Consider the following 57,671-nt stretch of genomic DNA (forward strand, 5'->3'; position numbering starts at 1 on the left):
CGGCTCACCCGTCCTGTACTACGGCGACGAGATCGGCATGGGCGACAACATCTGGCTCGGCGACCGCGACGCCGTCCGCACACCCATGCAGTGGACACCCGACCGCAACGCCGGATTCTCGAAGTGCGACCCCGCGCGGCTCTACCTGCCCGCCATCCAGGACGCGATCTACGGGCACCAGGCGGTGAACGTCGAGGCGCAGCGCGACAACCCCGGCTCACTCCTCCACTGGACGCGGCGGATGCTCCAGGTCAGACGGCGGCACGCCGCGTTCGGGCAGGGCACCTTCGAGGAGATCACGTCCGACAACCCGAGCGTCCTCGCCTTCGCGCGCCGCCATGCGGCCAGGCCCGGCGCGGAGGACCTGGTGATCTGCCTGAACAACCTGTCGCGGTTCCCGCAGGCGGTCGAGCTGGACCTGCCCGCGCCGCCCGGATCCGTCCCGGTCGAGCTGACCGGCGGCGTGCCCTTCTCGGCGGTGACCGACCGGCCGTACCACTTCACGCTGCCGGGACACGGCTTCTACTGGTTCACCATCCGCCCGGCGACGGAGTTCGCATGACCCGGAAGCCGCGGGTACCGCTCCCGGCGCGGCTGGACGGCCCCGATCGCGAACGCCTCGACGGCGCGCTCGACGGCTGGCTCCGGCGGCAGCGCTGGTTCGCCGGCAAGGGACGGCCCAGGAGCGGCGCCGAGATCGAGCGGGCGCTGGCCTTCACCGATCCGGACCGGGAGGACGGGCCGCACGGCTGGCTGCTGGTCGTGTCCGCCCGGTTCGGCGACGGCGGCGCGCCTCAGCGGTACTGCGTGCCGCTCGGCGTCCGCGGCGAACCGTCCCGCGCCCTTCCAGGCGACGCGCTGATCACCGCCGCTGACGGGCTGTCCTGGTACGACGCGCTCGGCGACCCGGAACTCGTCGGCGTGCTGACGCGGCGGATCGCGGCGGGCAGGCGCCGGAACGGGATCACCTTCGTCCGGGAGCGGTCGTGCCCGAACGACCTGGCCGCCGCCGCGTCGTCGAGCCGTCCGCTGGGCGCGGAACAGAGCAACACCTCCGTGGTGATCGGCGAGCGGCACGTCCTGAAGGTGTTCCGCCGGCTCAGCCCCGGCGTCAACCCGGACCTGGAACTCCAGCGCGTCCTGGACCGGGCGGGCAGCCGGCACGTTCCGCGGCTGCTGGGGGCGGTCGAGGGCCGGGACGAGGAACCGCCGCTCACCTTCGCGATCATGCAGGAGTACGCGGCGGCGGCCACGGACGGCTGGACGCTCGCGCTCGACGACCTCGACACCCTGCTCACCGGGGGCGAGCCCGCCGCCGCGGCGTTCCCGGCCGAGGCCCGGCTCCTCGGCCGGGCCGTCGCCGCAGTCCACGCCGACCTGGCGGCCGGGCTCGGCACGGACGGGCCCGCGTCCGGCGACGGGGCCGGGCCTGGACCTGAGCTCGTCGCGTCCATGACGGCCACCCTGGACGAGGCTCTGGCCGCCATGCCGTCTCTGGCCTCCGTCGCCGAACCCGCACGCGCGCTGTTCCGGCAACTGGGCTCGGGCCGCGGCTCCGCCGCGCTGCAACGCGTCCATGGCGACCTTCACCTCGGGCAGGTGCTGAAAACGCCGTCCGGCTGGCTTCTCACAGATTTCGAGGGAGAACCGGCGAGACCCGTTTCCGAACGGGTGCGCCCTGCCTCGCCGCTACGCGATGTGGCCGGAATGCTGCGCTCGTTCGACTATGCCGTACGGCATTCTCTCCGCGTCGCCGGAGTCTCTCCCGAATCAGATCGGGAACATCTGGCACTCGGATGGGGATGGAGCGTTCGACAAGCATTCTGCGAGGGCTATCGAGAGCGCGCCGGGCGCGATCCGCGCGACACCCCCGAACTCCTCCGCGCGCACCTGCTCGAAAAGGCACTGTACGAGGTGGCATATGAAATAGGAAACCGTCCCGAATGGGTTGACGTGCCTCTCGCGGCCGTGACCCGACTCCTGTCCGCTTAGCCATCCACCAAACTCATGGAGCTTTATAAGGCTTGCATACTTCGCGTTTCGCGAACATGTCCCTCGTGTCGACACAACGAACCGTCACCCCAGCGACGAGAGGACATCCCATGACGCCCGATGTTTTTGACGACCCCGGCGTCTGCCCGGCGCGCGAGAGCCTCGCGGGCCGGCTGGCGCGGAGCGACGGCGGGAGCCGGTGGGCGCAGGCGGTCCGCGACGTCCCGCGGCACGTCTTCATCCCCCCGAAGGTCTGGTCGGCGGACGGCGACGACCGGCGCGGCGAGTTCCGGCTGCTGGACGCGACCGACCCCGCGGGACGGGCCGAGTGGATCGCCGCGGTGCACTCGTCCGACACCTCCCTGGTCACCCAGCTGGACGGCGCCCGGCGGCCCGCCGGGCGCCACGGCGACCTCGCCCGGGGCACCCCGACCGGCTCGGCCACCGCGCCCGGCCTGGTGGCGGCGATGCTCCACCATCTCGATCCACGCGACGGCATGCGCGTCCTGCACGTCGGCTGCGGTCCGGGCTACACCACCGGCCTGCTGTGCCGGGAGCTCGGCGCGGACCAGGTCGTCGCGGTCGAGGTGGACGAGGACCTCGCCCGGCGCTCCCGCCAGTCACTCACCCGGCTCGGTCACCATCCCACGCTGGTCGTCCGGGACGGGTGGCACGGCCACCGGCAGGGCGGCCCGTACGACCTGGTCCTCGTCACCGCGTCCTGCCGCCGTCCGGCGCGGGCGTGGATCGCGCAGACCAGGCCCGGCGGCCGGATCCTGCTGCCGCTGCACGGGGCGCTGGTGAACAGCGGCCTGGCCCTGCTGGAAGTGGCCGACGGCGACACCGCGTCCGGCCGGTTCCTGCCGCTGCGCGGCTCGTTCATGCCGCTGCGGGACCGCCGGATCCGGCTCACCGCGACCGACACCCACAGGCTCGGCGGTGACCGGCCGCGGCCTGTGCGCCGCCGGACCACGACCTCCCCGCTGCCGATGCCGGAGACCCTGACCGGCTGGTATCTGGTGGAGCTGACCCTGCACACGATGGCCACCGTCGTCGCGGAGGCGGACGACGGCAGCGGCGCGTTCACCGCGTGGTTCGCCGACAGCGACACCGGGTCGTGGGCGCGGGTGGACCACATGCCCGGGGCGTCCACATACGCGGTCGCGCAGAGCGGCCCGCTGCTGCTGTGGGACGAGATCGAGGAGATCCTCCACTGGTGGGAGCGCCTGGGCCGGCCGCCGTGGCACCTCTTCGGCATCACCGTCACACCGGACGCGCAGTACGTCTGGCACGCGCCCACCGGCGAGACCCGTCAGCTGTCCTATCTGGCCGGTCAGGCCACGCCCGGAGGGGACTGTTCACCCGGACTCAAGACGTGACCCGAGCCGTCTTCCGTCCGGCATTGGCCATATATGTCGTCAATAGTGCTTCGAGAATCGAGGAGCACTTCTCGATTCGCCGGGAGCCGCCCTTCTGCGCACTGAATGACAACACAAACCAGAATACTGGACTGCTTCACTGACCCGATCTCCGCCTCTCTGTCCGACCTGTCGATAATGGCCGGGCCAAGAGCGTTCACGTCCTTACATTGGCGAGTCCGAACGTCAAGGGAAATCATCATGGACAACACGTATGACATCACGACCGGAATTGGCCTGACGGCACTGTCCGTCGCAGCTCTGAGGGCCGTCGAGACCGCGGGCGACGATCCGCTTTTCCGGGACCGGTTCGCCGAGCGGTTCGTCCGGGCAGCGACCACTTCGGAACCCCTCCCGGTGAGCGTGGAGCAGATCGAACGGGAGGAGGACAGGGCGGTGTTCAGGGGCGCCGCCAACGGGATCGCCCTGCGGACGCGGTTCCTCGACGACTTCGTGCGCGGCGCCGCCACGTCGCAGCTGGTCATCCTGGCGGCGGGGCTGGACACGCGCGCGTTCCGGCTCGGCCTGCCGGAGGGCTGCATCGTCTTCGAGATCGAGCAGGCGCGAGTCCTCGCCTTCAAGGAGAAGGTGCTCAGCGAGTCGGGGGCGCGGACGCCCCACGAGCGGCGCACCGTGGGCGTCGACCTGCGGGACGACTGGGCCGCCGCGCTTCTGGACGCCGGGTTCGATCCGTCCCGGCCCAGCGCGTGGCTGCTGGAGGGGCTGCTCCCGTACCTGCCCGCCGCGGCGGAGGTGAGCCTGCTCGACCGCGTGCTGGACCTCTCGGCCCCCGGCAGCTCGATGGCCGTGTGGGCGCTGGCCCGGGACATGCGGGACTTCGACCCCGGGCTGAGCGGCCTGTACGCCACGTTCGGAGTGGACCTCGGGACCGTCACGAGCGGCGAGGAACGGCCCGACACCGTGGAGCTCCTGCGGTCGCGCCACTGGGACGTGACCGAGTCCAGCGTCGCGGCACTGGCCGAGCGGTACGGCCGTCCGGCCACGGTCCGACATCGCGTCAGCCTTTTCACCGCCCGTTACCCGGTCGAGGAGTGTGCATCGTGAGCCACGACGACCTGCCGCAGAACGTCGGGCAGCTGCTGCGGCGCGCCGCGCGGACGAGCCCGCACGCGGAACTGCGCTACCACTCGGCCGAAGGCGGTTCCGAGTACCGGGTGAGCGGCTATCCGGAACTGCTGGACGAGGCCCTCCATGTGCTGACCGGGCTGCGCGCCCTCGGCCTCCGGCCGCGCGACAGGGTGCTGCTCCTCGTCGAGGAGGCGGAGGCGTTCTTGCCGGTCTTCTGGGGGAGCGTGCTGGGCGGGTTCGTCCCGTGCCCGCTGCCGCCGGTCGCGGGCGACCGTGAGCAGGCGACGGCGCGCCTCCGGGACGTCCACCGGCTGCTCGGCGAGCCGCCGCTCGTCACCACCGAGGCCCTGGCCGCGCAGGTCGAGGCCATGTCCACCGGCATGTCCGTGACCACCGTCGAGGAGCTGATGCGAAACGAGCCCGCAGCGACCGTGCACGAGCCGGGCCCCGGAGACCTGGCCCTGCTGATGCTGACGTCGGGTTCGACGGGACGGTCCAAGGCCGTGAAGCTGACGCACGGGAACCTCGTCGCGTCGATGGCGGCGAAGAACGGGCACCACCGGCTGACGTCCTCGGACGTGGCGCTGAACTGGGTGGGTTTCGACCACGTCGCCGCGCTGCTGGAATGCCATCTCCTGCCGGTGTCGACCGGGTCGTCCCAGGTGCACGTGCCATCGTCGGTCGTCCTGGACGAGCCGCTGGAGTTCACGCGCCTGATCTCCCTGCACGGCGTGACGATGACGTTCACCCCGAATTTCCTGCTGGGACTGCTCAACGCGGCGCGTCCCCGGATCCGGGCGGACGAGACGATCGACCTCTCGAGGCTGCGGCACATCATCAGCGGAGGCGAGGCCGTCCCGCACGCGACGGGGACGACCTTCCTGCAGGCGTTCGCGCCGTTCGGCCTGCGGCCGGACGCACTGTGGCCCGCGTTCGGAATGACCGAGACCTGCGCGGGCAGCGTCTACTCACGCGAGTTCCCCGGTGTGGACGCCGGCCAGGACTTCGCGAGTCTCGGGCACCCGGTGGACGCGCTGGAAGTCCGGATCACCGACGAGCTGGACAACGTCCTCCCGGCGGGCCGGGAAGGCGAACTGCAACTGCGCGGCCCGATGGTCACCACGGGCTACTTCGAGAACGACACCGCGACCCGGGCGGCGTTCACCGCCGACGGCTGGTTCCGCACGGGTGACGTCGGACGCCTCGATGACGGCCGGCTCACCCTGGTCGGACGCAGCAAGGACACCATCATCGTCAACGGCGTCAACTACTTCAGCCACGACATCGAGATGGCGCTGGAGCGGCTCGACGACGTGGCGTCGTCCTTTGTGGCGGCGTTCGCCATCCGGCCTGAGGGGAGCGACACCGAGCAGCTCGCCGTCGCCTTCCACCCTCGCACCGAACCCGGCGACGACGACGCGCTGCGCCGGGTCAGCACGGAGATCCGCCGGACCGTCGTCCTGCGCTGGGGGTTCCGGCCCGCGCTGGTGCTTCCGCTGCCGCGTGAGGCGTTCGTCAAGAACAGCCTCGGGAAGATCTCGCGGTCCACACTACGAACCGGGCTCGAACAGGGCGAGTTCGACGCGGCCGTCCGACGGGCCGCCGAGCTGGCCCGGCGGCACCGGGGCGACCACGAGCCGCCGCGGACCGACACCGAACGGGCGCTGGCCGCGATCTACGGCGAGGTCTTCGACATCCCGGCGGAGGCGGTCAGTGTGACCGCGAACTTCTTCGACCTCGGCGGGACGTCCCTGGACCTGCTGCGACTGCGCGGCAACGTCACCCGGAGGCTCGACGCCGCCGGACTGGACACGGTCGACCTGCTCACCGCGCCGACCGTGCGCGCGCTGGCCGCCCATCTCGACGGCCTGGCCACGGGCGGCGCGAAGTCCGACGCCCGCTACGACCCGATCGTCCCGCTGCAACCGGGCGGGACGAAGACCCCGCTGTTCTGCGTCCACCCGGGCGCGGGCGACGTCCTGGTGCTGCTCGACCTGGCCAAGCAGTTCGCCGGCGACCGTCCCTTCCACGCGATCCGCACACGCGGCCTCGCCGAGGGCGAGGCGGCGTTCTCCAACCACGACGAAATGATCGACGTCTACACGCGGGGCATCCAGGAGCGGCAGCCGCACGGGCCGTACGCGCTGGCCGGGTACTCGTCCGGCGCACTGATCGCCTTCGCGGTCGCCAGGAGGCTGGAGGCCCGCGGCGAGGAGGTGGCCTTCCTCGGTGTCTTCGACATCCCGCCCCGGCTCGCGCCGATCGTCGTCGGGCTGGACTTCACGGTGTCGGTAACGGTGCTGTCCCACTTCCTCGGGCTACTCGACGCGGAGCGGACACGGACGCTCCCGGACGCCGTGCGCGACCTGCCTTGGCGGGACCAGCTGAAGGCCATCCTGGATCTCGCGCCGCCCCGGCGAATCGCCGAACTGGACCTGGACCTGGACTCCTTCACCAGGTGGATGACGCTGGTCGAACACCTGAAGAAGGTCCGGGCCGAGTACGAGCCCGAGGGCGCCGTCCGGTCCGTGAGCGTCTTCCACGTGGAGCAGCCCCCGCCACTTCCGGCCTTCTCCCACATGAGCCCGGCCGAGCGCGCGGACGCCTGGCACGCGCGTATCCACGAATGGGACGCGTTCGCCGAGCGCCCCGTCCGCTTCCACGAGGTGCCCGGCGGCCACCACACCTTCGCCGCCTCGCCGAACGTCCGGTCGTTCGCAGCCCTGTTCCAGCGGGAGATCGACCGCGCCATGGGCGACGGCGCATGAGCACGGCCAGCGGCGGTTCGGGACCATCCCCGCGTGCGCGGGGAGCAGCTCCATGCGCTGGCGGGTGACTCGACCGGGGCGACGCGGTGGCGGATACATGGTCGCGGGCTCCTTCGGTGGTCGGTCAGCGGTCGCCGCGGTGGACGAGGTCGAATCGGAACGGTGAGTCGGAGACGGCGAACGGCCGGAGAAGGCCGACGGCAGGAAGGCCAATCGGCGGGTGCGGATTCGTTCGTCTTCCTGCCGTCGGCCGGGGGCGCGGACGGTCGCGGGTTTCCGGCCGGACGCCGGATGGCGTCAGAAGCCGGGCTCGCCCGCCTTGGCGCCGGCGCTCTGCCAGGCCGACTGGACCATGCCGGCGAACTTGGCCGCGTCGGCCCGCTTGCCGATCAGCTCCTGGTAGGCGGCGATGATGTCGTCCTGGGGCTGCGGGATCTGCGAGGCGTCGTCCAGCGGCAGCACGGACCCGCCCTTGTCGACGAGCTTCTGCAGGTCGGCGGTGGCACCGGTCGGGTTGGTGGGCTTGACGTCGGTGAACGCCGGCACGCCGGGGTTGGCGTCGAGGAACTTCTGGGCCTGCGGCTGGGCGATCATGAAGTTGAGGAAGTCCTGCGCGGCCGCGGCGTGCCGGGAGAACTTGGCGACCTTCAGCAGGTTGGGCCTCTTCAGCCCCAGGGTGCCGGGCCCGTTGGCGCCGGGCAGCAGGAAGAAGCCGAGGTTCGCGGACGGGGTGGTCTTGGTGATGGCGGCGAGGGCCCAGCTGCCGTTGATGATCGCGCCGGCCTTGCCCGCGCCGAGGGCGGCGGTGCCGGACTCGTAGGTGGCGGTCAGCGCGTCGGAGTTGGTCAGGCCCTTGCCGACCCAGTCGGCCAGGGCCTGGTTCTGGACATTGAAGCCGGGGATGTCGGCCCACTTGACCTTGTTGCCGTCGAGCTTGGCGACCAGCTGCGGGTCGGCGCCGATCAGGCTGTTGTTGACGGCGCTACGGTGCTGCAGCAGCGTCCAGCCGTCCTCGCCGGACAGTTACAGGGGGGGTGACGCCGCTGTCCTTGACCGTCTGCAGGTCCGACTGGAGCTCGGCGAGGCCGGTGGGGGTGGCGGTTATGCCGGCCTTGGCGAAGACGTCCTTGTTGTAGATGACGCCGGCGGCGGCCAGGCCGTCCGCGCTCGGCGTGCCCCAGATGGTGCCGTCGGCGGAGGTGATCGCCTTGCGCACGGCGGGGTTGAGCCGGTCCACCCACGGCCCGGATGCCGGGAGCATGACGGCGGACTTGTTCTTCACGGTGTCCTGGCCGGCGAAGACGTCGACGCCGCTCTTGGCGGCGAGGCGGGCCTGGACCAGCGAGTCGTAGTTGCCGTCCGGGACCGGGGTGAGGGCCACGGTGTTGCCGGTCTGGTGCTCCCAGGCATGGACGGTGTCGACGAAACCGGGGACGTTCGCCCAGGAGCTGGGGAGCATGTACGTGATCGTCGTATGCGACCCGGAGCCGGCGTCGGACCCGGAGCTGGAGCAGGCGGTGAGCGTGACCTCGGCGAGCGTCGCGGCACCGATCAGAGCGGTTCTGCGAATTGAGCGCATGGTGGAGCGTCCTCTCGGTACATGCTGGGGTGGGGGGAAGGCAACGCGCCGGTCGGAGTCAGATCAGCGCGCTCGGTCGGGTCCGGAGCGGTTCCGGCTGGTCCGGGAGCACCGATCGGACATCGATCCGTGCCGGGAAGGCCGGGTCTCCCAGGAGTTCCCCGAAGGAGTGGGACAGGGCCAGTTGCAGCGCGCCCAGGGCCGCGCCGATCGTCGGGAACTGGGTGATGGCCAGACGCACCGGGGCGGGCGCGGGCCAGCAGTCTCTGCAGCCCCGCCGCGATCCTGTCCGTCAGGGCCGCGCGGTCCGCCAACGGCCCGCCGAGCACGATGAGCTCCGGGTCGATGGTCAGCGCCAGGTAGGCGATCTGCCGGGCGGCCCGCGCGGCGAACTCGTCGAGCTGCCCGACGGCGTCCGGGTCACCGCGGTCCGCGGCATCCAGCACCGGCAGGAACGAATCGACGTCCGACCAGTGCGTCGGCGCCGAGAGGCCCTCGTCGACGAGGTTGAGCTCCCCGGCCAGGTTCCGGGCTCCCCGGTGGATCCGGCCGCGAGCACCTGCGCCGACGATCATTCGGCGAGGCGGGCCCGGAATCAGCTGGAAGGGCTGCCGTTTCCCAAGCAGTGTGCCGCAGGTTCGAGTTCTGCCGAGCCGGCAAAGAATCGACCATTTCACGGCACTCCCGAATGGGGCGATCAGCAGAATCCGGAAGACAGGACCTGCGGGATTCGGACTGGTGAGCATCAGTCAGACGCCCGTTCGACCGCTGGGGGTCAAGGGGTCGTGGGTTCAAATCCCGCCGTCCCGACGGGAAGTAGCAGGTCAGAGGCCGGTTCTCCGCCACGGAGAACCGGCCTCTTGATCGTTTTTCAGCCATTCGTTAGTGGCTCAGCCCCCACCACAAGCCACTCAGCCGGTTCACACACCACCCCAACGGCCCCCGTCCGCCCCCACGCCAAGCTCCGCGTTCACCTCCCCCCGCAAACACTTCTCCGCGCCTCCGAATCCAAGCCTCCCCGCCACTAACCGCAACCCACCTCTTCAGACAAACCAGAAGAATCGTCCACAGGCCAACACACCGCCCCCAACTATCCGTGCAACCATCCCGGCCACGCGGGGCTGGTCACGCCGACGCAATTCGGGGCGCAGAGGCTCGTAGACGCTGCCGTTGGCGTCGAAGCAGGACGACGTACTCGGCGAACGCGGCGTCGGCATCGACGGTGAGGCGGCTCGGTTGTTCGGCGCGTTGGGTGAGCGGGGTCTTCGTCGGGGCGGCCCAACGGGCGGTGTGGATGTCGTCGGGGACGACAGGTCGGCACGTCCGCGCGTTCGGGACCCTGGCGGCATGAACACAGCGATGATCAGCGATATCGAGCGGCTCGTGTCGTGCGAGTCCCCGTCCGGGGACCTGGAGGCGGTCGCCCGGAGCGCCGAGGTGGTCGCGGAGGTCGGGGCCGGGCGGCTGGGGGCCGAGCCGGAGCGGATCGTCGTCGAGGGGCGCACGCATCTGCGGTGGCGGTTCGGCGAACGGTCCCGGGTGCTGGTTCTCGGCCACCATGACACGGTGTGGCCGATCGGGTCCCTCGAACGACATCCGTTCGAGGTCCGGGACGGTGTGATGCGCGGGCCGGGCTGCTTCGACATGAAGGCGGGGCTGGCGATGGCGTTCCACGCGATCGCGGCACTGGACGTCAGGTCGGGCGTGACGCTGCTGGTCACCGGCGACGAGGAGCCCGGCTCCCCCACCTCGCGGACGCTGATCGAGGAGGAGGCGCGCCGGTGCGAGGCGGTGCTCGTGCTGGAGGCGGCCGGGCCCGGTGGGGCGTTGAAGACCGAGCGCAAGGGCGTGTCCCGCTACCAGGTGCGCGTGACCGGGCGGGCGTCCCACGCCGGGCTCGACCCCGAGAAGGGGGTGAACGCCGCGTTGGAGGCGGCTCATCAGCTCGTCGCCGTGGCGGCGCTGGGAGATGGGGGGACGACCGTGACGCCGACGACGCTGACCGCGGGCACCACGGTCAACACCGTCCCGGCGGAGGCCGTCTTCGAGGTGGACGTCCGGGCCTGGACGGAGGCCGAGCAGCGGCGCGTCCACTCGGCGATGCTGGCGCTGCGCCCCCGGCTCGACGGCGCGGTGGTCGAGGTGGCGGGCGGCCCGAACCGTCCGCCGCTCGAGGCCGGGTCCTCACGGGATCTGTTCGCGCTGGCCTGCCGGATCGCGGGCCGGCCGCTCGCCTCGGCGGCGGTCGGCGGAGCCTCCGACGGCAACCTGACCGCGGGCGTCGGCGTCCCCACGCTGGACGGCCTGGGCGCGGTGGGCGGCGGCGCCCATGCCGCCGACGAGCATGTCGTCGTCGCCGAGCTTCCCGGGCGCACCGGGCTGCTGACCGGTCTGCTGGCTTGTCTCCTCGAACGAAATCGGGACTTTCGTTCTGTTCGTCCGGACCAGATCGCCGATGCGGCCGTCTGGAACCATCCCTGGCGTGACTGAAGTGGACATCCGCCTCCTCGAGGAGGTCGGCGACCTGGAAGCCGTTCGCCGCCTGTACGAACGGATCTGGCGGACCGGGGCGACCGGCTCGCCGGTGACGGCCGATTTCCTGCGCGCGCTGGCGAAGGCGGGCGGCTACGTGAGCGGGGCCTGGGAGGACGGCGAGCTGGTCGGCGCCTGTTTCGGGTTCTTCGCCCCGCCCGCCCGCGAGGCCCTGCACAGCCACATCGCCGGTGTGCTGGCGAAGGCGCAGGGGCGGAACATCGGCTTCGCCCTGAAGGTCCACCAGCGGGCCTGGGCCCTGGAGCACGGCGCCCGCGAGATCTGGTGGACCTTCGACCCGCTGATCCGCCGCAACGCGCACTTCAACCTGGTCAAGCTGGGCGCCGAGGCGACCGAGTACCTGCCGGACTTCTACGGTCCGATGGACGACGACGTCAACCGGGCCGACCCCACCGACCGGCTGTTCGTCCGCTGGCGCCTGTCGTCCCCGGACGTCGAGGCCGCCTGCGCGGCCGGCCCGCGGACGGCGACGGTCTCCGGGGAGGCGCTGCTCGGCAAGGGCCCTGACCAGGAGCCGCGGGTCGGCCGGACGTCGGCGAAGGTCGTCACGGTCGCCGTCCCGGACGACATCGAGGCGCTGCGCGAGCGCGAACCCGCGCTGGCCTCGGCGTGGCGCATGGCCGTCCGGGACGTCCTCGGCGGCCTCATGGACGACGGCGGCACGGTCATCGGGTTCGACCGCGCCGCCGGATACCTCGTGGAGAGAACATGAAGATCGCAGGGGTGGAGCTCCGCACGGTCCGGATGCCGCTCGTCGCGCCGTTCCGCACGAGCTTCGGCACCGAGACCGTCCGTGAGGCGGTGCTGGTGCGCGTCGTGACCGACGAGGCCGAGGGGTGGGGGGAGTGCGGCGCGGGCCCCGCGCCGCTGTACTCCTCCGAGTACACCCACGCCGCCGTCGACGTGCTGGCGCGTTACCTGGTCCCGGCGGCCCTGGAGGTGGGCGGCGCGGACGAGGTGGGCCCCGCGCTGGCGGCGTTCAAGGGCCATCGCATGGCCAAGGCCGCCCTGGAGACCGCAGTCCTGGACGCCGAGCTGCGGGGACGCGGCGAGCCGCTGAGCCGGGCCCTCGGCGCGACCAGGACGGAGGTCCCGTGCGGGGTCTCGGTGGGCATCACCGACACGATCCCCCAGCTCCTGGACGTCGTCGCGGGTCATCTGGAGGCGGGCTACCGGCGGATCAAGCTCAAGATCGAGCCGGGCTGGGACGTCGAGCCGGTCCGGGCCGTCCGCGAGCGCTTCGGCGACATCCCCCTCCAGGTGGACGCGAACGCCGCCTACGTCATCGGCCAGGCCGAGCATCTGGCGCGGCTCGACGGCTTCGGTCTGACCATGCTGGAGCAACCGCTGGCCGAGGACGATCTGCTCGGCCACGCGGAGCTGGCGAAACGCCTCAGGACCCCGATCTGCCTGGACGAGTCGATCGTCGACGCCCGCGCGGCGGCCACCGCGATCACGCTGGGAGCCTGCGCGATCGTGAACATCAAGCCCGGCCGGGTCGGCGGATATCTGGAGGCCCGGCGCATCCATGACGCCTGCGCGGCCCGCGACGTCCCCGTCTGGTGCGGCGGCATGCTGGAGACCGGTGTCGGCAGGGCGGCGAACGTCGCGCTCGCCGCGCTGCCCGGGTTCCGGTTCCCCGGCGACACCTCGGCGTCCGACCGGTACTACACGACCGACATCACCGAGCCGTTCCGGCTCGAGGACGGCCACCTCAGGGTGCCGACCGGGCCGGGCCTCGGCGTCGCTCCCGATCGCGGGATCCTGGACGCCGTGACCACCGAAACGGCATGGATTCGGCCCTGACAGGGTTGTTTCGGACATATAAGACAATACTTATGGCATGATCTCGTCATGGTGAACGCACGACCACGCACCGGAGTCGCAGCGGCTTCGGGCGCGCACCCCACCCCGTGACCAGCCTCGTCCGCGTCCTGGAGGAGTTCGGCTCGACCCTCCTGGAGCTGGTCTGCGGAGACCTGTCGCAGAAGGAGATCGGCGGCGTCGTCATCCACGACCCGCTCGACGAGCCCGAGTTGCCGGCCGACGCCCTGGTCCTGGGCGTCGGCCTGCACGAGAACCTGGCGCGGTTCGTCACCCGGCTGGGCGAGCGCGGGGCCCTCGGCCTGGTCGTCCGCGCGCCGGTCGCCCCCGACGCCGACCTCCTCGAGGCGGCCGAGAAGTCGGGGGTGACCGTCCTGGCGTTCGCGCGCGGCGCCCCATGGAGCCACCTGGCCGGGATGCTGCGGTCGCTGACCGCCGAGGGCGATCCGTACGGCGCCGCCGGCCAGGCCCGCTCCGGTGACCTGTTCGCCGTCGCGAACGCGATCGCGGCCCTGCTCGACGCGCCCGTCACCGTCGAGGACCGCAACTCCCGGCTGCTGGCGTTCTCCAGCCGCCAGGACGAGGCGGACCCGTCCCGTGTCCAGACGATCCTCAGCCGCCAGGTGCCCGTCCACTACACGCGGATCCTGGAGGAACGCGGCGTCTTCCAGGCGATCTACCGCAGCGACCGCCCGGTCTTCGTGGCGCCGCTGCCCGAGTCCGGCGAGCTGCCGCGCGCGGCGATCGCGGTGCGGGCGGGCGACGAGATCCTCGGCACGATCTGGGTCGTCGTCCCCGAACCGCTCGACGAGGAGCGGAGCGGGCTGCTCTACGAGGCGTCCAAGCTCGTCGCCATGCACCTGGTCTGGCAGCGCGCCGACGCCGACAGGGAGCGCCGCCTGCGCGCGGAACTGCTGAGCGCCGCCCTGGGCGGAGGGCCGGAGAGCCGCGAGTCCGCCCGCCGACTCGGTCTCCGGGACGAGCCCGCGATCGTCATGGCGCTCACCGTGGCGTCCGCCGCGGCGGAGACCCCCGCCCAGATCGGCGCGGAGCGCAAGCGGCTCGCGGACGCCTTCGCGATGCACCTCACCGCGGCGCACCCGCGTTCGGTGAGCGGCCTGATCGGCGACGTCGCGTTCGGGGTCCTGCCCCTGGCCGGCGAGGGCGCCGAGGCACGCGCGACCCTGATCGCCCACGAGTTCCTGGCCCGGGTCGGCTCCCGCCTGCGTCCCCTGATCGGGGTGGGCCGCCTCGCCGGGGACGGCTCGGCGCTCACCCGTTCCCGCTCCAGCGCCGAGCAGGCCCTGCGCGTCCTGCGGGCGGGGGTGCTGGACCAGCAGGTGGCGCTTCTGGACGAGGTCCACATCGAGGCGCTGCTGCTGGAGCTGTCCGACCTGATCCCGCAGGCCGACCTGCCCAGCGGGCCCGTCGCCCGGATCGCCGCCTACGACCGGGAGCACCAGGCGAACCTCATGGAGACCCTGCGGGCGTGGCTGGACGCGTTCGGGGACGTCGCGCTGGCGTCCACGGCGATGTTCGTGCATCCCAACACGTTCCGCTACCGGCTGCGCCGGGCGGCCAAGGTCGGCGGGATCGACCTCGGCGACCCGGACGCCCGGCTGAGCACGATGATCCAGCTGCGCCTGATGTCCGTCAGATCCGCAGGCCGCAACTCCTGATCAGGAACGCCAGCCACGCGGTGTCCTGCTCGACCGCCACGTCGTGGCCGGTCGCCGCGCCGTGCCCGGCGTCCTCGAAGACGTGCACCAGGATCGGCGCGTCGCCCCGCTGGGCGGCCTGGAGGCGCGCGGCGAACTTGCGCGCGTGCCAGGGGCGGCACCGCGGATCGTTCGCGCCCGCCTGGATGTACATCGCGGGGAACTCGCCGTCCCGGATCAGCTCGTACGGCGACAGCCCCAGGAAGCGCCGGACGTCGGCGGGATCGTCGGGGTCGCCCCACGCCTTGCGGAGGACGAACTCCAGATAGGGGTCGCGCGTTCCGCCGATCAGGTCGAGCAACGGCGCGCGCGGCAGCACCGCCCGCCACAGGTCGGGACGCGTCGTCGCGGCGACGCCGCACATCAGCCCGCCGTCCGACCCTCCGGTGAGCGCGAGCCCGCCCGCGGTCGCCCGTCCCGTGTCGATGAGGTGCTCGGCGACCGCGACGAGGTCGGCGTCCCGCACATGCTTGCGCTCCCTGTGCGCGGCCGTCCACCAGTCCCGCCCGAACTCCCCACCGCCCCTCAGGTACGCCTGGACGACGGCGCCGCCCGCGGCGACGAAGGCCGCCAGGTCGGCCTGGTAGGCGGGCAGCAATGGCACGCCGGCCGCGCCGTAGGCGGAGACGAGCACGGGCGGGTTCGGCGACCCGGACGAGTCGGCGCCGCGGCTGATCAGGTGATACGGGATCGGGACGCCGTCGGAGGCGATCGCCTCGCCCACCCCGACCGTGGCGTCCAGGGTGACCGCGGGAGGAACGAGGGTCTCGAGCGGGGCGCCGAGGCGGTGCGCGTGGACGGCCCACGAGCTGGTCGGGGTGGAGAAGGCGAAGACGTAGGACGGAGCGGGGTTCCCCACGGCCAGGGCGGTCAGCGGGAAGAACGGGGAGGACAGCGCGCCCCGTCCCGGCAGCGGCACCTCGCCGACGACCGCGCCGGCCCCGTCGAGGACGCGGACGCGCGCGAAGGTCGCGTCGAGCTCGCTGAGGTACAGGTGCTCGCCGACCGGTGTCAGGGAGCGCAGGACCGTGTCGCCCTCGGGGACGAGCTCGGTCCAGTCGGACGGGTCGTCCAGCGAGATCGCCACCACCCGGCCGCGCGGGGCGTCCACGTCGGTGACCGCGACGTACCGGTCGCCCACGATGTGGCCGGCGATCATTCCCGGGCAGTCGGTGACGAACGGGCGCCACGTCCCGCCGACGGGCCGGACCGCGATCGGGAACGGAGCGCCCACCCGATGGGCGGCGACCTCCCACCGGTCACCCGTCTGGATCAGCGTGTACTCGCGGGAGCCCCCCACCGGGACGGGTTCCAGCGTGGTGCCGCCGCCCAGCCGGTGCAGGAAGACCGCCTGCCGGAACTCCTCCGGCGGCCCGGTGAGCGCGAAGAAGTAGAACCCGCTCCCGTCGGGCAGCCACGAGACGCCTCCGGCCCACGCGCTGTGCAGGACCTGGGCCGGGGCGCCGTCGAGCTCCCGGCCCGTGGCCGTCTCGATGAGCCGGATCGTGTTGTGCTCGCTGCCGTCGTCGCAGATTCCGGCGGCCAGGACGCTGCCGTCCGGCGAGGGCGCCAGCCAGGACGGCACGTCCTCGCCCAGTGACGCGATCCGCCGTCCGTCCCCGTACGGGGTGCCGGAGACGACCAGATCCGTCCCGGAGGCTCGGAACCACTGACCGGCCGCGTACCTGGGCGGATCCGGCCGGGCTCCGGTGCCGAAGGCCAGCACCAACTCCCGGACGGCGTCCCGGTCCACCCCGTCGAAGACCACGGAGGCGGCCAGGTCCGCCTGCTCCCGCTGCCAGTCCCGGACCTCGGGCGTCTCCTCCTCCAGCCAGCGGTAGGGGTCCGGCACCGCGATCCCGGCGATGTCCGTGACGGCCTCGACGGTCCGGGTGGGCGGGTACTTCATCGGTACTCCTCGAACTCGGCGCGGAGCCGTTCGAACGCTCCGGGGATGAGGGTGGCGTGGTCGAGACGGACGAGCGCGTCGAAGCCCCCGGCCGGCTCGGCGGGATCGCCCGGCGCCCGCGCCTCGAGGAGGACGTCGCAGTCGAACGGCCGCGCCGAGCGCTCCACGAAGCGGATCACCGGCCCGGAGGCATAGGTCATCCCGACGACGGCCATCGCGGGGCCGAGCGCCGCGTCCAGCAGGGCGCCCATCATCGGACGCCCGTCCAGAGGCGTCCGCTGGACGTGCCCGTTGTGCGCGCTGACCACGACGCGTTCCTCGCGTTCGAGAACCCAGCGCACGGTGTCGGCCATGAAGACGTCCCGCGGATACGGCTCCCCTTCGCGGCCCGGCTCCTGTTCGTCGAGGAACGCCGCCAGCGAGGCCGCGGCACGCACCACCACGCCGTCCCGCGAGCCCTCGGCGCGGAGGGTCAGCTCACGCAGGTCCGTCAGCAGCTCGTCCCGTTCGGCGGCGGGCAGGACGGCGAACCGCACCGCCGCCTCCGTCCGGCCGCCCAGGTCGCTCCGCCGGGCCAGGTCCCGCAGGTCCCAGCCGGGCGTCCGCTCGGCGATCACCCGGACGGCCGGCCCCGGCGAGGTGGACGAACCCGGCAGGTCCATCCCGTAGAAGCCGACTCCGGCGGTCCGCATCCATCGCAGTTGCCGCCGCATCGGCGCGCACTCTCCGAAGCGGTAGGTGATGCCGTCGCGGGCGACGTCCGCCACATCCGCCGCGTCCGCCGCGCCCGCCGCGCCCGCCGGGCCGCCTCGGAGCCAGGCGTCGACGCCCAGCCCCTCGGCGAACCCGGACTCCATGACGAACGCCGTGAACCCGTGCTCCTCGGCCAGGTGCCGGAGAATCCGGTCCTTGAGCTCGTAGAACTCGGTGATGTTGTGGGCGCTCTCCCCGAGCGCCACCACCCGGACGTCGCCGGGCAGCTCGGTGATCAGTCGTGGAAGTACCATTGCTCCGGCGTGTACAGGTAGCTCAGCAGGGCCTTGAACGAGGAGCTGGGGCCGGACAGCGAGCTCTTCCAGACGACCAGGGTGTTCGGGGTCGGGAAGAACAGCACGGGCAGGTCCTCGGCGAGCGCGGTGGCCTCGGCCGACAGGGCCTTGGGGTCCGCTCCGAACGTCGAGGCGTTGATCAGCTTGTCGGCCTCGGGGTTGGCGTAGGAGCCGAGGTTGAAGCTGCCTTCGGTGTTGAACACCGTGTTGCTGCTCGGGTAGCCGACCGCGAGGTAGAGCGGCCCGTTGTCCTGCATCGCCCATTCGTTGGCCTTGGCGGGAGCGAAGGAGTTGCCGTAGTTCTCGTACATGTAGTTGAGGGACTTGGTCACGATCTTCACCTCGACCCCCAGCTTCTTGGCCGCCGAGACGAACGCGATGTCGCGGGCGCCGACATAGCCGGGCGTGTTCGCCGAGGCGATCGTGAAACCGATCGTCTGCCCCTGCTTGATACCGGGGCCGCAGAGCGAAGGCCGCTCGCAGGTGGTCGTCCCGTCGGGCACGACCTTCCAGCCGTGGTCGGTGAGCAGCTTGGTCGCCGCCGCCGGGTCGTGGGGATAGGGCGCCTTGCCACCGAAGGACGGCGGGTACGGCGAGTCGGCCCCCACCGTGGTGTGGTTCTCCGCCCCGGCGCCGTTGTAGATGCCGCGGCTGGTGATGTAGCCCTTCTCGTCGATCAGCCGCTGGAGCGCCTGCCGGACGTACGGCTGCGCGATGACCTTGTCGAAGCCGCCGACGGTGTGCTTGAAGTTGATGGTGAGCGCGTCGAACCGGGCCGGCGCCGGGCTGCTGTAGACGGTGTAGCCCTTGGCCTTGAGCGCGCCGGCCTGCGAGATGAACGTGGAGTCCAGCGTCCCGACGGTGAGGTTGCCCGCCTTGAGCTGGTTGAGCACGGCGGCGGCGGACGTGAACGCCTTGAAGTCCACCTGGTCGAGGCGCTTCGCCCCAGGCCCGCTGTAGGACCTGTTCGCGGCCAGGGAGAACGAGCCGGTCGTCGGGTCGAAGCTCTTCAGCCTGTACGGCCCGTTCACGACCTGCCAGAGGGGGTTGGTGGCGAACGTCTGCTGACGGCTCGACTGCTTGGTGAGATAGGTGTAGATCGCCTTGGCGTTCTTCGGCTGGGTGTAGTCCAGGTGCGGGCCGCCGTCCTTGGCGATGTTCCACTCCTGGGACGGCATGACGTACAGCGTCGCCAGCATGGACAGCAGGTAGGACGGGTTGTACGCGGTCTTCAGGGTGAGCGTCAGCGTGTCCGGCCCGGTCGCGGCCGCGGTGACGCCGTCCGGGAACTGGCCGGGGGTGTAGAAGCTCCAGTTGGCCGGGCTCTCGGCCAGCGCGGCCTTGAGCAGGTCCAGGGAGAAGACGACGTCGCCGGCCGTGACGGGCCTGCCCGTGGACCACTTGTAGTCCTTCATCCTGATCGTCACGGTCCTGCGGTCCGCGCTGTAGACCGGCTGTTCGGCCAGGCTCAGCGCGGGGTCGACGATCTGGCTCCCGTCGCCGCTCGGCCGGTACAGCGACCGCCACAGCTGGCCGCGGGCGATCACGGTGCCGTTCGCCGAGGCGGGCGGGTAGGGGTAGATGAAGTTCGGGCTGAGCCCGGGGGTCAGCGCCACGACGGCCGTTCCGCCGTCCTTCGGGGTGCCGGTCTGCTTCGGGGGCACCGTGGCGATGTCCTTGGCCGTCCCGCCGCCGGAACCGCACGCCGACGCGGCGAGCAGGGTGGTGAGGACGGTGGCGAGCACGATCGAGGGGCGTCCGCGCATGCTGCTAACTCCTTGCTGAGGTGGGGCGCCCGATCGCGTCCCGAAGGGCGTCGGCGAGCAGGTTGAGGGCGAGGACCGTGAGGATGATGCAGGCGCCGACCGGATAGACCAGCCACCAGTAGTCGGCGGAGATGTAGGTGACGCCGCTGGCGAGCTGGCTGCCCCAGTCCGCGGTGGGATAGGTCAGGCCGAAGCCCAGGAAGCCGAGCGCGGAGACGACGATGATCGCGTCGGCCACCTGGAAGGTGACGGTCACGATGATCACGCCGAGCGCGTTGGGGACCAGGTGGGTGAGGATGACCCGCCACCGCGAGGCGCCCATGACCCTGGCCGCGAGGACGAACTCCCGGACCCGGAGCGTCAGCACCTCCCCGCGGACCAGCCGGGCCGACAGCAGCCAGGAGAACCCACCGATGACCAGGCTCAGCGACAGCGCGTCCGCGTGGAACCGGGCGGAGAGGATCAGCACGAAGAACAGGAACGGGATCGACAGCATCACGTCGACCAGCCGCATCATGAACCCGTCGACCACTCCCCCGGCGAGCCCGGCGACCGCGCCGTAGAGGGTGCCGATCGTGGTCGCGACGAGGGCGGCCAGCAGGCTGATCTGCAGCGACACCCGGCCGCCGTTCATCAGCCGTCCGAGCACGTCGAAGCCGTTGGTGTCGGTGCCGAGCGGATGCTCCCCGCCCGGCGGCAGGGCCGCGTTGACGAGGTCGACGTCGTTCTGGTTCGTCGGATGGAGCAGCGGGCCGAGGACGCAGAACCCCACGACGAGCAGCAGGAGCAGGCCACCGGCGAGCGCGAGCGGATGCCGCCTCATCTCCCCACCTCGATTCGGCGATCGGCGGCGGCGACCATGACGTCGGCGAGGAAGTTGCCGACGACGGTCAGGAGGCCGCCCATCAGGGTGTAGGCGAGGAGCAGCGGATAGTCCTCGCGTTGCAGGCTGTTCAGGAACAGCAGGCCGAGGCCCGGGTAGTTGAAGAGCGACTCGACGATGACGTTCCCGGCGAGCAGCGTCGGGACGAGCGTCCCGACCAGGGTGATCAGCGGCATGCAGGCGTTCCGGAGGAGGTGGCGGGTCAGGATCTGCCGTTCGCGCAGGCCCTTGGCCCGCGCGACCCGGATGTAGTCCTGGCCGAGCTGGTCCAGCGCCGAGGAGCGCTGGTGCTGCGCGAAGACGGCGACGCTCCCCGCGGCCAGCGTGATCACGGGCAGGGTCATGGCCCGCGGATCGGTGAAGACCGCCCAGGGCGAGTGCGACTGGGACGCCTCGGCCGGGAAGAGGCCCGCCTGCTGGCTGAACACCGCGATCAGGACGAGCCCGAGCAGGAACGACGGCGTCGCGTACAGCATGTACGAGACGGCCGTGGCCGCCCGGTCGAGCGGGCCGTTGCGCCGGACGGCCTGGAGGATGCCGAGCGGGACCGCGACGGCCAGTGCCAGGACGAGCCCGGCCAGCGACAGCATCGCGCTCCGCCCGGCGTTCTGCGCGATCAGGGTGGAGACGTTCTCGTTCAGCTTGTAGGACCGTCCGAGGTCCCCGTGGAGCAGCCGCCCCAGGTAGTCGAGGTACTGCACGACCACCGGCCGGTCGAATCCGTGCTGGTGGTCGAAGGCCGCCACCGCCTCGGGCGACACCCTCTGGCCGAGCACGATCCGGCCCGGGCTGTCCGAGACCAGGTGCAGCATGAAGTAGACGACCGCGGAGATCCCGAGCATGACGAGAGCCGAGACCACCAGGCGGTGGAGAACATACTTAGCCATTCCGGCCCTCTCGCAACGGATAGTGGCAGGCCACCCGGTGAGTGCCGGTGACCGGCGTCATCGGGGGCTCGGTCGTGGCGCACTCCTCGGTGGCCAGGGCGCACCGGGTGCGGAAGCGGCAGCCGCTGGGCGGGTCGACGGGGCTGGGCGGTTCGCCGCGCACGGGCGTTCCCGTCCGCTCCCCTTCCGGGACGGCGGCCAGCAGGCCCGCCGTGTAGGGGTGCGCCGCGGCCCCGAACACCTCGTCGGTCGTGCCGGTCTCGACGAGCTTGCCGAGGTACATGACACCGACCCGGTCGGCGAGGTACCGCACGACCGCGAGATCGTGCGAGATGACGACGCCGCCGAGTCCGCGTTCGGCCTGGACCCGGCGCATCAGGTTGAGGACCTGGGAGCGGATGGAGACGTCCAGGGCGCTGACCGGTTCGTCGGCGACCAGCACCTTCGGGTCCAGGGCGAGCGCGCGGGCCAGGCCGACGCGCTGGCGCTGCCCGCCGGACAGCTCGTACGGGTACCGGTCGAGGACGCTCTCGGGCAGGCCGACGTCGTCCAGGAGCCTGCCCACGCGCTCTCGCCGGTCGCCGATGCCGTGGATCGCCAGGGGTTCGCGGAGGATCCGCCCGATCCGCATCCTCGGGTCGAGGGCGGCGCTCGCGTCCTGGAACATCATCTGGACGGCCCGGCGCGGGCGGGTGACCCTCTCACCGGCGAAGACGACCTCGCCGCCGTCCGGCCGGTCGAGGCCGACGAGCAGGCGGCCCAGGCTCGACTTGCCGCAGCCCGACTCGCCGACCAGCCCGAACGTCTCCCCCGCCGCCACCTCGAAGCTGATGCCGGAGACCGCCTTGACGGTCCGGCGTCCGGTCGGATGCTCGCGGACCAGGTCGACGACGCGCAGCAGCGCCTCCCCTGTGCCGCTCGTCCCGCTTGTCTCGCCCGCCTCGCTTGTCTCGCTCGGCGGGAGCCGCTTGCGGCCCGCGGACGTGACGGGCCCGTCGACCGGATGCCAGCAGGCGTACGTCCCGGTGAACGGCGGCAGCTCCTCGCGGCACCTGTCGGTGGCCGCGTCGCAGCGCGGCGCGAACGGGCAGCCCGGCTCGGGACGCGCCAGGTCGGGCGGGGCGCCCGGGATGCTGAACAGCTCCTCGTCCTTGTCCTGCGCGAGCGTCGGGATCGACGCCAGCAGGGCGCGCGTGTACCGGTGCCGCGTCCGGCCGAAGATCTCCGCCGTGGGCGCGGACTCGGCCAGCCGACCGCCGTACATCACGCCGACCCGGTCCGCCCGCTGCGCGATCACGCCCATGTCGTGCGTGATGAGGATCATCGACATGCCGCGCTGCGCCCGCAGCTCGTCGAGCAGGTCCAGGATCTCGGCCTGGATCGTGACGTCGAGGGCCGTGGTGGGCTCGTCGGCGATGACGACCTCGGGTTCGCAGACCAGCGCCATCGCGATCATCACCCGCTGGCGCTGCCCGCCGGAGAGCTGGTGCGGGTAGCCGTCCCGCTGGACGCCGACCCGGGCCAGCATCTCCCGGGCCCGTTCCCGCGCGGCCCGCCGGGACTCCCCCCGGTGCAGCCGGACGGGCTCCGCCACCTGTTCGACGATCTTCTTGGTCGGATTCAGCGAGGTCAGCGAGTCCTGGAAGATCATCGCGACCTCGCCGCCCCGGTACCGACGGGGGTCCATCGCGAGCAGGTCCCGGCCGCCGAGCTCGATCGAACCGCCGGTCACCCGCCCGCCCGCCGGCAGCATCCCCATGATCGCCAGGCCGGTCATGGACTTGCCGGACCCGGTCTCCCCCACGATCCCGAGGGTCTCCCCGCGCCCCAGCTCGAGGGTGACGTCCGCGACAGGGCGAACAAGCCTGTCACCACGCCTGATCTCCACGGACAGGCCGCGGACGATCAGATTCTTCTGCGAATCCATTCGACGATAGTGGGGGCCCTACCACGACCGGTGTTCGTCCGGTCCGGCGAATGTTCAGCCCTGGATTCGTCCGCCCGCACGAACGCCCGCGCGGACGTCCGCCCGGCCTGTGTGCAGGTAGAGGGCCCGTCCCTCCCCGTCGTCCCCCAGGAAGGCGACCGGCCCGTGTCCGGGCGCGACCGGCAGCAGCGCGTCACCCCGCCATGCGACGAGCTCCGTCCGGAGCGGCTCGTCTCCGACCTCCGCCGCGATCCCCAGCGGAACCCGGTCGAGCCACACCCGCCCGGCGTCGTCCTGGCTGACCGTGGTCTCGCTCGTGTCCGACACGTAGGTGCCGACGTGGCGCGTCACGTTCACGCGGGCCGCCGGATCGGGGACCGGCTCCTCCGGTGGCTCCAGCACCCACCCGCTGATCTCCTTCATCAGCGGCTTGGGATTCCCGCCGTTGGTGAGGATCGCCAGGACCACGTCGCGGGTGGGATCCACGCGCAGGATCGCCGACTGCCCGATCGTGTTCCCGTCGTGCCCGAAGACCAGCCCGCCCGGCAGGTCGTAGAGCTCCCAACCCAGGCCCCACGCCGTCCCCCACCCGATGTCCGGCAGCATGACCTGCGGCTCCCGCATGGCGCGCAGGTCCGGGTCGGCGAGGTGCGCCCTGGCGAAGGCCACCAGGTCCCGCGCCGTCATGGCGAGCATCGACCCCGCGGGGGCGTTCGACCGCGCCATCGCCCACACCGGGCTCGGCCTCCCCCCGAGATGCCCGACCGCCGCCCGATGCAGGATGGCCTCGTACGGGTCGTTCGCCGCGTGCGTCATGCCGAGCGGCGTGAACAGGTCATCCCTCATGCACGCGTCGAACGGCCTGCCCCGTACGACCTCGACGATCCGTCCCAGGACGCAGTAGCCCGCGTTGTTGTAGGAGAACATCTCGCCGGGCTCGAAGAGCTGCGGAACGTCCGCCAGCAGGTCCACGTACAGGGCGAGGCAGTCGTCGCCCTTGCCGGTGTCGGTGAAGACGTCCCCCTCGAACCCCGCCGTGTGGGACATCAACTGCCGGACGGTGACCTCGGGAAATCCCGCCCGGAACCCGGGCAGGTACGCGCCCACCCGGGCATCGGGGTCGATGGCGCCCTCCCCGGCCAGCCGCATCACGAGGGTCGCGGTCAACACCTTCGTGATCGACCCGATCTGGAACACCGAGTCGACGGTCGCCTCCACGCCGGTCGCGGCGCTCAGAACCCCGGCGGCCTCCTCGACCAGCTCTCCGCCGGCGCTGATGGCCACGGCCACCCCCGGCACCCCGTGCTCCTCCGCCAACCCCGGCAACCGCTCCCGCAGCCGCCCCCCGACCTCGTCAACCCTCATCATCCGCCTTACCGTAAACCAGCCGCACCCCCGGTGAACTCGTCCACCCCGACCACCCTCACCCTCCCCTTTCGTCGCCCCGGCCAACACCTCGCCGCGCGACGCGACGCCGCTCACCCGGGCGCCGGGCCCGGCGCTGAACGGCTCCAGTGACCTGCTCGCGCAGCCGGGAGGACGGGCACGGCTCCAGGACGGCGTTCGCTCCTGATGGTCAGCGGGCGTTGTGAAAGACCAGGCCAAGGGTGACGTTCACCGAGGCGCTCTCGTGAGGTGGACGAGGTCGCTCGTCCAGTCGAAGGGCACCAGGGGCGGGAGGCCGTGGCTCATCAGGACGGCGCCGTGTTGGACGGTCCCGGTGGCCGGCCCAACGCCCGCACGGCCCGGCCGACCAGCTGCGATACCGCTTCCACGCCTCGCGTCGCGTGGTTCGCGGGTGGGCGGCGGTGGCCGTCCGTTGCGGTCAGGTGTCGTCGTGGAGGACAGAGGCGAGTTTGCGGCGCGAGGTGATGGCGAGTTTTCGGAAGACCTTCGTGAGGTGGTACTCGACCGTGGAGGTGCTGAGGAACAGGCGGGCCGCGATCTCGTCGTTGGTCGCTCCGGCGGCGGCCAGGCCGGCGACCTGTTTCTCCTGCGGGGTCAGGTCGTGCGTGGTCTGCTCGTTGCGTCTGCGGGGGCGCTCGCCCGTTGCCAGGAGTTCGGTCTTGGCCCGTTCGGCGAAGGCCGCGGCGCCCATGGTCGTGAACATCTCGTAGGCGATCCGTAGTTCGGCGCGGGCGTCGGCGCGGCGTCGGCGGCGGCGCAGCCACTCGCCGAACAGCAGGTGGGTCCGGGCGAGTTCGGTCGCGATACGGGTGCGGCCGAGCAGGTCCACCGATGCGCGGTAGTGCTCCTCGGCCTGCTCGTCGTCGGACATCAGCGCCCGGCAGCGGGCGAGGAGGCCGAGGCCCCACGGGGTCCCGCCGGACGTGGCGCGCTCTTCCAACCGGGTCAGCGCGGCCTTCGCGGCGGTGTTGTCGCCGCTGCGCACGCCCGCCTCGACGATCTCGTGCAGGGTCCGGGCGGCGAGGCCGGGCTTGTCGCTCTCGAACGAGGGCAGGGCACAGGCCAGCGCTTCGCTGTAGTTCCCGACGCTGATCTCCAGGACGGCCAGGGAGGTCATGGTGAGGTCGTCGTCCTCTGTCGCCATCGCCCGTACCTCGGTCTCTGCGCCGCTCCAGGCCAGGAGCTCGATCCGCTGGGTCGGTCCGGGGTGCGGCTGTCCGACGACGTCGGAGAGTTCGGCCAGTTCGTCGTGGAGCGCTTCGGCCGCCTGGAACCGGCCCGCCCGGAGTTCCCAGGTGGCACCGACCATGAGCGTGCTCCGGGCGCGCCCAGCGCCCCGTGGGCCCGGTCGTAGGCTTCGAGCCGCTTCCACGCCCGGCGTCCGCCCTCGTCGTCCCATACGTCGTCGGCCGCGGACATGCTGACGATGGCGAGAGGCAGTCCTTCCTCGGTGAGGTTCGGGTCTGTGCCCAGGGCGGTCAGCGCGCTGCGCATCAGCGGCACGGCGGACCGGTGGCCGACGGCGATGCGCGTGGCGTAGCCGTTCAGGAGCAGGTCGGTATAGGTCGGCGCCGGGGGTTGCGTCGCGGGTGACGCCAGCACTTCGCGAGCGAGGTCCTGTTGGGTGAGCGTGACGGCGTGGCCGTCGGTGAGCAGGACGGCCTGGAGCGCCTCGAACATCATCCTGCGTGCCAGGCGTGCGTCCAGTCCGGCGATCGACTCGGCCGCCTCCAGGAGGATCGCGGGGGCGGCGGCGAACCGGCCGGAGTAGATCTCGGCCGTCGCCCTGGCCTGGCGGGCGAGGGCTCGGAGCACGGGATGCTGGAGGCCGTGCTCCGCCCTGTCGAGCATCCGGCCCGCGGCGGCGGGGTCGCCGGCGGCGGGCGACGAAGGCCAGGACTTCGGCGGACTCCCGGTCGAGCCATTGCGCGTCGTCGACCACGCAGAGGAGCGGCTGAGGTTCGGCGGCTCCGGCGAGAAGGGTGAGGGCGGCCATGCCCGCCAGGTAGCGGTCGGCCGGGGCCCCGGCAATGCGGCCGAACGCCGTGCGCAACGCGTCGCGTTGCGGGGCGGGAGGGCGTCGATGCCGGGCAGCCAGGGACGCAGCAGGCGGTGCAGCGCCGCGAAGGCGAGGCGCGTCTCCGATTCGACTCCGGCGATGCGGACGGCGCGGACGTCCGGGTAACCGGAGGCGGCCTGGTCGAGGAGGCTGGTCTTGCCGATCCCGGGCTCGCCGACCAGCACCAGGGTGCCGCTGTGGCCCTCACGGACGCCGGAAAGCAGGTCCGCCAGGACGCGCAGCTCCTTGTGACGGCCGACGAACGGGAGGGGCGCGACGACGTCCGCCGCGCTGACCAGGGTGTCCGCCGCCCATAGTTCTCCGGCCAGGACGCCGACCGGCGTGGTGTGCGCTTCCGCTTCGCGGGCGAGTCCGACCTGGCGGTTCATGATCGCTGGCAGACGAGGCGGGTGGCCCGGGCGCGGCGCGCGGAGCCGGTGCGGGCCGGTGGGTTCCAACGCCTCGAACTCCGCCGCCGACACTTCCCGTCGTCCGCCGCCCTATGCACCGCAAGGACGCCGTTCCGGGTCGTCCGTACGCCCTCGGCGAGCCGGTGAGCGCTGTGCTGACCGCGCCGGGCGGCGAGCTGCGCCCGGGTGCGGCCCCCAACCCCTACGCGGCCGGCGGCCAGGACGCCGACGTCTACATCGACCCGGCCGACTTCCGCGCCGTCTTCGCCGCCGACGTCCCCGCCGGGACCGCGGCCGGGATGGCGGCCACCCAGCGCCCGCTCTCGGTCACCGCGCAGACCGAACCCTCGGGCGACCCGGCCTGGAAGACCATCCCGTCCTGGGCTCTGATCACCCTCGACGACAAGGCCATCCCACCCGCTGGGCAGAAGTACATGGCCGCTCGCGCCAACGCGCACGTCGAAACCGTGCGTTCCTCGCACGCCGTCATGGTCTCCCACCCGGCCGCCGTGACCAGAATCATCCTGAACGCCGCGCGATCCCTGTCCAGCTAAGCATCGACAGCTCCACCCCGACGGCCGGCCCGCCCGCGACACCCACGTCCTCACCGAGCACCATGTCGACAGCGCCGCCGCCCGAGGTCCTTCGGAGGACATGACCCCCACCCTCCGAAGGACTCTCACCGCCGACTCAGACGAGGCGTCCGTGGGAACGGAGAGAATCCCGGCCGGGGCACACAACCCCTTTGACCAGGGGATCCCTGTGCCCTCACGTGACCGAACGCACTCGCCCGCTCGCATGGTTCGATGCCCGGCGGGCAGGTTCAGACGCGTACGGCCAATCGGAGGGAGGAATCATGGGTTTCCTCGACAAGCTCAAGAACAAGGCACAGCAGAGCAAGGGGCGTGGCAAGGAGGCGGCCGGCCGGGCCGCCGACGATCCCTACCTGGAGGCCGAGGGGCGCAAGGACCGGGCCGCCGGCGGTGCGAAGCAGGTGGGCGAGAAGGCCAAGGACGCCGCCCGCGAGATCCGCCGAAGCACCGAGAAGTGACCCCGCACCAGTGGCCGGCACGCCCCACACGTCCCGACCACTGACCAATCCTCGGCTTTTCCAGGCAGGAGCGTCCTCGCCGCCTTGGCGGCCATCGGCCCGCGTCTCCTGCGGGCTCGCTGAGAACGGCGGCCCACCGAGATCCGCCGCGTACGGCCTCACTCCTTGGTGAGCGGGGCCGGGTACGTCGTGCATGGGTGGCGATCATGACGCCGACAGCCGTGTAGAGCACCGCGAGCTGGGCCGGCAGATCGCCGGTCTCGGCCGCGCAATCGGCCCTGGCCGCCGATCACGGGGGCTGGCGGCCGTACCGGAGCCAGCCGTTCACCGACACGGGCGTGTGCGCGTTCACCGTGCGCGGCGACATCGTCCAGGACGAGGAGGAGGTCCGCACGCTCCAGACCTACCCGGACGGCACGGTCAAGCTCGAGGAGTTCCGGGGCCCGCTGGTCATCCGCTTCACCGGCAACGGCCACTCGGTCGTCCGGGAGGTCTCGGGCTACGGGTGGTTCCACCACCTCAAGGACGGGACGCGGCGCGCACGTATCGACGGCGGCTTCAGCACCGGCGTCAAGCAGGGCAACATCGGCTATCCGGCCGGTGAGTACATCATCCAGGGCAAGTTCAACGTCGTCATGAAGGCGGGCGGGAACCAGATCATCTATCCCGCACACGCGACGGTCGAGGTTCTCTGCCAGACCCTGGCATGACGGGGGCTGGCCTGGATCCAGCGCAGCCTGGATCCAGCGCAGCCTGGATCCAGGCCAGCCCGAAGAACGTCAACGGTCGCAGGGTGGTGGGGGCGTTCGGGTTAGCAGTGCCAGCGGGTTACTGCGGAGGCGCGTTCGCCGTTCCAGGTGATTCCTGCGCTCGCCCATACGCAGTGGCCTGCGCCGGGGACGGAGACCGGGCCGGCGTAGTAGGCGTAGTTGGCCAGGCCGCCGCCGGCGGGGTCGGAGACTTGGAGGTTGTACGGGGGGCTGCAGGGGGTGCTGCCCGCACACTGGTAGATGGTCACGCCCATTGGCTTGACGACGCCCCAGTCGACTGAGGCTGAGGTGGCCGTCGCGCAGTTCTGGCCTGTGGAGCTGTTCCAGTACAGGTTCAGGTAGCCAACGGTCGTGGATGTCTGGACGGTGTCGATCGGCTCGGTCTCCACCAGAGTGCCGCTGCAGCCGTCGCTCGCAATGGCGGGGCCGGCAGGGACGGCGGCCAAGGCGCTCTCGTTGTTCACGGCAGGTAGGAGCATTCCGACGGCGAGGGTCAGGAGCAGCGGGACGGCCTTGAGCTTCATCGTTCTCCGGTCACATTCAGAGGCGGCCCTGCCGCATTGGCACGTCAGGGCAGCCTCACTCGAAAGGGGTCAGCAGCGGACGTCGGTGGCCTTGTTGGCCACATCCGGGTACCAGCCGACCGCGACGGTGCACTGGTCGAGCGTCGCCGCACCCCCTGACCACGCTTCGACGACCTGGCCGGGGCAGCGGAGGTCTTCCAGGAGGCGGCTGCCATTGCTCTGGACGGTCGCGATGGAGATGCAGATGTCCCAGTTGCTGTGCGCGTTGCGGTAGCTCTGCCACACGTACGCGTAGGCGTAGTTCTTGCCGCAGCCCTTGAACTGCTTGACCGACGCGAAGGTCTCGCCGCTGATGGTGATGTAGGCGGTCGAGCCGATCTGGACGGTGCTGGAGCAGCCGGGCGCCTGTTCAGCGTGCGCCGCCGTGCTGATGCCGAGGGTCATCGGGGCTGCCAGCGCGACGCCGAACATCGCGCGGGTGAGCTTCCTCATCATGGGTTCCTTTCCGTGGTGATGGTTCAGCCGCACCGCTGGTCGGTCTGGCCGCTGCTGCTGTAGGAGCCGAAGAAGAGGGCGGCGTCGGCGTAGGTGCACCGGCCGGCGCCGGCGAAGCCGGGCGACCAGAAGTCCGCCTGCCGGGTGTCGTAGGTGATCCGGTGGCCGCCGTCGACCTCCACGCCGGGCGACTGGACCCAGATCTCACCCACGTCGACCGTCCAGGTGCCCGGGTGGCTGGAGCGGAAGGACTGCCAGACGTAGGCGTAGGCGAAGTTCTGGCGGCAGCTCGGCGACCAGTACTGCTTGATGGACATGGCCGGCTGCCCGTTCTCGTCGGACACCACCTTGGTGCTGCCGACCTGGTAGGCGTCGGAGCAGGAGCCGATCTCGGACGCGGAGGCCGGTGTGGCCGCCGCGACCAGCGGGGACACGGCGAGAGCGAGCGCGGCCAGTCCGGTGGAGACGCGGGGTATCGAGCGGTGCAAGGTTTCTCCCTTCGAAGGTCCGGGCCGTGCCCGGCGGTGCGGGCAGGCCCGAGGGGATCCGGTCGAGGTCGAGGAAGGGGGCGCCGACCAGCCGGCCGACGGGTGATGTGCCAAGGCTCCGGGGACGGGCTTCCGAAAACCTTCCGCCCCACTCCCCTCCGATTACCGTCGATGCACAAAGGCACAAGCGTCGCGGAGGCGGTGGCCTGGCACTGGTCGGGGTGACGTCACACGCTCAAAACGGTGAGTGCCACCATCGGCGCATCAGTTACGGGAGCTGGCACGCGTACTGCCCCGCGCGAGGAGGCGTTCGTTTCTCGACCTGCTGGCGAAGGTCTCGGAACCTAGTGGGAGACGCTTTCGCTCCCTGTCCGTTCGGGTGCCGGTTCCAGGTCCGTCATCAGCTGGTCGAGGCCGTCGACGGCTGTCAGGTTCCCGATCTGGCGGCAGAGGGCGCGGGCCGTGAGGTAGGCGGCGTGGGCTTCCAGGTCCCGGCCGCACCTCCGGTACGCCACCGCCAGCCACGCATGGACCTGCGCGAGGAAAAACGGGGAGGTGGACGACCGGCCCGGATTCCTGGCACTGTCCAGGTGGTCGATCGCCTGCGCCACTCGCCCCTCGGCCAGGTCCAGGCGGCCCATGACGTAGCGCGTCTGGACGCCCCCGACGTTCATGTTGAGCCGGGACAGCAGATCCAGCCCTGAGCGGATGAGCGACGCCGCCCCGGGCTTGTCCAGTGACAGTGCCGACATCCCGCGCGTGAGCAGCGTGAACGCCTCGGACCGGACGTCCCCGCGATCCCGGTACAGCGCCAGCGCCTGCCCTGCCAGGTCGAAGGCCGCGGCGTGATCGCCGTGTTCTCGCTTGATGATCGCCAAGCGCTGGAGGGTGGTGGCCCGTTCGTGGGACATTCCGTGCCGCGTGGCGCGGTCCAGGCTTCGTCTCATCGCCGCGACGGACTCGGCGTGGCGGCCCTGTTCATGCTCGTTGAGGGCGAACTCGCGCTCGGCCCGGACGGCGGCGAGGTTGTTGCCGGCGCGTCCGGCGACGTCCCGTGCGCGGTTCAGGGTTTTCGTCGCCTCCTGGTGCCGTCCGGCAAGCCGCAACAGGGTGGCCCGCGTGGTGAGGGCCTCTGCTTCTGCGGCGTGATGTCCGAGTTCCTGGAAGGTCTTCAGGGCGAGCTCGACTTCTCTGAGCGCGTTGTCGAAGTTCTGGGGCAGGAGGCATCGGGCCAGGCCGAGGCGTGTGGTGGCTTCGCCCATCCTGTCGGCCGCTTGCTGGCAGAGCGTCAGGGCCGTCCTGTGGGTGTGTTCCCAGTCGTCGTACTGGCCGCGGAGTTCGAAGAACTCGACGAGGTGGTGGCAGATGCCCCAGGCCGTTGTGGTCAGCCCTGCTTCGCAGGCTTGGGAGACGGCTGTGTTGAGGGCCAGGCGTTCTTCGTCATACCAGGGCAGGGGGTCGGAGATGATCTCCTCCGTCTCCCGTTCCGTCAGCCCCGGGTATGCCGTGGCCATGTCAGGTGTGGGGCTCCAACCTCGGTGGGCTCCGGTGTGGGCCTGGGCGGTGCGGACGAGCTGGAGCCAGGCGTCGCTGATGCGGACGAGTGCGGCGTACCTGGCTTGCTGGGGTTCTTCGGCGAGGCATTCCCTGGCGTACAGGAGGACCAGGTCGTGGAAGCGGAGGCGAAGTCGTCCGCCGGGGCCGCTTCTGGCGACTTCGAGGAGTCGGGCGTCGATGAGGGCGTCGATGAGATCCTCGGCTTCGGCAACGGGAACGCCGAGAAGAGGAGCGAGCGTCCAGGCGGCGAAGTCGGGGACCTGGATGAGGCCGAGCATCCGGAACGCGCGGCGTTGGGGTTCGCTCAGGCCCTGGTAGCCGAGGGCGACGCTCGCGCGGACCTCCATGTCGCCGAAGGCGAGTTCGTTCAGGCGGCGCCGCTGGTCCCTGAGGCGTTCGACCAGGCGGGCCAGTGGCCAGTGGGGTCGGCTGGCCAGCCGTGCGGCGGCGATGCGCACGGCCAGTGGCAGGTGGCCGCAGAGCCGGGCGATGTCGTGGGCGCTGTCGAGCTCGGCGGCGACGCGTTCGGCTCCGACCACGGCCTCGAGGAGTCCGACGGCCTGCTGCGGTGAGAACACCTCCAGGTTGAGCGTCTGCGCGCCACTGAGCCCGGACAGTCGGGAGCGGCTGGTGACCAGGACCGAGCAGGACGGTGAACCAGGCAGCAGTGGCCGGACCTGCGCTTCGCCGGCGGCGTTGTCGAGGACGAACAGCATGCGCCGGCCGGCGGTTCGGGAGCGGAACAGCTCTCCGGCTTCGTCGGGGTCGTGGGGCATCGCGCTGTCGTCGACTCCGACGGCGTGCAGGAACCGGTGCAGGACGTCGATGGGGTCGGCGGGACGGGCATCGTGGCCGCGCAGGTTGACGTACAGGCGTCCGTCGGGATAGTCCGGTTCGACGTCGTGGGCGACCTGCAGGGCCAGAGCGGTCTTCCCGACTCCGCCCTGGCCGCAGATCACCAGCACCGGTACCGCCGGACGCTCCACCGCGCCGCGGGCCAGGCGCGCGCGAATCCAGTCTCTTTGCGTTTCCCGGCCGGTGAAGTCACCGATCGCCGCCGGAAGATTCACCGGTCGCGGCACCGCCGCCGCCTGCGGCGACTCTGGCTCGGGCGCGCCCACGTTGAGACTCGGGTCTCCTGTCAGCATGGCGTGGTGGAGTGTGCGCAGCTCAACGCCGGGATCCAGGCCCAGGCGGTCCGCGAGAACTCCACGGCACTCCTCATATGCGGCCAACGCGTCCGCGCCCCGCCCGGCACGGTAGAGGGCGAGGATCAGCTGAGCCCAGAGCCGCTCCTGACAGGGGTGCTCGGCCACCAGGATCCTGAGCCCGGCCACCAACTCGGCGCTTCCGCCGAGCCTCAGCTCGGCATCGGCCCATTCGAGGGCGACGGTGAGCCGCCGCTCCTCCAGGAAGTTCTCGGCTCCGCTCAACCCGGGAGCGGCGTCGGCGATCGACCGTCCTCGCCACGTCCGTAACGCCGCACGGAACCGCTCGGCGGCCTCTCGCACTCGTCCTTCGGCCAGATGGGCACGGCCTGCCCTCGCCGCAGCTTCCATTCCGGCCAGATCCAGTCTGTCCGGTTCGACATGCAACGTGTAGCCACGCGCATGCCGCTCGATCGAGCCCGTGCCCAGCAGCGAACGCAGCTGCGAGACCTGTTTGTGGAGTTGCTGCCCGGCGGTCGTCGGGGGCTCCTCGCCCCACAGCCAGTCGATGATCTGGTCGGCCGCGACATGCCTCCCCGCGTGCAGCGCGAGCCCGGCCAGAAGCGTCCGCTGCTTGGCCCCGCCGAGCTGCAGCCGGTCCCCGCCTCGCCACACCTCGATCGGCCCAAGGATGAGGATCCGCACGCGGCCCCCGTCGCTCATCCGCCCGCCCCCGTCCCCGACGCGCCGCCCCCGCACCGTCAAGATCACCCCGCCGGTGCGCCCGGGTCAAGTCTGTGTCAGACCTCGGTCGGCGCGGTTCCTCGCTGTTGAGGTTGAGGGGGCGCATGCCCTCCGCGGCGGTGGAAAGCGCCTGCCGCCCCACCAGACCGTGTCCGAGGTTTGTCAGCCCTGCTGTGCTCTCTTCGAGCCGTCAGGTGATCATGGGCCTTGGCGTGATCCGAGCGCCGGCCGCTGTGGCCGGTGCGCGACTCCCGAGGGAGATCTGACAGTGGTCCTTCGAACCCGTCTGAGCGACCGGTCCCGTGTGCTCGGCGTCGTTGCCGCGGTCGCTGCGGCATCGCTGGTCGCCGTGCCCGGCGTCGCCATAGCCGACAGTGATCCTCCGGGGTCGGTGTTGTCCAATTACGAGACCGCGACGGGCGCGGTTCTGGGACGTGACGCTGGGCAGAGCTCGCCGATTCCCGGGCAGCCGGGCAAGAGTCTGTGGGTGTTCGGCGACACGCCGATCGCGGTCAACGGCTCCGTCTGCGACTGGTGCTTCATCCCCGGAAGTACGGCCGCCGTCAGCACCAACACGCCTGGCAAGGTTCCGGCCGGGCTCAGCGAGCTGCCCACACCGCCTGCGGCACCGACCCTTCCCAACAGCGACGCACCGAAGGTGTTCCTCCCGAACCGGACCGACCTGAAACTCCCAGGCGGGGCGGCCTGCGGCACCGACAGCTACTCGGCGTCCTGGGTGTCGGGCGCGACGCCGGGGCCCGACATGCCGCTGCGCTACAACGGGATCTCCTACAACGCCAGCAAGCTCGTCTTCCTCACCTACGGCACGTTCTGCGTGACCAAGAGCGCCATGATCAACGAGGGGTTCGGCGCGACCTTCTACGACCCCGCCGCCAACACCTTCGTCGCTCCGACGACCATCCTCGGCCAGACACCCGACGGCACCGAGAGACCGTGGCAGGAGAACCTCAGCTCACCGATCTTCTCCTCGGACGGCTACCTCTACATGTACGCCACCTGCAGCCCGTTCAACTGCTCGGGCGGCGGAAGCACCACCGTCGTCCGCACCCCGGTGACCGGGTGGAACAGCGGCCCGTCCTACCAGTGGGCGGCCTCGGCCTCGCCCACGGGCGGCGTCACCGGCTGGACCAGTACACCCGCCCAGGCCGTGACCGTCCTGCCCGGCCAGGCGGCGCTCACCCAGGTGGACGTCAAGTCCTATCCGGGCCACGGACTGATCATGCTCGGCCAGACCGACTTCAACGGCGCGTACCAGAAGTGGACGGCTTCATCCCCGGCGGGCCCATGGAGGGCGGGATCCTCCGGTCGGCTCGGTGAGTGCGCCACCTACACCAGCAACTGGTGCTACGCGTTCACCGGACACCCCGAACTGAGCACCTCGACCGGGACGATGGTGTCCTACTTCCGTCCCGACAGCAGCCGCATGCGGATGGACGTCGTCCCCTGGTAGCAGCGGATCCGTCTTCGCCCAGGTAGGCCCTGCGGACGGTTTCTCAAGGAGGCGAACGTCCGCAGACCTCAACGGCGACCGCCGAACGACCTGCGGCGGTCCAAGACCGGGACCGGAACCTGCGTGATCGCCGTTTCGTCTGAATCGGTATGCCCGAAATCGATCCGTCGGCCGTTCCGAATTCACCCGACGCCTGGCATGCCCTCGCCACCGAATGGGCCCAGGCATCCGGCGCCCTCTCGCAGCGATACCGGGACCTCATGCAGGGAGCGACCAACCACCTGGACGCCGATCCGCATGGCCCGTACGCCCTGGCGTGGCCGCTGGGCGTCCTGGCAATGACGGCCTGTCTGGGGGGCACGGCACTGCCTGATGCGGAGCCTGTCGTGGCGGCCCTGACCGCTGCGTCCGAGCGACTGGACGGCGCGCCCTGCGACCACATCGACCACCCGTATCTGACGGACTTCGACGCCAAGGCTCTCGCCTGGAAGCTCCGGCCGGAGGAGATGGTGCTGCGGATCGTGGGCACCGGACCGCCACTGGACGATCCCGACCGGTGGAGGTGTCCGCTCAACGTCGCCGGGTTTGCGCGGGTGGCGGCCGAGGCGGTGTCCCCCGGCACCTTCGACGACGTCCCTGTTCAGGCCCCCGCGAATACCGGGCGGGGCTTGGAGCACCTCTCCGACGTGATCTATGACCACCCCTACGGCGACCCGTACGAGACCCTCGTCGGCGAGACCCGTGAGCTGCTGGAGGCCGCACTCCAGAACGCGCCCGGACTGCCGGGCCTGGTGGTCACCAACTGCGCACTGCTCCCCTATGCCGCCTCCGAGCGGGTCGAATCCGTCGAGGTCCTGGACGAGATCATCACCGCCCTCGAAGCCGCCGCGCGACGCTGCGAGGACACCCCGAGGTGCGACCACGCCACCCATCCGGACCTCACCGACTTCGAGGACTACCGCAAAGACGCCGAACTGATGCTCACCCCCGGCGGACGGCGCGCCTACCGATGGCGGCAACGTTCGCTGGGCGGTATCCCGCTGGAAGCCTGGACCTGCCGCCACCACCTCGGCATCGAAGCCGAAATCGCCCTGGACGACCTCCGCGAAGCCCGCGCCGACCTGACCGCCGAGGCCGAACAGGCCGACGAAGCCTGATCAGACCAGGCCGACGCCGCCACCCGTTGAGGATCGAAACCTAAGGCAGCGGTGGCGATCCGCATGGACTCGGACGCCCAGTCGGCCGTCCCGCCACGGCTGACTGCGCTGCCCGCCGTCACTCGGAGAGCACACCATCATGACGGAGCGAAGTCATAACCTGACTGGACGCGTTCAGGACGTCGAACGCGTCTGGGACGGCGCAACCCCCGACACCGGAGGCGTGAGCATGGGACGCAGGATCGACTACCACGACGACCCGAACGCCCCGAAGGCCAACAGCCTCGTCCCGTCCGTGAACGTCGTCGTCACCAACGGCAAGAGCGAAATCCTTATGATCCGCCGCACCGACAACGACAACTGGGCCCTTCCAGGCGGAGCCATCGACCTCGGCGAGTCCATCGCCCAAGCAGGCGTCCGCGAGACCAAGGAAGAGACCGGGATCGACTGCGAGATCACCGGCCTCATCGGCCTCTACTCCGACCCCAAACACCTCATCCACTACACCAGCAACGACGAAGTCCGACAGGAGTTCTCCATCCTGCTCACCGCCCACCCGACCGGTGGCGTGCCCCGTCCCAGCGACGAGTCACGCGAAGTCGTATGGATACCCGCTGAGACGGCGGCGGAGCGCAGGATGGATCGCTCGATGCGACTGCGCATCGGCCACTACCTGGCACGTCCGGCAAACCCGATCATCACCTGATCGGTCACGGAGCGCATGACGCGAGCTGGTGCCACGACACCTCGTTCTCAGGCACCCAGCGAGGGAAGAGTAGACGGACTCCTCAGACGGTGCAGGCGTCACCCTGAGCAGCCCAGACGCCATCCCATGCCCATGGTGCAGCATGGCTCCACCCCGCCTGCGCCCGCAGCCGTCAGCGCGAGCGGGCGGGCGGGCTGCTGCGAAGATGTCGCTCGTGACTTCTGATAGCCGATGCCATCAGCACCTGAATCTTCTGGCCGGGATCGGGACGGCTGGGCAGCCGGTCCATGAACAGGTTCCCGCGGCGCAGGTCGCAGGTGGCCGCTATCGCTTGGAGGCGACCCCCGCCCTGGTCGACGGCTGCGCCGCTGGAGACCTGGTTGAAATTGATCATGCTGGACGGGTCAGTGTCATTGAGCGGGGCGGGAACCTGGCCGTCCAGTCCTTCAGCGAGCACGATGCGTTCGACGTTGATCAGGTCGAAACGTTGCGAGAAGCGTGGGCGGTGGAAGGCGGACTGGTCGAAGCCCCGCCCCACCTTCGGTTCGTGGTCGTCACGGTTCCAGCGCGGATCGGCTTTCCTCGCATTGAGGCGATCACGAACCGGTGGTCGGAGACCACGGGAAGCGGCTGGTCCTTCGGCAATGTCTTCGATAAGGAAGGGACGCCCCTCAACTGGTGGTAGGCGTCAGGCTCCTTCTAGACACTCAGACCAAAGGCTCTAGAGGGTGTCTGAGAAGGTTCAGGCTGGGGCACCGGTGAGCCGGTGCAGCAGGATCATGCTCATCGCGAGGTAGATGACGTTTTCCGAGGTGGCGGCCAGGTATTCGTAGTCCTTGGAGAGTCGGCGGTACTTGCCCAGCCAGGCGAAGGTCCGCTCGATCACCCACCGGCGCTGCACCAGCGCGACCGCCGGGACCGGCGGTGGCGGTGTTCCGGCCTTGGTCCAAGTGCCGCGTCCGCTGCCGTCACGACGCACCACGATCTGGATGTCGACGTCGAGCTTGTCACGGGTCCAGTCGTGGAACGCCTGGCCGCGGTAGCCCTGGTCGGCCCACACGCGCGCAAGTCGAGGCAGGTCGGGGCGGGTGCGTGCCAGCAGCACCAACGCACCGTCCCGGTCGCTGACATTCGCGGGGCTGACGCAGACGCCCAGCACGGTCCCGAAGGTGTCGGTCAGCACGTGCCGCTTGATTCCTGGCACCTTCTTCGCGCCGTCGTACCCGTGCAGGCCGCCCCGGTCGGTGGCCTGTACGCTCTGGCTGTCCAGGATGCCCGCGCTGGGCGTCGCCTCCCGCCCCCGATACCTGCGTTCGTGTTCCCGCAGGTGAACCAGCAACCGCTCCCACAGGCCAGCGATCCGCCAGGCCCGCCAGTAGTGATAGACCGTCTGCCACGGCGGCAGGTCACACGGAAGCATCCGCCAAGCACATCCCGACCACACCCAGTAGGCCAGCGCATTCACGATCTCGCGCCGCGAATGCATCAGCGGGCGACCACGCGGCTTCGGAGGCGGGATCAGTGGGGCGACCAGCGCCCACTCGCCATCGGACAGGTCAGTTGGATACCGGTGACGGACCAACGTCACGCCCTCCACACTCAGGACGCGGCACCACCGGCATGCCCGACCTGAATCTTCTCAGACACCCTCTAGTCCCATCGGCATGCCAGGTCGCGACCACCTCCGTCGATGCTGCCGGGATCTCGGCGAGGGCGGGCCGGTGACTTCCCTCACGCCCACGTCTGACGGGAGTCCGCGATGGCAGCGAAACGACGAAGGCGTCCAGGCTCCCTGCGTTTCGGTCAGCGGACGTCCACGTAGTCGGCGGCCTGGACGGGCAGGTCGAGGATGTCGCCTGCGAAGACCGCATGCCAGGTGCCGTCCTGCTTGGCGGTGAAGGCCCTGGTGAAAGCACCGTGGGCATCGGTGCGGACCGTGGCCATGCCGACCCACTTCTTCGATCCGCGCGCCTGGAAGTAGATCTTCACCGTGCGCTTGCCGAGGGCCTTCCCGCCGGGCGCGAGCAGCGTCCCACGCGCGGTGAGTTTGTGTCCCTTCCGCACGGGATCGGGTTTGGCGGACAGCCGCAACATCGTGACATATCGGACGTCCAGGTGCACGTTGTAGGACACGCCGCCCGTCTGGTCGCTGCTCGGGTCGATCCGCGCGAACCATGTCCCGCGCTCACCCGCCTTCGAGGTGTGTTTGACCGACGCCGTGCCGTCGCCGCCGGTCCTGCCGGACGCGATCAGTCGGGCCGGGTCGCCGGAGTCGGGACGGAAGTACAGCTTGAACGGCTCGTCGGGCAGTGGCCACGTCACGACAGAGTCGTAGTTCGCGTCCGGGAAGCGACGAATGCTGGTGACCACCTGGAAGGTGGACGGCCGTCCCGGGACGGGGCGGCTCTCGGGCGCATATAGCCAGATCGACGTCGGGTGGACGGCCCGGATCGGCGTCGGAGCCGTTGAGGTCAGCTGGTCGTACTCGTACGCTTCGGAGTACAGCGTCGCCACCCAGCTCGCGCTGTCGCGGATCTGGATCTTGCCGGAGAACCCGGCATCGGCCCCGACTCGCATACCGGCGATGTTGTTGACGGGCGAGTTCAGCGCCTGCACACCGACAATGCCAACGAACGGCCGCCATCCGCCGGACGTCAGAACCTCGGCGCGCCCGGACACCGTCACCCAGCCGCCCATCTTGGAGCTCGCGGGCAGCGGGTTCAGGCTGAGCCGGGTCGGGCGCTGCGTGATCGTGAACCGGTAGTCGGCACAGCCCTTGGCGTAGGTGGCGTCGAGGTCGCTACAGGCGGTTAGCACGCGGTAGCCAGGATTGGTCATGGTGACGGTGAATCGACCGTCGGCGTCGGTGCTCGTCTTGTCCTGCGAGCGACCATCGGCGAACACCCGGACCGTGTGCCCCGGCAACGGCACCAACGTCCCGTCCGCCTGCCGCTGCATCAACCTGCCGGACACCGTGACCTGCCGGTGGTCGTAGTCGAGATGGTCGGCACTCGCCGCCGTCTCCACGATCTGCGTCGCAACACCCGCCCGTACCGGCGAGGCCAGAGCGGTACCGGACGCCAGCGAACCCACGCCGACCAAACTGACAGTGAGAACAACGCCGAAGCGGCGCATGCGCATAAGGTCTCCTCGGTGTTCCGCGCACAGTGACGCCCCCCGGCCCGAAACGCGCGAAGGCAGCACAGAATCTCAGAGACCACCCATATCCACAAGATCAACAACGCTTTCCAGGTCAGGCCAACACCTATGGCCCCCTGCCGTTTCTGCTCACACCTGTGATCGGTCCGGATGAACCGCCGGTTGAGCCTCTGCCGAGGTTTATGAAGGAAGCCAGACCTCCTGTCCTCAGGGCACGCGGCTGTTGAACCACCAGGTCCCTCGCCATCCGCTGGCCTTCAGCGAGTGCCGGTGAGGGGTTCGGCAGGAGAGGACGAGCAGACCGATATCGCGGGCTCACCATGGTTTCGGCTCCTGCGGACTCCTGACGGAGTCACCTGGCGAGGAGTGACCCGACCAAGTCCCGAAACCAGACGCACATGGCGGGCGTCCAGCTTCAGGGCGAATTGGTTGGTTATGCCGATTGACTCGGCAGCGCGTGAGTGCGGAACTTCGAGCAGGGGCAGCCACTGCGAAACACTGGTGTGGTTGCTAGCGACGCCTCCCCGAACGGATGTGAGCGTCCAGGTCTGTGCAGGTCGTCGGTCACGACCGGATTCACCGGAGATCACTCCGGACTCGAGGTGATTCACCTCGCTCCCCTACTGCGTCGGGAACGGTCAGTGCCGGGCACGCCAGCCGTCGGAGGTCGAGGAATACTCAGGGGCGGCGGGGCCCAGGCGTGTGGAACGTCCGCCATCGCGACGGTCACGGGGCTTGGCTGTCGCGGTTCGTCGTGAACGAACCAGGGTGTGCGGTCGTGCGCGGGCTTGGAGAGGTGCGTACATGCGGCCTTTGCAGCGTCACTTTGTGCTTGGTGACGGTGGAGATGGTGCAGGTCGCCGATGGTGTCGATGAGGGTCAGCAGCACGGCTGCGAGTGCTGCGAGGATCTGAAGACCAGGGCTACCGCTGGTTCGGACCACGGCCAGGATGCGGGCCGCGCTCCGGAGTCGGTTCCCGCTGGGCGTGGGGTGTGGGATGCGGCCGTAGGGTGCGCGGGCGGCGAGGTCGTAGGCGTCCGCCGCCTGGCCCAGGTGGTGGTTGCCGGTCGCCTCGGCCGCGGAGCGGAGGAGGTCGGCGGTCGCCCAGCAGGCGTCGCGTGCCGCGTGGGGATTGGTGACGGTGTGGCGGCGGATCTCGGCGGTGGCGAACTCGGCTGCGCGGGCGACGTCGCGGTAGATCGCACGGCGTTCTTCGGCCGAGAGTTCGATGGCTGGTGTCGGGGATGGGGGTCGGTCCCAGGCCCGGCGCAGGTTCGTCCAGGACAGGCCCTCTGCGAGTTCGCCTCCGGAGTACCAGGCGGGGCGGCCTTGGGCGTCATGGTGGTCTGGGAGGGTGACGGTATACCCGGTGATCACACCGGGGTCTTGGACGCGGTGCCTGGTCTGGACGATGACCCCTGCGGCGTCCAGGTGGGCGAGGAAGTCTGCGGTGGTCCGGGCCCTGTCCGCGGCTTGACGAACGGTGGTCCGGAGGCAAGCGCGGACGGTTCGTCCGTCCAGGCCTCGTCCGGATACCGGTGGAACGACCGTGGACCAGCGCGATCGGAGTTTGGGCAAGGTCAGGTCGGCGGCGAGTTTGCCGCCGCCGTACCAGACCACTGGTCCTGTGGCCTTCCGATAGCTCGGCAGCGCGACCGCGTAGCCGGGTCGCCTGGTCTGGGTGGTCTTGGCTGTAGCGGTGGCGGACCAGTACCCCGGCCTCGCGCAGCCGCTCGAAGAACTCGGCCTCCGTCCGTGCGGTGGCGGCTGCGTCCTGGACGTGGCGGCGGAGAGTGGAGCGGGATCCTCCTGCCAAGCCGAGATGCCGAGTCTTCTGCATTTCGCCGCGGGTGGGGCGGCGGACGGCGGTCCAGTCCGCCGGGGCGGTCCGCCGTAGTCCGAGTTCGTCTTCCGCCGCGCGACAGGCGTCCCGGATCAGGTATCCGTTCTGCCAGATGTTCGGACGAATGCCGTCGGTGCGGGCCAGCGTGGCGGCCACGTGGATGTGGTCGTCGGCGTGCCGGACGGCGATCCAGCGGACGCCGTTGGGGTCGCCCTCCGGCGCGAGTCCGAGACGGTCCATCATCTGGTCAGCGATCCGCGCCCATTGCGCATCGGTCAGGACCGGGTCCTCGGGCGCGGCACGCAGGGACAGGTGCCAGACGGGTTTGTCGTAGTTCCGGTCCCCCAGCAGCTTCACAGGGTGTGTGAGCAGTGCACCGAGTCGGCGAACGTCTCGCGTTCCGTCCTGCCGCCACGGAGGTTCGAGCTCTGCGGGATCGCGGAATCCGGTGACAACGTGGGCGTCTTGGTGCTCGCCGTTGTTGCCGGGGCCGAACAGGTAGCGCAATAGCCTGTCCACCCGGTTGCCCTGTACCACCCGGCCGATCACGCCTGCTGTCCAGGTCGCCTGGTCACGGCAGGTGCCTGCAGATCTCGTCGGCCACCCGATCGACCTTGTCGACCACCTGAGCGCAGGCATGGGCGTGTGCGGCGAGCTGCTGCGTCAGTTCCCCCGAACCCAGCTCCGTGATGGCCTGGTTGAGGTTCACGCTCAGCTGCCGGACTTGCCCGCCGACGTGCATCAGCTCCTCCAGGAGCACGCGGAGTTCGGCGTGACCTGGCTGGCGGATTCCCTTTGCCTCTGACATCACCGTGTGCGCGACGAATGCTCTGACGGCCCAGTGCGGGCGGTGCGCGGCCTCCCGGACGTCTGCGTACTCCTGCTGGGACAGCTTGATGGTGATCTTCTTGTCTCGGGGTGGCGACTGTGGCCTGCGGCGGTTCTGGTCGGCGCCACGTCTTCTCTTCGGTGTCTGCTCGGAGGTTCGTTGTTCTGGCAATGCTGCCCTCCACACGAGATCGCGCAATCGGGTCCGCGCTCCCCGGCGCGCTCGGCCAGAGAGCGAGAGTTCTGAGACTTCATTTCTTGTCCCGCCGGAGCCAGAGCTCGTGTGAGCGGCTACGGCCCACACGCTCGCGTTCAACTCGCACAGCCCTCACTGCGGCGCTCACCAGGAGCGCGTCGAGGCATGCGGAACGCTCCGCGGAAAGTGGGAGTGATAGCGAAACGCCGACGTTGGCGGGGAGCTCGGCATGTGCCGCCACTACGAGGCTGAGCAGGTCAGCCGGGAGATCTTCCCGTGGAGGGAGTTCGGCGGACGCCGGTCACGTTGGCGAACGAACGGCATCTCGCGTTGCGCGCCGAGTCGTCCTCGCTGGTGCTGGCGAGCTGTTCGTTCGGAAGCTCCTGCTCGAGGAGCTTGCCGTTCTGCTCGACAGGCCTAGGAACCGCTCGCGGGGGTCGCAAGCGCTCTGAAGCGTGTGGTCATCGTTCGGAGTACCGAACTCGCTCATGAAGAAGTTCCCCAATCAGGCTGAATCCGCTCATCTGGGCCTTCCTTCCTCGTGAGACTGGACGCCGATAATGTTCAGAGGTGAAGTAGTGCGCTCTGCGCTCCATACTCCACCACACGAAACACAGAGTCAACAATCAGGTTCACCGTGTAGCAGGACCGGGCCCCTCCTCAGGAGACGGATCAATGCCCTGCCATCCACTCACGCTCGCCCATCTTCGATGCATGACTCGAAGTCCTTTATGTAATGTTTTGTCTTGATTATTAGGGGGCGAATTGTGGTGGTTTGGTGGGATGGTCGCGCTGTGGGCGGGCAGGGGTGGGTGACTGGAGGGGCAGGGGTCGGTGGCGGGGTGGTTGGGCTGGTCGGCGGCCGGATTCGGACGGGGCGTTGTGGGGGTAGGGCACTTGTGTGAAAGTTGGCTCATCGCTGGCCTCACCTTCATCATTCCTGAGCTTGACTGGCGTTCATGACCGATGCCCGGTCACCGTCTTCGGCAGCCGGAATGCTGATTTGTGTCGGGGAGTCGCATATTTAGCTTCGGGGAGCCGTCTGGTGGCTGATATCGATGCTCTGATGAAGAAGTACTTCGTTCAGCCGGAGGACACCGTTCCTCCTTCGGAGCCGCTGCCTGCCACCTTCGGGGGCTGCAAGGTCACTCCGCTGATCGACGGAACCACCTACTTCAACGACCTCAAGGCGCAGCTCGCGACCCTGGGCGTGGGATCGCCGACCGAGAACGCCAACCAGTTCATCTACATCGCCGGCTGGGACCTCCACCTGATGGGCGGCAAGATCCTCCCCGCGCCCGGCTCGTCCGGCACCTACCTGCCGACGGTCGAGCTGGAGCAACCCTTCTCGCTCGACGGTCCCGCGGCCCCGCCCCCGGCCCCGGCCCTGGCCGGGCTGAACAAACTGCTCAAGGACAAGGCGAGGGCCGGAGTCGACGTCCGGATCCTGGGCTGGGCCTCGTTCGCCGTCATGGCCGACAACTTCGTCCAGAGCAAGGCGGTGGAACACGGGCTGGCCAATATCCGCAACGTCAACCTCGCCACCCTGGCCGCCATCCTGGACCTGCGCACCGAACCCAAGCTCGCTGAGAAGGCCTGGGTGAACATCCTGACCCACTCCGCGGGCTCCGCCCATACCAAGCTGGTGATCCTCGGCAGCGGCAGTGGCGGCATCGGCTATACGGGCGGGCTCGACTTCGTGGGCGACCGCCACGGCTCCCAGCCGCACCCCGCCCGGCAGTGGCACGACGTGCAGGCGAAGGTCGAGGGCCCGGCGGTGCAGGCGATGCACGACTTCTTCCGCGACATGTGGAACGAGGTCAGGGGCCGGAAGGTGCGGCCCTTCCGCTTCGGCTTCACCAATCTCGACAGCCACACGCCCGCCTCCCCCGCCCTGGCCGCGCGCACTCTGCCGACCACGCCGGCGGGCAGGCACCACGTCCAGTCTCTGCGCACCCTGCCCCAGTTCAACTACAAGAGCAGCAACCGGCTGCCCGAGAACGACAAGATCTCGTTCGCGCCGGCCGGCGTGTTCGAGGTCCGCACCGCCTGGTTCAAGGCGATCAAGGCCGCCGACCGCTACATCTACATCGAGGACCAAGGGTTCTGGTCGATCGAACTGATGCGCAGGCTGCGGGACGCCGTCCAGGCCAAGCCTGACCTCAAGGTGATCCTGGTCGTCGGGGTCGCCGACCCGAACGATCCGGTCTTTCCGCCGTACGGCCTGGTCGCGTTGACCCAGGGCCTGCTGAAGGGGCTGACCACCGCGCAGCGCGCCCAGGTGGCGATGTTCTCCCGCAACGTGATCGTCCACACGAAGTCCACCATCGTGGACGACCACTGGGCGATCATCGGGTCGGCCAACGCCTTCCGGCGCAGCCTCTACACCGACATCGAGCACTCGGTGGCCGTCCTCGACGAGGAAGACTCGCTGGTGCAGGTGTACCGGGTGGAGCTCTGGAGCGACTCGTTCGAGCTCCCCTTCGCCGACCAGCCGAAGATCGTCAATATCGACAAGGCGCTCAACGTCTGGAACTCCTCCTGGGGAACCTCCGGCAGCGGGGTCACCCTGCCCTCCAGCATCAAACCCGTGGCCCTGCCCACCGTGGAGAAGACGCTCACCGAGAAGGAGCAGGAGAGGTACGACATGTTCGCGGACGTCGACTCGCGCGACGCGTGGGGAGCGTGCACGTCATGACGATGTTCATCACCCTCAAGGACTACCTCGGCGACAAGTGGCCGCCCTTCCTGCCCAAGCCGTCCGACCCCGCCGTCCTCTCCCACATCTGGATCGAGCCGCCGCAGTCGACGGTCGAGCCCGACAAGGTCAACCTGCTGACCCGCCTTCTCCTGGAGCAGGACCTCGTCCTGGCGCTGCCCGGGTTCGACGCGGTGAGCGTGGTGCTGAAGCGCGACGCCGGCGGTTCCGCCGACTCCGAGGGCCTCGGCCTCGAGATCGACTTCGTCCCGCAGACCGTGCTGCGTGTGACCGACGCGCCCGTGGCGCTGCGTTTCGGCCCGACGCTGCTGCGCCCCATGCGCAAGGTGACCGGCGGCGGTGACGCCCGCTACGAGCCCGACCCCGGGCGCCCGTTCGTCGAGTTCGCGGTGCCGAAGGTCAGCGGGACGGCCAGCAAGGACGGCATCCAGTCCGACACGCCGTTCACCGCCGCGCTCCCCTACCCGGTGCAGATCGCCGGCACCGGAGTGGTGATCGACAGCGCCATGGTCGGCTTCCACCAGGCGGGCGGCAAGGCGTGCCTGGTGCTGCAGTGGAAGGAAGGCGCTCTCGGCAAGCTGCTCGGCCAGTTCGTCCCCAACCTCGGCGACCGCAGCCCGGCGGGCGAGCAGGACGTCACTCTGCGCCTGATCATCGGCGCCGACGGCCTCGAAGAGGCGCGCCTCGACTGGCAGGCGGCCGCCCCCGGCGCCGCGTTCGCGCTCCCCGGCCTCAGCGTGAACGTCCCGGCGTCCAGCCGCTTCTCGCTGCTGTTGATGCGTCAGGGGGCGGGGCTCGGCCGGGCCGCGTTCGTCGTCACTTTGACGGGGGACGATCCGGTGACGGCGGGCAGTACCTTCGCGTGGGGGCGCGATGGTGATCGTGAGCTGCACAACGACGAGCCGCCCCAGCCGCCGGACAAGCCGCTCTTCGCCGTCACGCTCAAGCCGACGGGCGGGCCGCGCAGCCTGATGCTGCTCGACGTCACGCTCGGCGCGCCGAAGCTGCCCGGCTTCTTCCGCCAGCTCACCACGCCGATCCCCCCGCTGGACCTCAACGATCCCGTCAGCCTCTGCAAGCCCGTGGTCTTCGACCCGGCCGACCTCGGGGCGGGGTGGAGTGCCCAGCTGAGCGTCAACATCGACGCGGGTGGCGGGGCGTTCACCCTGCCGTTCCTGAAGCAGGGTCAGGGCGGCGACTCCCAGTTCCTGCAGCTGTACACGAACACGCCGCTCACGGGGCTGCCGATCACGTTGCCGCAGGGCGAGGTGAGTTTCGATATCGGGGTTCGGGTCCGGGTCCTCAGTATCAGTTTCGACCTGTTGTGCCGCCTGACGTTCAATCTCAGCACGTTCGCCCTGAAGGTCGACCATGACCAGGGGATCCAGCTGCGTTCCAAAGAGGCCGAACGCGAGTTCCCGGATCTGTTCGGGATGCGCTGGCGGTTCAAGGGCAAGGACCTGGGCGACAAGACCTTCCACTACTTCACCATCGCCACGAAGGACTACCACTATCAGGTGCAGCAGCCTGAGGGGGCGGTGCTGGAGCTGGACTTCACGCGGGCGAGCGAGGAGCCGATCACTTTCAGTGTGCGGGATTTCGCGCTCACGCCCAAGGGTGTCAACCTCGCCGCGACGGTCACCGACCGGCCTGCTCGGTTGAACGGGCTGCGCACGCGGTTCCGGTTCACCGACAGCGGTTTTGTGATCCGTGAGAACCGCATCGCCGACTTCACCTTGGCCGGGTCGGGTCCGCTGCCGCCCGACCTGGTGGGTGACGCCACGGCTGACATCGCGTTGCAGTTCGCGCAGCGTGACGGCGGCAATCTGACTCTGGTGCAGGGTGCCGCGAACCTGCGTGGTGCGAAGTTGCTCGACTGTAAGGGGACGCGGTTCCAGTTCTCGGTGGACGCCCTGGGTCTGCGGTTCGTCGACGACGGTGCTTTCCACCTGTACTTCACCGTCACCGGTTCCGCGCAGTTCGTCCTGGCTCCTGGCGATGACGCCGATGGGCCGCTGGGCCTGCTCGGCAAGACCCGCATCGACCTCGTCCAGTGTCCGTTGACCGGTGATGCCCGGGTGATCGGCAAGCACGTGAAGTTCCTGATCGAGCTGCCCAAGCCGAAGTCCTTCCACTTCCTCGGCTGCTTCGAGATGGAGCTGCGGGCGATCGGTTTCGTGCCGCAGTGCGAGTTCTTCGGCGGCGACGGGGCCATGCAGGTGACGGGCCAGCTGAAGTTCGCCCAGGGACCCGGTGACACGCCGGACTCGCGGCCCGACTACCACGAGCTGTTCATCGGCCTGCCCGCGCCGGGCGAGTTCGTGCCGCGCGTCCACTTCACGCGCCTGCCGGTGAACCTGGCGATCGGCGCCGCGTTCCGGCTCAACGGCGTGGTCGACTTCGTGGACGAGCCCGACCAGACCGGGTTGATCGGCGAGGGCGTCGTCCAGATCCAGGGGCTGCCGACCATCGCGGCCAGCTTCGGATTCCTGCGGGTGCGTCGTGGCGCGGGTTCGCCCTGGTTGCGGGCCTGGTTCCTGTATCTGGAGATCCGCCAGGTCAGTTTCATGATCCCGGTCATCCAGATTTATCTGCGTGAGATCGGGATGGGGTTCGGCTACCGCTTCACGATCGCCTCCATCAAGGCGGCCGATGCCGAGAACGATGTGAAGAAGCTGCTGAAGACCCTGGAGGGGCTGTCGCGCACGCAGGGGGATCTGTCGAAGCGGGACCGTTGGGCGGTGGATCTGGAGGACGCCGGGCAGGATCCGCGCTGGACGATCGTCCTGCGGGCGATGATCTCGCAGACCTCGGCGTCGGCCTCGCCGCTGCGATACGAGGCGTTTGCGGAGGCCGACCTCGCTTGTGTGTTCCTTGTGGACGCGATCATCGCGTTCCGCAGTGACCTGACGTTCTTCATGGCGGTGCGGGGCTGGTTCAACACCAACTACGCCGACTACGTCGACAACAAGGAAGGTGCGCGCGAGAACCCGATCCTGAGCGGGTTCGTGCTGCTGTCGCCGCGTCAGAAGCGGTTCCTGGCGCATGTGGCCAAGCCTGAGGGCGGCAAGCCGGGCAACCACCCGCCGCTGCCCGACTTCGTCCGCGACGCGATCGCCAACAGCCGTTTCTCGGCGACGTTGCTGATCGAGCCGGGCCTGTTCCATTACGAGCTGGGCTGGCCCAACATGCTGCGCTGGCACATCGAGCTCGGTCCGTTGGGCCTGGAGGTCGAGGGCGGGTTCATCTTCCGTGTCTCGACCACGGAGATGGTGCTCGGGACGAGCTTCCTGGCCCGGGGCAAGATCGAGCTGAGCGCCGGTGTGGATCTCGGGCTGGTGGGCATGCGGATCAGCGCCACCGCGCGGGTGGCGTTCGGGGCGCGGTACATCGGCGTCATCGACTTCCGTGATCCGACGGGCAACTCGGCGGTGTACGGGGCGATCGGGCTGGAGGTGCAGGTCGGCTTCGCGATCGAGTTCTGGATCAAGATCCCGCTGGTCTTCACCACGATCCGGCTCTCGTTCAGCTTCAGCCTGGAGATCGCCTACAGCGCGGGCCTGGAGATCGGTGTCAAGGGCCTGAGCGTGCCCGGCGTGCGCGGGGTCGGCACCGTCGGTGTCTCGTGCTGTGGTCACAGTCTGCAGGCGACGGTCAAGGTGGCGTTCGAGGAGGACAACGTCCAGGCGGCTCTCGACCGGACCAAGCAGTTCCTGTCGCTCGGGCTGGAGGCCACCGAGGTCGATCCGGTGCCGGGCACGGCGGGTGCGATGGACGCCGCGCCGGAGTTCATACGGATGCAGGCGGCGCGGCGCCCCGCCCTGCCGCCGCGTGCTCTCGCAGCCGTGCTCCGCGAGGAGACGGCGGCCCCGGTCGAGGCCGATGTGTTCCGCGTGCCCGGCTACGTCGTCTTCGTGCTGCGTGACGCGCCGAGTTGGGACGCCGACCACCAGATCTACTTCGTGCTGCTGCCGCAGGGCGAGCGGCTGCACCGGGACGCGCAGGGCCACCTCATCCTCGACGAGGACGGTTTCCCGGTGGCCGAGCCCGAGCTGGGATTCCTGCCCCCGCCTCCGGCCGACGGCACCGTGGTCGGGAAGGACTTCTCCCTGCGTGTGCCGCAGCCTGCGGCGGGTGAGAGCTACACGTTGCGGCACTTCGAGCCTCTGCCGACCCCGCAGTTCGTGGATGTGACCGGCGCGGTCACCGGCGGCAACCCGATCACGTGGGGGGTGAACTGGGCGGCGCGGCTCTACGCCGACGGCTCCGCCGAGCGCCGCGTGGTGAACCCGACGACCGGGGACCCGGGCACCCCGACGCCGCTGCAGGACGGGATCAGCCTCGCGCAGCACCTCGGCAACGCCTTCAAGCAGACCTACACCGGCGCGGGGGACGGCGCGGTCGCCCATCCGGTCGGCGATCCCGGCGCACTGCCCAACTACCGTCCGCCGGTGAGCGACCCGCGCGTGCAGAACCCGTCCGACAGCTCGTTCGAGGCGGCGGTGCGGGGAGCGTACAAACAGTTCGGTGGGTCGCCCTTCCTCAAGCGCGACCCGCAGGAGTTGTACGAGCAGCTGCTCGATGAGGCGTTCAAACCGGAGACGAGCATCTACGCGGGCGACGGCGCCGCCCACGACGGTGACGATCCCGGTTCGGTCAGCGTCGTCCAGGGCAACCAGCAGGCTCACCAGCTGCGCGGTGTGATCATCCACGACATCGTCTCGGACCTGCGCGCCTTCCATGCCGAGGGCGACCAGGCCAAGCGGGACAAGCTGGTCGCCGGGTCGCTGGCCTTCCAGATGGGGCTGGTGTTCGCGGTGAAGACCGCCGACGGTCGCCGTCCGGCCTGGCTCGACCAGGTCGCGACGGGCCTGGACGGCCAGCCGTCGATCAGCCAGCGTGAGCGGCCCGACGCGACCGACCCCGGCACCAGCAAGCAGGACGTGCGGACGTTCAACGTCGCCCAGGCCCAGTTCAGCCTGTTCCCGCCCGAGTTCCAGCAGGTGCGCCAGTACAGCGACGCGAGCACGATCGCGTTGGCCTGGGAGCTGAGCTGGCGGCGTGAGGCGTTGCCCGGAGTGAGCCGGGCCCAGAACGACCCCGACCATCACCTGGCGCACTACCACGTGCGCAGGCGCGCCCTCGACGGTGACGAGGCCGAGCACACCACCACGGTGAAGCCGGTGAAGGTGTTGCACCGCCACAAGACTGATATCGCCGGGGCGGGCCCCGCCACGCCGATCGACACGCTGTCGCTGCTGCAGCCGCGGTTCCAGGTGGTCGACCACTTCCCGGACACGGCGGGCGACCGTGCCGCCCTGCCGCGTGAGGGCCGTAGCTACGTCTACACGATCACCCCGGTCGACTTCGCCGGTAATGCCGGGCGTCCGCTGACGCTGATCGCGACGCGTTACCCGAACACGCCTCCCGCGGTGCCGGTGGACGGCGATCTGACGGTGAGTTACAGCATCGCGCCGTCGGACCTCGATCCGGCGGGTGGGGCGGCGACGCCGCAGGTGATGCCACCACGTCAGGTGTACGTCGAATGGAGCGAGCCGACCCGCCAGGACGGTCCTCCGGTGCCGATCCGCCACTACCGGCTGATCTTCCGTCGTGAGAGCACCGTGCCGATCGGCTCCTACGGGCTGGACAGTACGACCCAGCGTGGACGCACCGAGGGTCTGCCGACGTCGAACGCCCGGCCGCTGCCCACCGACGTCGAGATCGACCTCGAGCACGTTTTCGGGCCGCCCGGCGCTCGCGCGGCGGTGATCCCGGTCGACACGCTGCGCAAGGCTGGCGTGCTGCCGGACGGCGCCTGGCGTCCCGAGGCGTGGCGCGTGTTCTTCCAGACGGTCTCCGACCGCGACGTGCCGTCGGCGCTGGCGCCGGTGCAGCTGATGCTCGCCGCCGAGGCGGTGACCACGCCGCCCACCTCCCCCGCGCCGACCGACAGCATCGAGCACTCGCTCAACCCGCGTGAGGAACGCCGCCCGGCCGAGTTGGAGTGGCTGCCGCGCCCGACCGGCTTCGACGTGGTCCTGCCCGAGGACGAGCGGGCCGAGCCGGGCCTGGCGCACGCGCCGATGCCGCTCTCCGGCACGGGGACCGGTGGCCCGCCTCCGTTCGTGTTCACCGGCGACATCGGCAAGGTCGTCGGGTTCCGCGCGCATCCGCTGGGCATCCGGGCGATCCGGTTCCGTTGGAACCAGGGGCCGAGTGGTGCCGCCGCCTACCCGCTGGAGCTGAACGCCGGTTACCGGCTGTTCGAGCTGAACATCGACGCGGCCACCACCGACACCTTCGCCAGCGGCGCCCGGCTCGCCGAGGAGCTGCGGCTGCTGCAAGAGGTGCAGATGCTCCCGGCGGACGACCTGCCGCTCGTGCCCGGGGACACCTTGAACACCAGCCAGTGGGAGGCGTGGTATCCGGGCGCCGTCCAGCGTCGCCGTGCGCCCGATCCGTCCGCGCAGGGCGTCCAGGACGGGCGCGGTCCCTGGTATTCCTGGCAGGACTCCTATCTGGAGTGGCCGGAGTGGCAGGGCGTCACCCAGCCCGGTGGTAAGCGCGAGGCGCCGGTGCATCCGCTGCTCGGGCGCCTGGTGGAGCGGCTGCGCGCGCTGCGGCCCGGCAGCGGCACCGACTCGCAGGGCCAGTTGACGGGCGGGTACGCCGCCGCGCTCCAGCTCAGCCCGCCGACGTTGCCCAATGGCCTGGCCGATTTCCTGGCCAGTTGCCCGCCGGGCGCGGACCGGTACGGCTGGGGTGCGCTCCAGCGTCTCGGTCTGGCGGTGACCTTCAGCCTCCACGACCCCGACACGGGCGCGGTGCGCGGGCCGAAGCTGCTGGAGCTGCTTCAGGGGCTCTTCGCACGGCTGGAGAGCAGCGAGCTTCCCCTCGATCCGGACGCGGCTGCCTTCGCTGCCGTTCGCCGTCACCTGCATGTCGAGTTGTTGTTCCAGCCGGGGCGCAGCATTCAGCTGGGCGAGCGTCCGGCCGGGGGCGACGATCTGCTGGCTCTGGTGCAGATCAGCTTGCGGCCGACCGTGCGGCAGCGGCTGCGCTACCGCGCCGTCACCATCACCGGACGGTCGAACGCCGATGTCGAGGTGCGTTTCACTCTCGCCGCGCCCTGCAGCCTGGTCGACCGGCCGGGCGGTGGGGCCGGTCAGGTGGAGCTCGAGCCGCAGCCCGCTCCGATCACCCGGACGGTCCGGCTGCCGCTGAACGGTGAGGCGGCGCTGCTCCTGCGCGGCGCGTCGCTCCCCGCGACGATCGAGGTCCGCCCGCAGGCCAGGCTGACCGCCGATCCCACGCCGTTCGACCCGGCGATCGCGCCGCTGCTGGACTACGACGCGGGCCGCAAGCTGCTCAGCGCCCACACCATGCTCAGCGCCGACCAGCTCGCGCTGTTGCGCCCGTCCCTCGCTCCGGCCGACCTGCAGGCCGTGGAGGGCCTGGCCGGGACGGTGCGGACCGAGGACTTCGGCCCGGCCGACGAGCGCACCCACCACTTCACCGTCGCGACGGACGCGCTGGCCAAGCTGTTCTCCACGGCGGACGACAGCGTGCCCGAGCACGTCCAGTGGATGCGGCTGAAGTACTACCTGGAGACGCTGAACAGCAACGACCCCAAGGTGCCCGACACCGGCAGGGTCGACCTCCCCGTCGACGAGGCCGGGATCGCCAAGGCGCTGCCCGACGTCCTCGCCTGGACGGCGCGTTTCTTCGACGCCGGCGGCGCGGTGGAGGTGGGCGCGGACGGGCTGGGGAAGACGGGCGCCGGTCCGTGGACGGCCACGGCCTACCCGCGCGCGGGATCGCCCGCGCTGGCGACGCCGGACGCCGACGGGCGCCTGACCTACACGCAGCTGATCGAGGACCGCTGGGCGCACACGCTGCGCTACTACTTCCAGCCCTACGGCCGTTACGACCTGCTCTGGCAGAGCCTGCGCCGCTCCCCCACGCTGTTCCCCGGCCGCGCTGCCACCGAGGTCGACACCCCGGTCGTGAAGGTGGACCCGGCTGCGGGCGGGCTCGACGTGGTGATCGACCGGACGCAGGCCGTGGACGCCCCGATCGTCCTCGGCTCGCGGCGGCTGGACGAGGCGGCCACCCCGGCCCGTCCGCCCGCGCCCGGCGCGATCTGGGAGGTGATCGTCGCCCAGCACCACGAGCAGACCCTGGCCGAACGCAACCAGACCCTCGTCCGCCAGCTGGCGTTCCGGGGGCTCGCCTTCACGCTGCTGCGCCGCTTCGGGTACGCGGACTGGTACGCCTGGGTTCGCGGCTTCGCCCAGGAGCATCAGCGCGAGGTGCCCGTCCGCCTGGTCGAGGACGACTACCCGGACATCCCGGACGCCCTGCCGGGCGTTCCGGACCATCTCGTCCTGGACGGGACGGCCGATCAGGACGAGCTGCGCGGCCTCGACCTGCCCGAGCGCGTCGGCGACTTCTCCCAGGGCGTCCTCGCCCTGCAGTGGCGGGCCCTGCCGTTCTACTACGAGCACCGCCTGCTGGTGGTCGCCCAGACCGACGGCACCGTGTCGCCGATCAACAGCGTCACCCAGCGCGACCTGACCTACCGCTCGCCCTTGCCGGACGCCACCGTGAGCGGGACCGACATCGTGTTGCACCGCCTGCCGCCGTTCCCGCCCCTGGTTCGCGGGGACGCCGGGTTCCAGGCCGACACCCGCGTGCGGACCGTCACCATCCCGCTGCGCCGGTTCTGGGACAGCCTGCCCGACGAGGCCCAGCAGCGCTGGCCCGCCGAAACCCCCGATCCCACGACCGGCACCGCGACGGCGCGCAAGCTCGGCGCCCTGCCCGACCCCGAGGTCGTCTACCAGATCGTCGAGCTGTTCAGCGGCAACATCGAGGTGCAGGCCGAATGCTTCTACGACCCGGTCGCCAAGAAGTTCACCCACCGCCAGCTCGGCAAGCGCTTCCTGGTGGCGCGGACCACGCTGGCGCCTCCGGCGGGCGTCCTCGGGGACTTCCCGCTGGCGGTCGATCTGGTCCAGGTGAGCGAGGAGCAGCTGGGCAGCGGCTACGACACGACCGGCCTGCCGCTCGACACGCGCAACCGGGTGGCCATCGATGAACACGGGCGTCTGCTGTTCGCCGGGGTGATGACCAAGGCGGACCGCGACGCCCTGGTCCGGCTGATGCACGAACCGGACGCGGCGAAGATCCGGGCGCTCTTCGAAGGCTGGTACGCCACCGAGCCGGTGAGCGCCCCTGCGGCGAACCTGCCCGACCGGCTCCAGGCCCTGATCGACTTCCTGCCCGCGCCGACCCTGACCCTGGTCTGGCAGGGCCCCTCGGACGCGTCCGCCGGAGATCTGCGGCGGCTCCCCGGCGACAGCGCCTTCACCGGGGCCATCGCGCAGATCATCACCCAGGCCACGGGCGCGGGCCCGGACACCGTTACCCGCGTGGAGATCCCCGCCGGGCCGGAGCAGATCCCCGGCGAACTCCAGAACAAGGTGGCGTTCACGCGCAACGAACCGGGCACGCAGTACACCGGCATCACCTGGACCGGCGCGATGAGCGGCGACGACATCGCCGCCCTGCGGCGCTGGGCCCGGTTCCCCGAGTTCGCCGACGCCGTGGAGAAACTGATCGCCGCGGTGCACGACGCGAGCGCGACCGTCCCACCGCCGCCTTCGGTCACGGTGCCGTTCACCGTTGCGGTGCGTCCCGTCCAGGCCGGGCTCAGCGGCGTCCTCGCCGAAAAGCTGCTGCTCGGCGCCGTGCTGATGCGCCACCACGGCATGATGCGCGCCGACGATCCGGCCGCGCTGCTGGCGTCCTACCCCGGAAAACCCGACCAGCTCGCCCTCAGGCGACTGCACCACACGAGCCAGGGCAGCGGAATGCGCGGCCGTTCCCTGGTGATCCGCGCCCGCCGTGGCAGCGCCACGCCGAGCGAACCGCGACCGATCGATCCCACGGACCTGTGACGGCCCTGGACGGCGGCCCCACGGGGCCACGAGCGGACTAGGAGGAGCAGATGCCGAAACTTCCCGACCTGCCGAAGTTGAAGATCGCGGGCCCCTTCTGGACGGCCGAGGCCGAGGTGATCCGGCTGGCCGATCCGGCCACCAACCTCGCCTTCCGCACCCTGTACGTGGACACCACGCCACGCCAGGCGGTCGGCGACAACACCGTGCTGCTGCCGGGCTCCCTGCTGGCGCTGGTCTACGTCACCAGCGTCACGATCAGCCCGACCAACGCCGCCACGCCGCAGTACACGTGGACGCGCAGCGGCACCAAACCCGACGGCCACCTGTCACCCCAGGCGATCCGCACCGCGATCAACGCCGGCACCGCCAGTCTGCTGCTCCTGCAGGCCCCGGCCGACGGCTGGCCCAAGAACATCGTCGGCAACCTGCCGGTCTTCACCTGCCTCGGCGGCGAGATCATCCTCGACGCGATGACGGCCCAGGCCAACGCCGCCCAGCGGCTGTACACCGCGCTGGGCCTCGGGACGGCGCCGATCGGGCAGCGCACCGGCCCAGCCCACCTGCTCGGCTCCCTGGCCGTCCACTCCGGCGGCCTCTCGGCCTTCGGCCAGGTCCGACTGCTCTGGGACGGCGCGCCGGTCACCGCCGTGTTCCAGCTCGCCCGGGTCGTCCCCGACCCCGAGCCGACGCCGGGGACCAAGGTGCGCGGCTTCCGGATGACGATCGAGACCGAGCGGCTGACCGACGGCGAGCGGGCGGCACTCATCGCCTCCTGGCGACGCCTCAACCGCTACCTCAACCCGAACAACCCGCTGAACGGCACGGTCCAGCCGGTGCCCGCGCCGCAGTGGGCCACCCTGGAGCTCGCCGACCCGCTCGCCGTCCCGCGCCTGTTCTGGGAGATCACGCCCTGGCAGGAGCAGCCCGGCACGCGCCCGATCAGCTTCGCGGGCGAGGAGTTCAGCCTGCTCCTGAGCGACCGGCAGCCCTACGACCCCGCCGTCCAGCCCGACACGCTCGCCCGGATCACGCCGTCCAGCGCCCGGGTGAGCACCGACGGCACGAAACTGCGGGTGCAGCTGACGGCCGGGGACCCGCCCACCGGCTCCCCCGGCACGCTCGGCTACCAGGCCGCCCGCGACGCGTCCGGCTGGAACGAGCACGTCACCCTCGCCGCCACCACACTCGCCTTCGACCCGAACGAGGCCGCCCGCCGCCTGCGCGCCACGTTGCAGGCGCCCGAGCCGTCCTGGACCCGGCCCGCGACAGGAACCGCCCGGCCCGTCACCCCACCGGTGCTGTGGGGGTTCACGCCGTTGGACGACGGCTGGGCCCAGCTCCCGCTGCCCAACCTGTCCGAGCAGGTCTACCTCGACGCGGGCGTGGCCCAGGCGACGCCCGTCCCGGCGCCCGACAACCTGCTGCGCGGCGCCGTCAGCTACGGCAACGACGATCCGTCCGGGCTCGGGCAGGCGCCCGGCGAGCAGCCCTGGAGCCTCACCCTCGCCGCGGCCCGGCACATGACCGGCGTCTGGGTGCTCGGCCCGGTCGGCGCGGAGTACCGGCTCCAGTCGGCCGACCTGACACTGGACGCGCCCGAGGTGACGC

39 protein-coding genes (2 of these 39 cut by a window edge) are annotated in these 57,671 nt (G+C 70.5%); 19 read left to right on the top strand and 20 right to left on the bottom strand.

Annotation, left to right across the window (positions count from 1 at the left end; translation table 11 throughout):
* From treS to P696_RS0138090, 5 genes are all read left to right on the top strand, one after another.
* Positions 1–562: the 3' portion of a maltose alpha-D-glucosyltransferase gene (treS, locus tag P696_RS50885; RefSeq protein ID WP_084338939.1), read on the top strand. Its footprint begins 1,112 nt before the window's first position; 562 of the gene's 1,674 nt are visible here — the last part of the coding sequence; the start codon falls outside the window, past its left edge; its stop codon occupies positions 560–562.
* Positions 559–1,992, top strand: a complete 1,434-nt coding sequence (locus tag P696_RS0138075; RefSeq protein WP_084338835.1) for a maltokinase N-terminal cap-like domain-containing protein — start codon at positions 559–561, stop codon at positions 1,990–1,992. Before treS ends, P696_RS0138075 begins: the two co-directional genes overlap by 4 nt.
* 110 nt (positions 1,993–2,102) lie before the next feature.
* Positions 2,103–3,371: a methyltransferase domain-containing protein gene (locus tag P696_RS0138080; protein ID WP_026416425.1), complete on the top strand. Its 1,269-nt coding sequence runs from the start codon at positions 2,103–2,105 to the stop codon at positions 3,369–3,371.
* Between the two features lie 240 nt (positions 3,372–3,611).
* The gene (locus tag P696_RS50890; RefSeq protein ID WP_064744268.1) at positions 3,612–4,475 is read left to right on the top strand and encodes an SAM-dependent methyltransferase; all 864 of its coding nucleotides are present in this window, start codon (positions 3,612–3,614) and stop codon (positions 4,473–4,475) included.
* Positions 4,472–7,267: a non-ribosomal peptide synthetase gene (locus P696_RS0138090; protein WP_211245962.1), complete on the top strand. Its 2,796-nt coding sequence runs from the start codon at positions 4,472–4,474 to the stop codon at positions 7,265–7,267. Before P696_RS50890 ends, P696_RS0138090 begins: the two co-directional genes overlap by 4 nt.
* Positions 7,268–7,564: 297 nt before the next feature.
* Here the strand turns inward: P696_RS0138090 and P696_RS58965 are convergent, their stop codons facing one another.
* Genes P696_RS58965 through P696_RS59485 form a run of 3 tightly spaced genes read right to left on the bottom strand, consistent with a single transcriptional unit; the run spans position 7,565 to position 9,592 of the window.
* Entirely contained in the window at positions 7,565–8,290 is a 726-nt protein-coding gene (locus tag P696_RS58965; protein ID WP_084338839.1) for an extracellular solute-binding protein, read from the bottom strand.
* Positions 8,250–8,846, bottom strand: coding sequence for an extracellular solute-binding protein (locus P696_RS58970; RefSeq protein ID WP_026416429.1), 597 nt, complete (start codon positions 8,844–8,846; stop codon positions 8,250–8,252). Before P696_RS58970 ends, P696_RS58965 begins: the two co-directional genes overlap by 41 nt.
* Positions 8,819–9,592, bottom strand: coding sequence for an ROK family protein (locus P696_RS59485; protein WP_157430176.1), 774 nt, complete (start codon positions 9,590–9,592; stop codon positions 8,819–8,821). Before P696_RS59485 ends, P696_RS58970 begins: the two co-directional genes overlap by 28 nt.
* 601 nt (positions 9,593–10,193) lie before the next feature.
* On the opposite strand from P696_RS59485, the gene P696_RS55325 reads away from it, so the two are divergent.
* The 4 genes from P696_RS55325 (at position 10,194) to P696_RS0138130 (ending at position 14,902) form a co-directional block, all read left to right on the top strand.
* Positions 10,194–11,336, top strand: a complete 1,143-nt coding sequence (locus P696_RS55325) for a M20/M25/M40 family metallo-hydrolase (RefSeq protein WP_211245963.1) — start codon at positions 10,194–10,196, stop codon at positions 11,334–11,336.
* Positions 11,329–12,111: a GNAT family N-acetyltransferase gene (locus P696_RS0138120; protein ID WP_245627969.1), complete on the top strand. Its 783-nt coding sequence runs from the start codon at positions 11,329–11,331 to the stop codon at positions 12,109–12,111. The genes P696_RS55325 and P696_RS0138120 overlap by 8 nt, the downstream gene beginning before the upstream one ends.
* On the top strand, positions 12,108–13,205 hold the full coding sequence (gene menC / locus P696_RS0138125) for an o-succinylbenzoate synthase (protein ID WP_026416431.1): 1,098 nt from the start codon (positions 12,108–12,110) through the stop codon (positions 13,203–13,205). Before P696_RS0138120 ends, menC begins: the two co-directional genes overlap by 4 nt.
* Before the next feature lie 107 nt (positions 13,206–13,312).
* Positions 13,313–14,902, top strand: coding sequence for a PucR family transcriptional regulator (locus P696_RS0138130; RefSeq protein ID WP_026416432.1), 1,590 nt, complete (start codon positions 13,313–13,315; stop codon positions 14,900–14,902).
* On the opposite strand, the gene P696_RS0138135 is transcribed toward P696_RS0138130, so the two are convergent.
* The 9 genes from P696_RS0138135 to P696_RS55330 all read right to left on the bottom strand — a co-directional run bounded on the left by P696_RS0138135 (position 14,877) and on the right by P696_RS55330 (position 27,217).
* A complete protein-coding gene (locus P696_RS0138135) occupies positions 14,877–16,850 on the bottom strand; it encodes a prolyl oligopeptidase family serine peptidase (protein ID WP_026416433.1) in 1,974 nt (657 codons plus the stop codon). The genes P696_RS0138130 and P696_RS0138135 overlap by 26 nt on opposite strands.
* Complete coding sequence (locus P696_RS50900; protein WP_051468795.1) at positions 16,847–17,857, bottom strand: erythromycin esterase family protein; 1,011 nt, start codon at positions 17,855–17,857, stop codon at positions 16,847–16,849. The genes P696_RS0138135 and P696_RS50900 overlap by 4 nt, the downstream gene beginning before the upstream one ends.
* A complete protein-coding gene (locus P696_RS0138145) occupies positions 17,839–19,665 on the bottom strand; it encodes an ABC transporter substrate-binding protein (RefSeq protein WP_026416434.1) in 1,827 nt (608 codons plus the stop codon). The genes P696_RS50900 and P696_RS0138145 overlap by 19 nt, the downstream gene beginning before the upstream one ends.
* A gap of 4 nt (positions 19,666–19,669) precedes the next feature.
* Positions 19,670–20,488 (bottom strand): ABC transporter permease, encoded by an 819-nt coding sequence (locus P696_RS0138150; RefSeq protein ID WP_026416435.1) that lies wholly within the window; start codon positions 20,486–20,488, stop codon positions 19,670–19,672.
* Positions 20,485–21,435 carry an ABC transporter permease gene (locus P696_RS0138155; RefSeq protein WP_026416436.1) on the bottom strand — a complete coding sequence of 317 codons (951 nt, stop codon included), beginning with the start codon at positions 21,433–21,435 and terminating at the stop codon, positions 20,485–20,487. The genes P696_RS0138150 and P696_RS0138155 overlap by 4 nt, the downstream gene beginning before the upstream one ends.
* Complete coding sequence (locus P696_RS0138160) at positions 21,428–23,362, bottom strand: dipeptide ABC transporter ATP-binding protein (RefSeq protein WP_026416437.1); 1,935 nt, start codon at positions 23,360–23,362, stop codon at positions 21,428–21,430. The genes P696_RS0138155 and P696_RS0138160 overlap by 8 nt, the downstream gene beginning before the upstream one ends.
* Before the next feature lie 54 nt (positions 23,363–23,416).
* A complete protein-coding gene (locus P696_RS0138165) occupies positions 23,417–24,730 on the bottom strand; it encodes a serine hydrolase domain-containing protein (RefSeq protein WP_026416438.1) in 1,314 nt (437 codons plus the stop codon).
* A gap of 457 nt (positions 24,731–25,187) precedes the next feature.
* Complete coding sequence (locus P696_RS57705) at positions 25,188–25,913, bottom strand: helix-turn-helix transcriptional regulator (protein WP_026416439.1); 726 nt, start codon at positions 25,911–25,913, stop codon at positions 25,188–25,190.
* Positions 25,883–27,217, bottom strand: coding sequence for an ATP-binding protein (locus tag P696_RS55330; RefSeq protein WP_211245964.1), 1,335 nt, complete (start codon positions 27,215–27,217; stop codon positions 25,883–25,885). Before P696_RS55330 ends, P696_RS57705 begins: the two co-directional genes overlap by 31 nt.
* A 113-nt stretch (positions 27,218–27,330) precedes the next feature.
* Here P696_RS55330 and P696_RS50905 point away from each other — a divergent pair, with 113 nt between their 5' ends.
* From P696_RS50905 to P696_RS0138190, 3 genes are all read left to right on the top strand, one after another.
* Positions 27,331–27,792, top strand: coding sequence for an alpha/beta fold hydrolase (locus P696_RS50905; protein WP_051468797.1), 462 nt, complete (start codon positions 27,331–27,333; stop codon positions 27,790–27,792).
* A 302-nt stretch (positions 27,793–28,094) separates the two neighbouring features.
* Positions 28,095–28,289: a CsbD family protein gene (locus P696_RS0138185; protein WP_026416441.1), complete on the top strand. Its 195-nt coding sequence runs from the start codon at positions 28,095–28,097 to the stop codon at positions 28,287–28,289.
* Positions 28,290–28,627: 338 nt separating this feature from the next.
* Entirely contained in the window at positions 28,628–28,999 is a 372-nt protein-coding gene (locus P696_RS0138190) for a hypothetical protein (RefSeq protein WP_026416442.1), read from the top strand.
* A 101-nt stretch (positions 29,000–29,100) separates the two neighbouring features.
* Here the strand turns inward: P696_RS0138190 and P696_RS0138195 are convergent, their stop codons facing one another.
* The 4 genes from P696_RS0138195 to P696_RS50915 all read right to left on the bottom strand — a co-directional run bounded on the left by P696_RS0138195 (position 29,101) and on the right by P696_RS50915 (position 33,994).
* A complete protein-coding gene (locus tag P696_RS0138195; RefSeq protein WP_026416443.1) occupies positions 29,101–29,583 on the bottom strand; it encodes a hypothetical protein in 483 nt (160 codons plus the stop codon).
* A gap of 69 nt (positions 29,584–29,652) precedes the next feature.
* The gene (locus tag P696_RS0138200) at positions 29,653–30,078 is read right to left on the bottom strand and encodes a hypothetical protein (protein ID WP_157430177.1); all 426 of its coding nucleotides are present in this window, start codon (positions 30,076–30,078) and stop codon (positions 29,653–29,655) included.
* A 23-nt stretch (positions 30,079–30,101) separates the two neighbouring features.
* Positions 30,102–30,566 carry a hypothetical protein gene (locus P696_RS53390; RefSeq protein WP_051468799.1) on the bottom strand — a complete coding sequence of 155 codons (465 nt, stop codon included), beginning with the start codon at positions 30,564–30,566 and terminating at the stop codon, positions 30,102–30,104.
* Positions 30,567–30,910: 344 nt separating this feature from the next.
* Positions 30,911–33,994 carry an AfsR/SARP family transcriptional regulator gene (locus P696_RS50915; RefSeq protein WP_051468802.1) on the bottom strand — a complete coding sequence of 1,028 codons (3,084 nt, stop codon included), beginning with the start codon at positions 33,992–33,994 and terminating at the stop codon, positions 30,911–30,913.
* Between the two features lie 289 nt (positions 33,995–34,283).
* On the opposite strand from P696_RS50915, the gene P696_RS0138215 reads away from it, so the two are divergent.
* From P696_RS0138215 to P696_RS55335, 4 genes are all read left to right on the top strand, one after another.
* Positions 34,284–35,486: a hypothetical protein gene (locus tag P696_RS0138215; RefSeq protein ID WP_157430178.1), complete on the top strand. Its 1,203-nt coding sequence runs from the start codon at positions 34,284–34,286 to the stop codon at positions 35,484–35,486.
* Positions 35,487–35,635: 149 nt separating this feature from the next.
* Positions 35,636–36,643 (top strand): hypothetical protein, encoded by a 1,008-nt coding sequence (locus tag P696_RS0138220; RefSeq protein WP_157430179.1) that lies wholly within the window; start codon positions 35,636–35,638, stop codon positions 36,641–36,643.
* Positions 36,644–36,872: 229 nt separating this feature from the next.
* A complete protein-coding gene (locus P696_RS0138225; protein WP_026416447.1) occupies positions 36,873–37,349 on the top strand; it encodes an NUDIX hydrolase in 477 nt (158 codons plus the stop codon).
* A 214-nt stretch (positions 37,350–37,563) separates the two neighbouring features.
* Positions 37,564–38,034: a DUF4265 domain-containing protein gene (locus P696_RS55335; RefSeq protein WP_170026710.1), complete on the top strand. Its 471-nt coding sequence runs from the start codon at positions 37,564–37,566 to the stop codon at positions 38,032–38,034.
* A 57-nt stretch (positions 38,035–38,091) separates the two neighbouring features.
* Here the strand turns inward: P696_RS55335 and P696_RS0138235 are convergent, their stop codons facing one another.
* From P696_RS0138235 to P696_RS56640, 4 genes are all read right to left on the bottom strand, one after another.
* Entirely contained in the window at positions 38,092–38,937 is an 846-nt protein-coding gene (locus P696_RS0138235) for an IS5 family transposase (protein ID WP_084338943.1), read from the bottom strand.
* 215 nt (positions 38,938–39,152) lie between these two features.
* On the bottom strand, positions 39,153–40,442 hold the full coding sequence (locus tag P696_RS0138240) for a hypothetical protein (RefSeq protein WP_157430180.1): 1,290 nt from the start codon (positions 40,440–40,442) through the stop codon (positions 39,153–39,155).
* 1,403 nt (positions 40,443–41,845) lie between these two features.
* Positions 41,846–42,631, bottom strand: a complete 786-nt coding sequence (locus tag P696_RS59490) for a relaxase family protein (protein ID WP_425394183.1) — start codon at positions 42,629–42,631, stop codon at positions 41,846–41,848.
* A 292-nt stretch (positions 42,632–42,923) separates the two neighbouring features.
* Positions 42,924–43,379 (bottom strand): hypothetical protein, encoded by a 456-nt coding sequence (locus P696_RS56640; protein ID WP_157430181.1) that lies wholly within the window; start codon positions 43,377–43,379, stop codon positions 42,924–42,926.
* A 1,042-nt stretch (positions 43,380–44,421) separates the two neighbouring features.
* Here P696_RS56640 and P696_RS0138255 point away from each other — a divergent pair.
* The 3 genes in view from P696_RS0138255 to P696_RS0138265 are tightly spaced (at most 50 nt apart) and all read left to right on the top strand, a layout consistent with a single transcriptional unit that may run on beyond the window.
* Complete coding sequence (locus P696_RS0138255) at positions 44,422–46,074, top strand: phospholipase D family protein (protein WP_157430182.1); 1,653 nt, start codon at positions 44,422–44,424, stop codon at positions 46,072–46,074.
* Complete coding sequence (locus P696_RS0138260) at positions 46,071–56,060, top strand: hypothetical protein (RefSeq protein ID WP_157430183.1); 9,990 nt, start codon at positions 46,071–46,073, stop codon at positions 56,058–56,060. The genes P696_RS0138255 and P696_RS0138260 overlap by 4 nt, the downstream gene beginning before the upstream one ends.
* Positions 56,061–56,110: 50 nt before the next feature.
* Positions 56,111–57,671: the 5' end (the start) of a LamG domain-containing protein gene (locus P696_RS0138265; RefSeq protein WP_026416455.1), read on the top strand. Its footprint extends 7,097 nt past the window's final position; 1,561 of the gene's 8,658 nt are visible here — the first part of the coding sequence; its start codon is at positions 56,111–56,113; its stop codon lies beyond the right edge, outside the window.

It is taken from the genome of Actinomadura oligospora ATCC 43269 (assembly GCF_000518265.1).
In the GTDB taxonomy this organism is placed as follows: Bacteria; Actinomycetota; Actinomycetes; order Streptosporangiales; family Streptosporangiaceae; genus Spirillospora; species Spirillospora oligospora.

Coding starts and splice junctions, on each gene's coding strand:
- P696_RS0138075 (WP_084338835.1), top strand. CDS start 559: ATGACCCGGAAGCCGCGGGTACCGCTCCCGGCGCGGCTGGACGGCCCC.
- P696_RS0138080 (WP_026416425.1), top strand. CDS start 2,103: ATGACGCCCGATGTTTTTGACGACCCCGGCGTCTGCCCGGCGCGCGAG.
- P696_RS50890 (WP_064744268.1), top strand. CDS start 3,612: ATGGACAACACGTATGACATCACGACCGGAATTGGCCTGACGGCACTG.
- P696_RS58970 (WP_026416429.1), bottom strand. CDS start 8,846: ATGCGCTCAATTCGCAGAACCGCTCTGATCGGTGCCGCGACGCTCGCC.
- P696_RS59485 (WP_157430176.1), bottom strand. CDS start 9,592: ATGCTCACCAGTCCGAATCCCGCAGGTCCTGTCTTCCGGATTCTGCTG.
- P696_RS55325 (WP_211245963.1), top strand. CDS start 10,194: ATGAACACAGCGATGATCAGCGATATCGAGCGGCTCGTGTCGTGCGAG.
- menC (WP_026416431.1), top strand. CDS start 12,108: ATGAAGATCGCAGGGGTGGAGCTCCGCACGGTCCGGATGCCGCTCGTC.
- P696_RS0138135 (WP_026416433.1), bottom strand. CDS start 16,850: ATGAAGTACCCGCCCACCCGGACCGTCGAGGCCGTCACGGACATCGCC.
- P696_RS50900 (WP_051468795.1), bottom strand. CDS start 17,857: ATGGTACTTCCACGACTGATCACCGAGCTGCCCGGCGACGTCCGGGTG.
- P696_RS0138145 (WP_026416434.1), bottom strand. CDS start 19,665: ATGCGCGGACGCCCCTCGATCGTGCTCGCCACCGTCCTCACCACCCTG.
- P696_RS0138150 (WP_026416435.1), bottom strand. CDS start 20,488: ATGAGGCGGCATCCGCTCGCGCTCGCCGGTGGCCTGCTCCTGCTGCTC.
- P696_RS0138155 (WP_026416436.1), bottom strand. CDS start 21,435: ATGGCTAAGTATGTTCTCCACCGCCTGGTGGTCTCGGCTCTCGTCATG.
- P696_RS0138160 (WP_026416437.1), bottom strand. CDS start 23,362: ATGGATTCGCAGAAGAATCTGATCGTCCGCGGCCTGTCCGTGGAGATC.
- P696_RS0138165 (WP_026416438.1), bottom strand. CDS start 24,730: ATGATGAGGGTTGACGAGGTCGGGGGGCGGCTGCGGGAGCGGTTGCCG.
- P696_RS57705 (WP_026416439.1), bottom strand. CDS start 25,913: ATGGCGACAGAGGACGACGACCTCACCATGACCTCCCTGGCCGTCCTG.
- P696_RS55330 (WP_211245964.1), bottom strand. CDS start 27,217: ATGAACCGCCAGGTCGGACTCGCCCGCGAAGCGGAAGCGCACACCACG.
- P696_RS50905 (WP_051468797.1), top strand. CDS start 27,331: ATGCACCGCAAGGACGCCGTTCCGGGTCGTCCGTACGCCCTCGGCGAG.
- P696_RS0138185 (WP_026416441.1), top strand. CDS start 28,095: ATGGGTTTCCTCGACAAGCTCAAGAACAAGGCACAGCAGAGCAAGGGG.
- P696_RS0138195 (WP_026416443.1), bottom strand. CDS start 29,583: ATGAAGCTCAAGGCCGTCCCGCTGCTCCTGACCCTCGCCGTCGGAATG.
- P696_RS0138200 (WP_157430177.1), bottom strand. CDS start 30,078: ATGATGAGGAAGCTCACCCGCGCGATGTTCGGCGTCGCGCTGGCAGCC.
- P696_RS50915 (WP_051468802.1), bottom strand. CDS start 33,994: ATGAGCGACGGGGGCCGCGTGCGGATCCTCATCCTTGGGCCGATCGAG.
- P696_RS0138220 (WP_157430179.1), top strand. CDS start 35,636: ATGCCCGAAATCGATCCGTCGGCCGTTCCGAATTCACCCGACGCCTGG.
- P696_RS0138225 (WP_026416447.1), top strand. CDS start 36,873: ATGGGACGCAGGATCGACTACCACGACGACCCGAACGCCCCGAAGGCC.
- P696_RS0138260 (WP_157430183.1), top strand. CDS start 46,071: ATGACGATGTTCATCACCCTCAAGGACTACCTCGGCGACAAGTGGCCG.